General features: G+C 73.2%; 40 protein-coding genes and 1 pseudogene. 22 read left to right on the forward strand and 19 right to left on the reverse strand.

Annotation, left to right across the window (positions count from 1 at the left end; all coding sequences use genetic code 11):
* Nucleotides 1–114: 114 nt before the first annotated feature.
* Entirely contained in the window at nucleotides 115–1,293 is a 1,179-nt protein-coding gene (locus R2S09_RS20230; RefSeq protein ID WP_316742449.1) for a hypothetical protein, read from the forward strand.
* A 36-nt stretch (nucleotides 1,294–1,329) separates the two neighbouring features.
* Here R2S09_RS20230 and R2S09_RS20235 read toward each other — a convergent pair whose 3' ends face one another.
* Nucleotides 1,330–2,406, reverse strand: coding sequence for a hypothetical protein (locus R2S09_RS20235; protein ID WP_316742451.1), 1,077 nt, complete (start codon nucleotides 2,404–2,406; stop codon nucleotides 1,330–1,332).
* 296 nt (nucleotides 2,407–2,702) lie between these two features.
* Between R2S09_RS20235 and tgmA the strand changes: the two genes are divergently transcribed.
* Nucleotides 2,703–2,894 carry a putative ATP-grasp-modified RiPP gene (gene tgmA, locus R2S09_RS20240; RefSeq protein WP_030175376.1) on the forward strand — a complete coding sequence of 64 codons (192 nt, stop codon included), beginning with the start codon at nucleotides 2,703–2,705 and terminating at the stop codon, nucleotides 2,892–2,894.
* Between the two features lie 15 nt (nucleotides 2,895–2,909).
* Complete coding sequence (gene tgmB, locus R2S09_RS20245; protein ID WP_316742454.1) at nucleotides 2,910–3,893, forward strand: ATP-grasp ribosomal peptide maturase; 984 nt, start codon at nucleotides 2,910–2,912, stop codon at nucleotides 3,891–3,893.
* A 73-nt stretch (nucleotides 3,894–3,966) separates the two neighbouring features.
* Here the strand turns inward: tgmB and R2S09_RS20250 are convergent, their stop codons facing one another.
* From R2S09_RS20250 to R2S09_RS20265, 4 genes are all read right to left on the reverse strand, one after another.
* Nucleotides 3,967–4,224: a DUF5133 domain-containing protein gene (locus tag R2S09_RS20250; RefSeq protein ID WP_306189099.1), complete on the reverse strand. Its 258-nt coding sequence runs from the start codon at nucleotides 4,222–4,224 to the stop codon at nucleotides 3,967–3,969.
* A gap of 145 nt (nucleotides 4,225–4,369) precedes the next feature.
* The gene (locus tag R2S09_RS20255; protein ID WP_316742456.1) at nucleotides 4,370–4,615 is read right to left on the reverse strand and encodes a WhiB family transcriptional regulator; all 246 of its coding nucleotides are present in this window, start codon (nucleotides 4,613–4,615) and stop codon (nucleotides 4,370–4,372) included.
* 454 nt (nucleotides 4,616–5,069) lie between these two features.
* Complete coding sequence (locus tag R2S09_RS20260) at nucleotides 5,070–5,615, reverse strand: hypothetical protein (protein ID WP_306189097.1); 546 nt, start codon at nucleotides 5,613–5,615, stop codon at nucleotides 5,070–5,072.
* A 43-nt stretch (nucleotides 5,616–5,658) separates the two neighbouring features.
* Entirely contained in the window at nucleotides 5,659–6,237 is a 579-nt protein-coding gene (locus tag R2S09_RS20265) for an ATP-binding protein (protein WP_316742457.1), read from the reverse strand.
* 209 nt (nucleotides 6,238–6,446) lie between these two features.
* On the opposite strand from R2S09_RS20265, the gene R2S09_RS20270 reads away from it, so the two are divergent.
* Nucleotides 6,447–6,677, forward strand: coding sequence for a DUF397 domain-containing protein (locus R2S09_RS20270; RefSeq protein WP_306189095.1), 231 nt, complete (start codon nucleotides 6,447–6,449; stop codon nucleotides 6,675–6,677).
* A gap of 121 nt (nucleotides 6,678–6,798) precedes the next feature.
* Nucleotides 6,799–7,719, forward strand: coding sequence for a helix-turn-helix transcriptional regulator (locus R2S09_RS20275; RefSeq protein ID WP_316742458.1), 921 nt, complete (start codon nucleotides 6,799–6,801; stop codon nucleotides 7,717–7,719).
* 72 nt (nucleotides 7,720–7,791) lie between these two features.
* Here R2S09_RS20275 and R2S09_RS20280 read toward each other — a convergent pair whose 3' ends face one another.
* A complete protein-coding gene (locus tag R2S09_RS20280) occupies nucleotides 7,792–8,610 on the reverse strand; it encodes an SAM-dependent methyltransferase (protein ID WP_306189093.1) in 819 nt (272 codons plus the stop codon).
* Between the two features lie 316 nt (nucleotides 8,611–8,926).
* On the opposite strand from R2S09_RS20280, the gene R2S09_RS20285 reads away from it, so the two are divergent.
* The 3 genes from R2S09_RS20285 to R2S09_RS20295 all read left to right on the forward strand — a co-directional run bounded on the left by R2S09_RS20285 (nucleotide 8,927) and on the right by R2S09_RS20295 (nucleotide 12,449).
* Nucleotides 8,927–9,805 (forward strand): Gfo/Idh/MocA family oxidoreductase, encoded by an 879-nt coding sequence (locus tag R2S09_RS20285; protein WP_316742459.1) that lies wholly within the window; start codon nucleotides 8,927–8,929, stop codon nucleotides 9,803–9,805.
* A 256-nt stretch (nucleotides 9,806–10,061) separates the two neighbouring features.
* The gene (locus R2S09_RS20290) at nucleotides 10,062–11,264 is read left to right on the forward strand and encodes a beta-1,3-glucanase family protein (RefSeq protein ID WP_316742461.1); all 1,203 of its coding nucleotides are present in this window, start codon (nucleotides 10,062–10,064) and stop codon (nucleotides 11,262–11,264) included.
* Nucleotides 11,265–11,333: 69 nt separating this feature from the next.
* Nucleotides 11,334–12,449 (forward strand): PP2C family protein-serine/threonine phosphatase, encoded by a 1,116-nt coding sequence (locus R2S09_RS20295; protein ID WP_306189090.1) that lies wholly within the window; start codon nucleotides 11,334–11,336, stop codon nucleotides 12,447–12,449.
* A gap of 58 nt (nucleotides 12,450–12,507) precedes the next feature.
* Here R2S09_RS20295 and R2S09_RS20300 read toward each other — a convergent pair whose 3' ends face one another.
* Both R2S09_RS20300 and R2S09_RS20305 read right to left on the reverse strand, forming a co-directional pair.
* Nucleotides 12,508–13,899 (reverse strand): MFS transporter, encoded by a 1,392-nt coding sequence (locus tag R2S09_RS20300; RefSeq protein ID WP_399144256.1) that lies wholly within the window; start codon nucleotides 13,897–13,899, stop codon nucleotides 12,508–12,510.
* Nucleotides 13,900–14,512: 613 nt separating this feature from the next.
* Nucleotides 14,513–16,015 (reverse strand): helix-turn-helix domain-containing protein, encoded by a 1,503-nt coding sequence (locus R2S09_RS20305; RefSeq protein WP_316742467.1) that lies wholly within the window; start codon nucleotides 16,013–16,015, stop codon nucleotides 14,513–14,515.
* A 582-nt stretch (nucleotides 16,016–16,597) separates the two neighbouring features.
* Between R2S09_RS20305 and R2S09_RS20310 the strand changes: the two genes are divergently transcribed.
* Nucleotides 16,598–17,218, forward strand: a complete 621-nt coding sequence (locus R2S09_RS20310; RefSeq protein ID WP_030175341.1) for an L-threonylcarbamoyladenylate synthase — start codon at nucleotides 16,598–16,600, stop codon at nucleotides 17,216–17,218.
* A gap of 188 nt (nucleotides 17,219–17,406) precedes the next feature.
* Nucleotides 17,407–18,909, forward strand: a complete 1,503-nt coding sequence (locus R2S09_RS20315) for a metallophosphoesterase (RefSeq protein WP_316742469.1) — start codon at nucleotides 17,407–17,409, stop codon at nucleotides 18,907–18,909.
* 15 nt (nucleotides 18,910–18,924) lie between these two features.
* On the opposite strand, the gene R2S09_RS20320 is transcribed toward R2S09_RS20315, so the two are convergent.
* Entirely contained in the window at nucleotides 18,925–19,947 is a 1,023-nt protein-coding gene (locus tag R2S09_RS20320; protein WP_306189086.1) for a TauD/TfdA family dioxygenase, read from the reverse strand.
* 75 nt (nucleotides 19,948–20,022) lie between these two features.
* Nucleotides 20,023–21,625: pseudogene (locus R2S09_RS20325) on the reverse strand (glycoside hydrolase family 32 protein).
* 154 nt (nucleotides 21,626–21,779) lie between these two features.
* Here R2S09_RS20325 and R2S09_RS20330 point away from each other — a divergent pair.
* Genes R2S09_RS20330 through R2S09_RS20345 form a run of 4 tightly spaced genes read left to right on the forward strand, consistent with a single transcriptional unit; the run spans nucleotide 21,780 to nucleotide 26,426 of the window.
* Nucleotides 21,780–23,189 carry an extracellular solute-binding protein gene (locus R2S09_RS20330; protein ID WP_316742471.1) on the forward strand — a complete coding sequence of 470 codons (1,410 nt, stop codon included), beginning with the start codon at nucleotides 21,780–21,782 and terminating at the stop codon, nucleotides 23,187–23,189.
* Complete coding sequence (locus R2S09_RS20335; protein WP_306189083.1) at nucleotides 23,186–24,136, forward strand: carbohydrate ABC transporter permease; 951 nt, start codon at nucleotides 23,186–23,188, stop codon at nucleotides 24,134–24,136. The genes R2S09_RS20330 and R2S09_RS20335 overlap by 4 nt, the downstream gene beginning before the upstream one ends.
* A gap of 14 nt (nucleotides 24,137–24,150) precedes the next feature.
* On the forward strand, nucleotides 24,151–25,005 hold the full coding sequence (locus tag R2S09_RS20340; RefSeq protein ID WP_316742472.1) for a carbohydrate ABC transporter permease: 855 nt from the start codon (nucleotides 24,151–24,153) through the stop codon (nucleotides 25,003–25,005).
* Nucleotides 25,002–26,426, forward strand: a complete 1,425-nt coding sequence (locus R2S09_RS20345; RefSeq protein WP_316742473.1) for a glycoside hydrolase family 32 protein — start codon at nucleotides 25,002–25,004, stop codon at nucleotides 26,424–26,426. The genes R2S09_RS20340 and R2S09_RS20345 overlap by 4 nt, the downstream gene beginning before the upstream one ends.
* Here the strand turns inward: R2S09_RS20345 and R2S09_RS20350 are convergent.
* A complete protein-coding gene (locus R2S09_RS20350) occupies nucleotides 26,389–27,468 on the reverse strand; it encodes a LacI family DNA-binding transcriptional regulator (RefSeq protein WP_316742498.1) in 1,080 nt (359 codons plus the stop codon). The genes R2S09_RS20345 and R2S09_RS20350 overlap by 38 nt on opposite strands.
* 137 nt (nucleotides 27,469–27,605) lie before the next feature.
* On the opposite strand from R2S09_RS20350, the gene R2S09_RS20355 reads away from it, so the two are divergent.
* Nucleotides 27,606–28,436, forward strand: coding sequence for an aldo/keto reductase (locus R2S09_RS20355; protein WP_316742474.1), 831 nt, complete (start codon nucleotides 27,606–27,608; stop codon nucleotides 28,434–28,436).
* Nucleotides 28,437–28,517: 81 nt separating this feature from the next.
* Nucleotides 28,518–29,132 (forward strand): DNA polymerase ligase N-terminal domain-containing protein, encoded by a 615-nt coding sequence (locus R2S09_RS20360; protein WP_306189079.1) that lies wholly within the window; start codon nucleotides 28,518–28,520, stop codon nucleotides 29,130–29,132.
* Nucleotides 29,133–29,793: 661 nt separating this feature from the next.
* Here the strand turns inward: R2S09_RS20360 and R2S09_RS20365 are convergent.
* On the reverse strand, nucleotides 29,794–32,133 hold the full coding sequence (locus R2S09_RS20365) for a SpoIIE family protein phosphatase (RefSeq protein WP_316742477.1): 2,340 nt from the start codon (nucleotides 32,131–32,133) through the stop codon (nucleotides 29,794–29,796).
* A 31-nt stretch (nucleotides 32,134–32,164) separates the two neighbouring features.
* Nucleotides 32,165–32,545, reverse strand: coding sequence for a MauE/DoxX family redox-associated membrane protein (locus R2S09_RS20370; protein ID WP_316742479.1), 381 nt, complete (start codon nucleotides 32,543–32,545; stop codon nucleotides 32,165–32,167).
* 186 nt (nucleotides 32,546–32,731) lie between these two features.
* Between R2S09_RS20370 and R2S09_RS20375 the strand changes: the two genes are divergently transcribed.
* Together R2S09_RS20375 and hemC are read left to right on the forward strand one after the other, a co-directional pair.
* Nucleotides 32,732–33,715, forward strand: coding sequence for an ATP-dependent DNA ligase (locus tag R2S09_RS20375; RefSeq protein ID WP_306189192.1), 984 nt, complete (start codon nucleotides 32,732–32,734; stop codon nucleotides 33,713–33,715).
* A gap of 119 nt (nucleotides 33,716–33,834) precedes the next feature.
* Complete coding sequence (hemC, locus tag R2S09_RS20380) at nucleotides 33,835–34,770, forward strand: hydroxymethylbilane synthase (protein ID WP_306189076.1); 936 nt, start codon at nucleotides 33,835–33,837, stop codon at nucleotides 34,768–34,770.
* 32 nt (nucleotides 34,771–34,802) lie between these two features.
* Here hemC and R2S09_RS20385 read toward each other — a convergent pair whose 3' ends face one another.
* From R2S09_RS20385 to R2S09_RS20400, 4 genes are all read right to left on the reverse strand, one after another.
* Nucleotides 34,803–35,333: a hypothetical protein gene (locus tag R2S09_RS20385; RefSeq protein WP_306189075.1), complete on the reverse strand. Its 531-nt coding sequence runs from the start codon at nucleotides 35,331–35,333 to the stop codon at nucleotides 34,803–34,805.
* A 212-nt stretch (nucleotides 35,334–35,545) separates the two neighbouring features.
* Complete coding sequence (locus tag R2S09_RS20390; protein ID WP_306189074.1) at nucleotides 35,546–36,406, reverse strand: ABC transporter permease; 861 nt, start codon at nucleotides 36,404–36,406, stop codon at nucleotides 35,546–35,548.
* Nucleotides 36,366–37,244: an ATP-binding cassette domain-containing protein gene (locus R2S09_RS20395; protein ID WP_316742482.1), complete on the reverse strand. Its 879-nt coding sequence runs from the start codon at nucleotides 37,242–37,244 to the stop codon at nucleotides 36,366–36,368. Before R2S09_RS20395 ends, R2S09_RS20390 begins: the two co-directional genes overlap by 41 nt.
* Entirely contained in the window at nucleotides 37,241–37,714 is a 474-nt protein-coding gene (locus R2S09_RS20400; protein WP_316742484.1) for a MarR family transcriptional regulator, read from the reverse strand. The genes R2S09_RS20395 and R2S09_RS20400 overlap by 4 nt, the downstream gene beginning before the upstream one ends.
* 366 nt (nucleotides 37,715–38,080) lie before the next feature.
* Between R2S09_RS20400 and R2S09_RS20405 the strand changes: the two genes are divergently transcribed.
* Complete coding sequence (locus R2S09_RS20405; protein WP_306189071.1) at nucleotides 38,081–38,872, forward strand: SigB/SigF/SigG family RNA polymerase sigma factor; 792 nt, start codon at nucleotides 38,081–38,083, stop codon at nucleotides 38,870–38,872.
* A 207-nt stretch (nucleotides 38,873–39,079) separates the two neighbouring features.
* Entirely contained in the window at nucleotides 39,080–39,889 is an 810-nt protein-coding gene (locus R2S09_RS20410) for a VOC family protein (RefSeq protein ID WP_306189070.1), read from the forward strand.
* A 101-nt stretch (nucleotides 39,890–39,990) separates the two neighbouring features.
* Here R2S09_RS20410 and glgX read toward each other — a convergent pair whose 3' ends face one another.
* Both glgX and R2S09_RS20420 read right to left on the reverse strand, forming a co-directional pair.
* Complete coding sequence (gene glgX, locus R2S09_RS20415; RefSeq protein ID WP_316742487.1) at nucleotides 39,991–42,141, reverse strand: glycogen debranching protein GlgX; 2,151 nt, start codon at nucleotides 42,139–42,141, stop codon at nucleotides 39,991–39,993.
* Nucleotides 42,138–42,665 (reverse strand): pep a2, encoded by a 528-nt coding sequence (locus R2S09_RS20420; RefSeq protein ID WP_306189068.1) that lies wholly within the window; start codon nucleotides 42,663–42,665, stop codon nucleotides 42,138–42,140. Before R2S09_RS20420 ends, glgX begins: the two co-directional genes overlap by 4 nt.
* Before the next feature lie 358 nt (nucleotides 42,666–43,023).
* On the opposite strand from R2S09_RS20420, the gene R2S09_RS20425 reads away from it, so the two are divergent.
* Entirely contained in the window at nucleotides 43,024–43,329 is a 306-nt protein-coding gene (locus tag R2S09_RS20425; RefSeq protein ID WP_316742489.1) for a DUF5133 domain-containing protein, read from the forward strand.
* Between the two features lie 208 nt (nucleotides 43,330–43,537).
* On the forward strand, nucleotides 43,538–44,032 hold a 495-nt coding region (locus R2S09_RS20430; protein ID WP_316742491.1), incomplete at its 3' end, for a maltotransferase domain-containing protein.

Raw genomic sequence — 44,032 nt, forward strand, 5'->3', positions numbered from 1 at the left:
ACGCCGCGGTGCTCCGGGCCGACCGGCGCGCCGTGCGGGCCCCAGCCGGCCGATCATGATCCTCTCTGGTTGATACTGGAAAGCACACGCCGTCCCCCGCCCGCAGATTGGCCCATGTCGAACTCTTCCTCCTCCCGTCCCGCGGCCCCGCCCACGGTGTGGTCGGCGCGCGGCCGTCACACCGGTCCAGGCGCGGCGGACGCCGTACGGCGCCACCTGGAGAAGCTCAAGGCCGACGACGTCATCCACGGTCATCTCGAACCCGACGACACCGACCCCGCCCGTGAACACGTCTTCGAGGCCCGCTGGCAGGCGCCCGGCGAGGTGACCGTACGCGCCCGGCTCGCCCTGTCGCCCCGCCGCGGCTCCGCCGAGGAGCAGGACTGGGTACTGGTGGCGGAGGCGGAACGGATCTGGGACCCGCGGTGGCCGTCCCCCGCGGCCGTGTTCTGGCCGCAGCGGCCCGGCGCCGGCTGGGACCGGGAGGCGGTCACCGGCCTGCGCCTGGGGGACGTCAACCCGCTCCCGGACGACGACAAGGAGCTCCGGCGCGTGCTGCGGCACGCGGTGCGCGACACCTGGTGCGTGCATGTCGTGGTGCACGAGGCCATGACTCCCGACGAACGCGGCCGTGCGACGCTGCTGGGGCCGCTGCCGGAGGGACTGCGGCACCGGGTCGTGGAGCACCGTGCCGCACCGCACCGCCTCAGGGCCGTCAACTGGGTGCTGGACGACTTCGGCACCCGGGTGCCCCGCGGCGGGGCCGTCGTCCTGCCCGGCCACCCGGCGGCGCCCGGCTACGAGGCGCAGGAGTTCTCCGTGCGCAGCGTCTTCCTGGACGGCACCGAGCCGACCGAGCTCCTCGACGCGATCACACGGTTCGCCGCGCTGCGACGGCCCCTGCCGGACGGTGCCGACGACGCCCTGACCGCGCTGCGGGAGCAGTGGCACCTCAGGACGACGGAGGAGGAGCTCGCCCACGCCCGTGAGCTGGTGGCCATGTACGCCGAGGCCCTGGAGGCGATGACGAAGTCCCGGGACCTGTACCGCGAGGCGGCCGAACGGGCCCACGAAGCGCTCACCGTCCTCCGCGAGGGCGGGGCCGAGGGCGTGCCACCCGCGCGGAAGCCGGCCCGTGCGGCCACGGGCTCCCCGTTCCGGCAACTGGCGCGCGGCCTGGAGCGGCTTCGGGGCTCGGCCCTGTCGCCGCGCCCGGGCACGGTCCCGGAACAAGAGGACGCCGGGGACACCACCCCCACATCCGGCCCCTCGGACCGCCGCACCGAGACGTGACCCCGCCCTCCGGCCCGCCCGCAACGGCGTTCCGGCTCAGCCGGAGGGCCGTGGAGCCGGATGCCTCTCGGCCACGTGCACCATCAGCAGCAGGGAAAGGGCGGCCAGCGAGGCCAGGGACGCGCACACCGCGGTGAGCCCGGCGCTCGCCGGCGGAGCCAGAGTGATCGCCAGTGCCCGGGACAACTCCGCCGAGGCGAACCGGCCTTCGACGTACCCGAGGGCGGCCAGGGCACCCGGGACCACCGCTCCCGCGACCAGCACCGCGACCCCGGGCCGCAGGGTCAGCGCGAGGGCGAGCGCCCCGCACAGCGCGGAGGCCGCGAGGGCCGTGCCGTAGGCGTAGACCGGCGCGCCCTCGCGGCGCAGCGGGAAGTGGGCCGCGCCGCACACCACGAGCGCCGCCGCGGCCAGCCAGCTGGGCCAGAACGCCAGCCGGCCCTTCCACCCGCCGGGCCGCCTCGTGCCGCTGTCCGTTCCTTCGGCCTCGGGTTCGTCCGGGGCTCCCGAGTGGTCGCCGGGTCCGGTCGGCCCGGTCATCGGCTCCTCACCGGGGAGCACCGGCGCCCGGTCTGCACCGGGGGGCCGCGCGGGGTCCCGGTCGCGGGCGAGCCGGCCGATGAGTTCCACGAGGTCCTCCGAGCTGCGGGCGTCGGCCGCCGCCCGGACCGCTTCCCGGCCGCAGTGCGGCAGTTGGGGTTCCCGGTGCAGCAGGGTCACGAGCCGGGTGACGTCCTCGACGCAACGGTGTTCGACCGCGGCGCGGATCGTGTCGTCGGCACTGTCGGCCGGATACGGCGGCCGGGTCAGCTCGGCGACCAGCCGGGCCACCTCCTCCACGGGACGGTCCACCGCGACCGCGCGCAGCACGGGGCCGGCGGCGTCCGCGTACTCCGGCGACTCCCGGAGCAGGGTGACGAGCCGGGCGACCTCCTCCACGCTGCGGTCGCCGACGGCGGCCCGCATCAGCCCGCTTGCCGCGTCGCCGTCCGCGCGCTCACCCGCACCCTCGCCGCCGCCCGCCGTCCCGCCGGGCGGTCCGGCCCAGGGGAACTCCTCGGTGAAGGAGATGACGGACTGGTCCGACTGGGGTGGTGAAGGGCGGGTGGTCATCTGGGCTCCAGGGGAGGGGTGCGGCCGCTCCTGCACCCCCGAAGTGCGGCACGCGACTTACCCTGACCATTACAAGAGCGGGCTCTGCCCGTTCGCCACCCGGGTGCGCCACAGGGGTGAGCGGGCCGCAGGGCAGGCTCGCGCGGGTCCCGGGCGCCATGACTACGCTCCGTAAGGAAACCATTCACCCGTTCGATTCGTATAAGTCTCGGGAACCCGAAACGAAGTCAGCGGGCCAAGCGACGCCGCAAGGACGACCACCGCTTGATCGCGGCTGCACCGACAGGGGAGAGACGATGCAACCGTTCGCGCTCAACTACGCACGTCCGGCCGTGGAACGCGAGGCCGCCACGCCGTACGTCTACGACTCCGGACTGCAGCTGAACGTGCTCCTCGACGGCCGGATCGCCGCCTGCGACCACGCGCTGCTGAGGGAACTGGGCACCACCACCTCCACGGCGGGCTCCAAGACGCACTTCGACGACTGAACACGGCCGGCGACGATGACCGTACTCATCCTCACCGGCGAGGAGGACGTGACGGCGGACATGGTGGTGGTGCACCTGAACGCCTCCTCGGTTCCGGTGGTCCGGCTGGATCCGGCCGATCTGACCGCGGGCGTCGCCCTTTCGGGCGAGTATGTGCACGGCTCCTTCCGCGGCCATCTGTCCGCCGGGGGACGGCTGGTGAGCATGAGCGGCCTCCGGTCCGTCTGGGTGCGCCGGCCGGGAGTCCCGGCCGCCCGGGCGCCCGAGCCCTCGGCCTGGCTCACCGAGGAGGCGTCACAGGCGCTCTACGGCATGCTGCGCGGCAGCGGGGCACGCTGGATGAACCACCCCGACGCGGCACGGCGCGCCCGGCACAAGCCGTGGCAGCTGCGGCTGGCGCAGCGCTGCGGCCTGCCGGTGCCGGCCACGCTCATCACGACCTTTCCACAGGTCGCCCGGGAATTCGCCGAGCGGTTCCCGGATCTGGTGGTCAAGCCGGTCTCCGGCGCGCATCCGCAGGACCCGCCGAGGGCGGTGCCGGCCAGCCGTGTCGCACCGGACGCGGACTTCGCGGCGGTGGCCTACGGCCCCACCCTGCTGCAACGGCGGATCGCCAAGCGGGCCGACATCCGGCTGACCGCGATCGGCGAGACCCTGCTGGCCGCCCGTAAGGCGACCCCGGCGGACGCGGACCCGGACGAGGTGGACGTCCGCTTCGCCTCCTCCACCACCGGCTGGCTGCCGGTGGAGGTCCCGCCGCGCGTGGCGGCCACCGTGCGCCGCTATCTGAAGGAGGCCGAACTGGCGTACGGCGCCTTCGACTTCGCCGAGGACGCCGACGGGACCTGGTGGTTCCTGGAGTGCAACCAGTCGGGTCAGTTCGGGTTCGTCGAGGTGGAGACCGGCCTGCCCATCGCCCGCACCGTCGCCGCGTGGCTGGCCCGCTCCGCCCCGGGAGAGCCCGGGTATGTCGACGACCGGCGCACCGTCGCCCCTTGACCGGCGGCGGTGCGCCGCGTCGGCACGCAGTGCCATGAAGTGCCGCGGAAGTCCCGGACTTTCGCTCCGGACGTCACACGGCCAGGGAGAGGCCGTCCGCCCCGTCGGGGTCCGTGGGGGCCTGTGCCGCCCGGCCCGCGTCGAGCAGCAGCGCGTCCGCCCGGGCGATGGCGTCGTCGATGCTGGTGGCGCCCATCATGACGCACAGCGTGTAACTGACGTCCTCCAGCTCCCGAGCCGTCTCGGCCCGCTCCCTCTCCGCCTGAGCGATCTTCAGCGATGCGTACCGAGTCAGCAACGTCCTGACGACCTTCGGGTCCGGAACCAGCACGGAGCGCCCCTCTCTCGAATTTTTCCTGCGTATGCCCCAGGCACGCCGTGCCATGCACACCGACCGTCCAGCGGCACATGATTGTCCGGATTCCATCGATTTCCGGTGGATCACCAGTGGATCGACGCCGGGGGGCCGTCGGCCGTCATCGGCGGCGGTCCTCGGATCTGCCGCGCACCGTGGCGCGGCGCTCCCCCGCGGTCATGCCGCCCCAGACGCCGTCGTACTCGCCGTTGCGCAGGGCGAAGGTCCTGCACTCGCGCAGTACGGGGCACCGTCGGCACACCGCGCGGGCCTCTTCCGTCTGCCGCAGCGACAGAACGCCGTCCCCGAGCGGGAAGAACAGTTCGGGGTCCTCGAAGCGGCACGCCCCGCGCTCGCGCCAGTTCATGGCCACTTCTCCGTCGCACCGCTCGCGGCGCGGGACGCGTGGAGCAGCGCGCGATGGACTCGCGCGCCGCGCTCGATTCCTTGGGTGATGCTCACCGGGGCCTCCGCTGAACACTCGGCCGCACATGTCCGGGCAGCTCCCGTCTACGGCGTCTCGGCGCCGCACGACCCGGCAGAGGTATCCGCAATATAGGTGCTTTGAGAGCCTTCGGCCAAGATTGGGTCAACGGCACGCAGCAGGCGGGCAGGAGAACGAGCGGTCATGAGCCGCCCAGGGCGCACGGCTTGCGGCGACGGCGGCGGTTCGGCGGGGAAATCTCCGCGCCCGCGCGGGGAGCCGAGCCGTCCGGGCGCAGGAGGAGGTGCCGGGCCGGTGTCAACGGTGAGCTGCCGGGGCCCGGTCGGTCGGCGAGGGCGTCGGCGTTCGCTCGGTCAACCAGGGCGTCGGCGCCCGGTCAGTCGGCGAGGGCGTCGGCGAGCTCGATGGAGACCCGGGTGATCTCCCGGTCCTGTTCCGCCAGCAGCGTCCGCAGGGCTCCGCGTCGGGCCCGGACGGCCTGCCGCGCCCTGCGCTCCCACACCACGGGATTCTCGCGGCGGTTGAGGAGTTTGGGGTAGACGGCGGCGACGGACTCCCACTGGCGGGCGTCGGCGATGTTCTTGAGCAGCTGGATGATCTGCGCCCGGCAGGTCACGTGCGGCAACTGGGCCAGCTCCCACAGGAACGGGACCGTGGCGGCGGTCGCCTGCTCCACCACGAAGCCGTACTGGCAGATACGGGTGCGCAGATCCTCCAGTGCGGCCCGGGCACTCTCCGCATCTCCACGGGCCACGCTGCGCAGCAGCTGGGGGATGGCGCTCGCGGGGCCGGTGGAGTCCCTGATCTCGCTCCAGGGCACCTGTCCGAGAGCCGAAAGAGGCGTGGTGGCGGCCACGCCGGTCGGGGTCGTCGCGCGGTCGGTGCGCTGTGTGCTCGGCTGCTCCGTCGGTGCGGTGCGCATGGCGTCGGGCCTTTCCGCGGCGGGCGTACGGGGGAAGGGTCGGTCAGCGGGGCGGGCTGGTCGGCAGCCTGGCCCAGACGGTCTTGCCCTGCGGCGGTCTCGGGGTCCAGCCCCACTCCTCCGCCAGGGCCTCGACGATGCCCAGGCCCCGGCCGTGCTCCGCCAGGCCGGGTCCGGCCGGGCGGGCCGGCACGGGGCGGCTGCCACAGGGGTCGGAGACGGTGAGCAGCAGATGAGCGCCGTCGAGGGCGAGCCCGAGCCAGACGTCCGTGCGGCCCTCAGGGGCGAACGGCACCGCGTGCGTCGCGGCGTTGGCCGCGAGCTCGGTGACGACGACGGCGGCATCGTCACCGCAGTGGTCGAGCGACCAGTCGGACAGCGTGCGGCGCGTGAAGGCGCGGGCGCGGGCGAAGCCCTCCCGGCCGCACTCGATGCGCAGCGCCGCGGCCGCGAGCGCGCCGGCGACCAGGTCCGGCTCCCGGCCGGACGGGGGCCCCGGCGGAGCCGTCACGTCGCGCACCGGCCCGTCGGCTCCGGCCGGTGCGACGGACCCGGCCGCCCACGGCGCTGCCATGGTCGGCGCGCTGGGCGTTCCGAGCTGCGGGCTCGCGGGTGAAGGCACGGCATCTCCCTGATGCGTCGTCACCGTGTGGCGCCCACCGAGGGGTTGACGCCACGGCTATTATCCACGCTGACAGCGTCCGCGTGCAATTGCACGCGAAATTTCTCGTGAAAGTGCTCGGCGACGGGAAGGGTCCGGTGGGACGCGGCCGGCCCCGGCAGCGGGCCGGGCACGCCTCACGGCGGAACGTGAACAGCAAGGAGAATGCGGTGCCACCAGTGCGCAACGGAGTGCGGGCCAGTTCCCTGGACACCCGCTGGATCAAGAGCAGGCACAGCAACGCCGAGGGCAACTGCGTGGAGGTCGCCGCCCTCGTCGGCGGGCACATCGCGCTGCGCAACTCCCGCGACCCCGACGGCCCCGCCCTGGTCTACACCCCCGCGGAGGTGGCCGCGTTCCTGGCGGGCGCGAAGGACGGCGAGTTCGACCACTTGCTGTGAGCCGCGCCCCCTGACCCGGTGAAGCGGAAGGGGCCTGACGACTTGCACTGACGGATGCGCTCCGCAGCGGGACGGTGCGATAGTGTAAACCTCAAGTCTGCCGGTCCACTGGGGAGTCAGGATGTCAGCCGAACCGCATCGCCTCTCCCGCCTCGAACCGTATCTGGACCGGTCAGAGCCGGCCCCGACGCTTTTGAAGATGCTGGTCGGCGTCCAGCTGGCGGGTTTCCGCGAGGACGCCGGCCTGTCGCAGGAGCAGGCGGCACGCGAACTGGGGTTCAGTGCCGCCAAGCTCTCCCGCATCGAGTCGGGCAAGGGCCGCCGTCCCCCGGCGGAGGCCGATGTCCGCGCCCTGCTGCGGTTGTACGACACCGACGACTACGAGTCCTCCGTCCTGCTGAAGCTGCTGCGGCGCGCGGGCGAGCCCGGCTGGTGGCAGCGCTACGACAAGCGGCTGATGCCCGAGTGGTTCGACCGGCTGGTCGGGCTCCAGGAGGCGGCCGCCGCGATCCGCACCTTCGAGATCCAGTACGTTCCCGGTCTGCTGCAGACCCCGGCGTACACCCGGGCCGTGGTGGAACGCGGGCTGCCGACCGCGTCCGCCGGTGAGGTGCAGCGGCGCGTGGAACTGCGCACGCGGCGCGCGGAGTTGATCACGCGCAAGGACGCACCCCAGCTGTGGGCGATCATCGACGAGTCGGTGCTGCTGCGCGTGCTGGGCAGCCGGGAGGTCATGCGCGACCAGCTCACCCGTCTCGTCGAGATGGCCCAGCGCCCCAATGTGACGCTCCAGGTCGTACCGTTGGACGTGACGAACGCGTCCGCGCCCAACGTCCCGATCACCTATCTCCGCTTCGGCGGGCTCGACCTGCCCGACGTCGTCTACCTCGAGCACATCCGGAGCGCCAACTTCCTCGAGGACCGCGACGAGACGGAGGAGTACCGGATCGCGCTCGACCGGCTGGCCGACGAGGCGCTGACGCCCCTGGAGTCCCTCGCGTTGCTGCGCAAGACGATGAAGGACCGCTACGCGGCGCCCTGATCGCATCGACTCGCATCCTCGACACCCCGTCCGTGCGCCGGAGCCGGCCGTTCCCCGGCCCCGGCGGGATCCCTAGCGGATCAGGCCCAGGCCGCCGAACTCCACCCACTCCTGGGTGAGCTGACGGGGTGCCACCTCGGTGTCCGGCCGCCAGGTGGACACCTCCACCAGGCCCGGTTCGAGGATCTCCAGGCCGTCGAACCACTCGTGCACGTCCTTCTGCTCGCGCACCCGGCCCCAGTGCCCCTGCGTGGCCTGGTCCATGAAGTTGGTGACGAAGTCGCGGACCTCGGGGTCCTCGCTGACCAGTTGGCACATGAGCATGATGCTGCCGGGCGCGAGATGCGAGCGGACACGCTCGACCACCGCGAGCGGGCCGTCGGTTTCGCTGTCCGGGATGCAGTGGAACACCGAGTTGAACAGCACGGCGACCGGTTCGGAGAAGTCGATCAGCCGCTTGGTGTCGGGGTGCGCGAAGATCTCGTCGGTACGGCGCATGTCGGCGTGGATGACCGCGGTGCGCTCGTCCTGTTGCAGCAGGGCGCGGCCGTGGACCAGCACCATCGGGTCGTTGTCCACGTACACCACGCGCGCATCGGGCGAGACCCGCTGGGCGACCTGGTGGACGTTGTCCTGGGTGGGCAGGCCGGAGCCGTGGTCGAGGAACTGCCGGATGCCGTACTCCTCGGCGATCACCCTTACGGCCCGCTGGAGGAAGCGGCGGTTGTTCAGGGCGAGCCGGCGCGTACTGGGGACGACCTTGTCGAGTTCCTCGCACGCGGCGCGGTCCGCCGCGTAGTTGTCCTTGCCGCCCAGATAGTGGTCGTACATGCGCGCGGCGGTCGGCACGTTCTCGTCGATCTTCGTGGACAGCTGGTTCTCCGTAGGCATCGATCCCCCAGATTCGCCGAATCCACCGCGCCAACTGGGCCGGTCTGACAGAGAGTACATCCTAGGGAAGCCGTGTTCGGCCGAACCAGTCCACGAACGAACGACAGCACGGAACATCCGCCCGAACTGCCCGATCGTCACGAAGTCTTCACTTCGGAAGGCGCTCGACGAGGTTCTCAACAGGGCTGTTTTCGAACGGACTTGCGGTGCTCGGCCTGTCCGGCGTCCCCGCCGCTGTGACACGCTCGGTCACGAAAGGCCGGGAGGGGCGGACCCGGTTCCGTCCCCTCGTTCGACACCACGGAGAGGCAGCGGTATGCGCATAGGACTGCTCGGCACCGGCCCCTGGGCCCGGATGGTCCACGCTCCCGCCCTGAGCGGGCACGGCGAACTGGAGTTCGCCGGCGTGTGGGGACGGCGGGCGGACGCCGCCAAGGAGCTGGCCGGACGCCACGGCACCCGCGCCTACGACGATGTGGACGCCCTGCTGGCCGAGGTGGACGCGGTCGCCGTCGCCCTCCCACCGGACGTGCAGGCCGATCTGGCGGTGCGTGCCGCGCGCTCCGGGTGTCATCTGCTGCTGGACAAACCCCTGGCCACGACGGTGGTCCAGGGCCGCGCCGTGGTCGAGGCGGCCCGGGAGGCCCAGGTGGCCTCGGTGGTCTTCTTCACCACCCGGTTCCAGACCGGGCCGGAGTCCTGGATCGCGTCGCAGGCGGAGCAGGAGGGCTGGTTCACGGCGCGGGCGCAGTGGCTGGGCGCGGTGTTCACCGATGACAGCCCCTTCTCCGACTCGCCGTGGCGGCGGGAGAAGGGCGCCCTGTGGGACGTGGGCCCGCACGCGTTGTCGGTGCTGCTGCCGGTACTGGGCGACGTACGCCGGGTCTCTGCCGCCGCGCACGGGCCCGGGGACACCGTGCACGTGGTCCTCGAGCACACCGGCGGCGCCTCGAGCACCCTGACCCTGAGCCTCACCGCGCCGCCGGCGGCGGCAGGGGCCGCCGTGGAACTGCGGGGCGCGGCGGGGGTGACCACCCTTCCCGAGAGTTCCGAGGAGGCGGTCGACTCCCTCGCCCGGGCCGCCGACGCGCTGCTCACCGCCGCGCGCACCGGCCGCCCGCATCCGTGCGACGCCGCGTTCGGCCTGCGGGTCACGGAGATCCTCGCGGCGGCGGAGTCACTGCTGGCGCGCTGAAGGGTGGTGCGGAAGGCCGAGCGGGCGGGCGCCCACACAGGATTAAGGGGCTCTTAAGCGCGGATTAAGCGCCGGTCGCCGCCGACCGCGTTACCCAAGTAGGCGCGGATTCAAGAACTTTGGGCCGGCGCCGCGGCGGTTGCGCGTTCCGCGGCGCTGCGTAGCATCGGGGACCCCGACGGCGGTGAGAGCGCTCTCACCACCTGCCGCCGTCGCTCCCCCCCATGCACGTGTCGCTCCAAGGAGGCACCCCCACATGGCCCCTCGCCATCAGCGCACCCACGGCCGCAGGAAGTTCCTCGCCGCTCTCGGCGGCGTGGCGGTGGGCGCGCCCGCCGCCGCCGTGATCGCCCCGCACGCCCTGGCGGGGACGACGTCGCGGACCACCGCGGCCACGGCCGCGGACACCCTTCCGCTGACGATCGTCAACAACACCGGTTCCTTCGGCAACGCCTCCGTCCACGTGTACATCGTGGGCAACCGGGACGGCCGGCAGGTCAGGGTCACGCCGGAGGGCACGCTCGCGCCGATCGCCGTCTCGGACAACGGCGCGGACGGCTTCACCGACTACGCGATACCGCTGGCCGGCAGCGGCGAGACACGGCTGTCCCTGCCGCGGATGTCCGGCCGGATCTACGTCTCCCTCGGGCAGAAGCTCAAGCTGCGGGCCGTCACCGACGGGGCCGGCAACCCCGCCCTGCAGTACCCGGCGGGCTGGGTGTCCTCCGACCCCAACTATCCGGTGCTGCACGACTGCGCCGAGTTCACGTACAACGCCTCGGGCATGTTCTGCAACACGACCATGGTCGACATGTTCAGCGTGCCGCTGAGCATCCGCCTGACCGGCGCCCGGGACCAGACGACCGGCACCCTGCGCGACGGCGGGCGGGCGGCGGCGTTCGCCGCCGTGCGGCAGGCCGAGGGGTTCGGGAAGCTGGTCGTGGACGACACCCGGGTGATCGCCCCGGGCCACGGACTGGACGCCGGGCTGTTCGCCAAGGACTACTTCGCCCCGTACATCGACGAGGTGTGGAGCACGTACACGGGCAAGGACCTCACGGTCGCCACCGCGGCGGGCACGTTCACCGGCCGGGTGCGCGGCGGGAAGCTCACCTTGGCGGGGCCGGCCGCCGTCTCCTTCGACCGGCCGTCCACCCGGGACGTGCTGTTCTGCGACGGCGCGCTCGCCGCGCCCAACGACGGGACGACCGGTCCCGTCGCGGCGGTGCTCGGTGCCGGTTTCAACCGTTCCACGCTGCTGGCCTCCGCCGCCCAGCCGGTCACCGACGCCTCCTCCTTCTACCGCACCGCCGTGACCAACCACTACGCCGCCGCCATGCACGCGGCCACCGCGGACGGCAGGGCGTACGGCTTCGCCTTCGACGACGTGGCGGACTTCGCCTCCTACATCCAGGACACGGCCCCCACGGACATCCGTCTGACCCTTACCCCCTTCTAGATTCCGCCTTCTGGATTCCGCCGGGGGTCTCGACGTGCGGCCGGGGTGGGGGCGTAGCAGCGTGGTGGTGTGGTGAAGGTGCCTGTTCCGGCGGCGCGCCGGGATCCGCACCAGCGGGGCTGGCTGCGAGGCGCGCCGCCGCCTCGCTGGGTGCGGCTGCTGCCGCTCGCGCTGATCGTGGTCGTGGGCTCGGCCACGCTGGCGAGCCCGAACCCGATCGACATCGGCTTCCTGCTGGGTGCGATCCCGCCGCTGGCCGTGATGTCGTACGGTCCCCTGGCGACCGCGCTGCTCGGCTGCGTGGTCGTGGCCCTGCTCACCGTGCCGGTGTTCGGGCTGAACCACCCGGGCGACACCGACCTGGAGACGATCTGTTTCGTCGCCGTGCTGAGCGTGTTCCTGTCCTATGTGCGCTCCCGCCGGGACGCCCAGCTGAGCCTGGAGCGCATGGTCGCCGAGGCCGCGCAGCGGGCCGTCGTCCCGCCGCTGCCCGAGCGGGTCGGTGCGGTACGGTGCGCGGGCCTGTACCGGGCCGCGCAGCTCGGGACGCTGGTCGGCGGGGACTTCTTCGACGTGCGCCGGGGCCCCGCGAACGGCGTACGGGCGGTCATGGGCGATGTGCAGGGGCACGGCCTGGCGGCGGTGTCCACGGTCGCCGCGCTGCTGGGGAGCTTCCGGGAGGCGGTGCTCGACCGGCCGGACCTCACGGCGGTCGCCGCCGCCCTGGACCGCCGGCTCGTGGTGGACTCGGCGGAGAAGCGCAACGCGGAGCTGTTCGCGACCGCGGCACTGCTGGAGTTCTCCGGCGACGCGCGGTCCGTGCGGGTGGTGACGTGCGGCCATCCTCCCCCGGTCCTGCTCCGGGACGGGAAGGCCACGGAGATCGAGCTCGTGCCGTGGACACCCCTGGGTCTGGGCCTGTCCGACGGGGTGCCGCAGCAGGAGGGGCAGGTCCTGCCGCTGCGGCCGGGTGACATGTTGTTCCTGGCCTCGGACGGGGTCACCGAGGCCAGGGACGCCCACGGCGCGTTCTATCCTCTGCTGGACCGCCTGCCCGGCCTCGCCGACCGGGACCCGGCCGTTCTCGCCGGTCATGTGCTGGCCGATCTGCTGGCGCACAGCGGCACGCTCCGCGACGACGTGACCATGCTCGTCCTGACCCCCTGCCCGCCGGACGCTCCCTGACGGAGCCGGTCCAGGCGGCAGCGATGGAGCCGGTCCAGGCGGCAGCGATGGGGCTGGTTCAGGCCGCAGCGGCGCAGCCCGCGGCGCAGAGCTCGCCGTGTCCGGGAGCGGTGCAGTCGGCGGGGACGGGCCGCGACGGCGCCGGGCGCCGCGCGGCCGGTACGGTGCCGCTGATCGTGACCGGCAGCACGCCGGCCGCACGCTCCGCGGGGGCGCGGCGTGCGCGGCGTGCGCGGCGGTCGCGCAGGAGGGCGCCGGTGCCGATGGCGCCGGCGATGAGGACGCCGCCGATCACCAGGGCGCCCCTCGCCCCCGCGGTCTGCATCAGCAGGCCCAGCAGCGGCGGGCCGACGAGGCTCCACCCGGTGCTCGCCGTGCGCCACACGCCGAGGACCCGGCCGCGCATGTGCGGCGGCGGGTCGGTCTGCAGGACCGTCGTGCCGGCGGTGTCCGAGACGGACTCCACCACGGCCATCGGGGCGACGAGCAGCAGCAGGACCCACAGGGCGGGGGACAGACCGGCGGCGATCTGGAGCACGGCTCCGGACGCGGCGAGGGCGCCCACCAGGCGTACGGAGGGGCTGCGCAGGCGTCCGGCGAGCACCGCGCCCGCCACACCACCCACGGCGAGCACGCTGGAGACCGTGCCGAAGGCCCCGGCGGCGCCGCCGAGCGGTCCGGTGACCAGCACGGCGAGGGTCAGGCCGTAGTTCCGGCCGAAGACGCTGCTGAGCGCGGTGATGCCGGCCAGGGCCATGAGCCGCGGACGGCGCAGGAAGAAGCCGATGCCCTCGCGCGCTCCGGTGCCCTGCCGCGCGGGCGACGCGGCGGCCGCGTCCTGCCGGGAGCCGTCGGCCGTCCGCCTCCGCCGCCGGGGCGCCGCGGCCGGCGCCTGCCCTGCCTCGGGGTGCGGGCGGAGAAAGGGGATCACCGCGGCGACGGCCAGGAAGGACACTCCGTTGGCGGCGTACGCCGCTCCGGGTCCCCACAGGCCGACCACGACGCCGGCCAGCGCGGTTCCGCCCACGCGGCCGGCCCCGCTCACCACCGAGCCCAGGGCGATCGAGGAGGGCACGTCCTTGGTGGGCACGAGATCGTTGCCGAGCAGAGCGCAGGCGGGCGCGTCGACGGTGGCGATCAGTCCGGTGACGGCGGCGAGCACCATCAGGATCGGCACCGTCAGGTGGCCGGTGACGACCAGCCCGGCGGTGAGGAAGCCGACCAGGGCGAGCAGGGCCTGGCTCACCGAGGCGGTGAGCCGGCGCGGCCAGGCGTCGACGGCGGCGCCGCCGAGGAGTCCGAGGAGCAGCCCGGGCGCGGCCTGTGCGGACAGCGAGAGGCCGGTCGCCGCCGCGGAGCCCGTGAGGTGGAGCACCAGCAGGTTCTGCGCGGTCAGCTGCATCCAGGTACCGGCGTTGGACACCAGGTTGGCGGCCGACCACCAGCGCATGCTGCGGTGGCGCAGCGACCGCCACGGGGCACGGTCCTCGCCGGCTGCCGCCCGGCGGTCCGGGCGGCGGAGAGAAGGCAGGAGCACGCGGCGCGGCGCGGTCGAGGGCTGGGGGGAAGGAGCAGTGGTGGAAGAAGCCACAGAAAGACGTTCTCTGTAGGAGGCCGGACGGCTTACCGTGCTGTGCCGCCAGGGGCGGCTCGACGGTGAGACGTGGCCGGGCACAGCGGCTGCCCATCTTCGCCCAAGACAGGGGACAGTCGACGATCACACCGTCTCCCGGTGGCCGGTGTGCACCCCAACCGACGTCCACCGCAAGGGAGTTCGCGGTGTGGTGGTGTTCCTCACAGGCCGCGCCGCGGACAGAGACCTGGACCACACCGCCGTACGGGACGAGGCTCCGCCGTGAGATGCGTCCCTGTACCGTCCCTGTGTCCGGTGGAGGCCGGACCGGTCCCCCGCCCCGGTCCCGCCTCCGCGGTGTGTCGAACCTACGTCGCTCTCCGCAGCCGTCGACATCGCGCCGGTGCCCTCTCGGCCGGCCGGAGGGCTCACCCGTGCACAACTGAGTCCGCTATGCCCTCGTTCGTGCACACCGGCGTCCTCGTGGTCCTCATACGGGCCCGTCGAGGGCGGGCGGTTCCAGGTCGCCCACCACGAGATGGGCCAGGACGACCTCGTACAGATCGCTGCCGGTGTCGAGGAGCCGTCGTTCCAGCACGGGCTCGACGCCACGGACATGCTCCCGCACCGTCTGCGCGTGGACTCCGAGCAGCCGTGCGGCGTGCTCGGCGTTGCCGCCGGCGGCGATCCAGGCGCGCAGGGTGCCGCGCAGGTCCCGTGAGTCCGCCGCCAGCCGCCCGAGGAGCTCGTGCGCCCAGGTGCGCAGCGCCGGCCCGGACAGCAGATCACCGAGGTGTACGGCGCGGTCGCGCGGCGCGGGGACGGCGGCGGTCTCGTCGCGGAGGCCCGCCTGGGTGTTCAGGGCCAGGTGGACAGCGGCCCGGACGGTCAGCGGGGAGAGGTCGGTGCCGAGCAACCGCTCCAACCGCTCCATCCGGGCGCGGACGGTGTTGCGGCTCACACCGAGGATCCGCGCGGCGCTCACCGCGGTGAACTCCAGCCCCAGCCGCGCGGTGGCGACCAGCTCGGCCCGGGTGTGGTGGGGCAGGGCGTCCAGCGGCCGCAGCAGCCGGTCCGACCAGGCGCGCAGCGCCCCGGCGTCCATCAGGCGCTCGGGGTGGGTGCGCTCGGCGTACACGGCCGTGCCGTCCGGGCGGAACCGGGCCAGGGCGAGGGCGCTCACCGCCTGCCCGTACGCCGTCGCGGTCCGGGCGAGACTGTGCCGGGTGCTGCCGCCGAGGAAGGTGTGAGGGCGCCCGCCGACCAGCGAGCGCAGAGCCGGGCCGGTGGTCTCGCCGGGGGCGACCACGATCACATGGCCGTCCACCGCCGGGCAGCGTACGACCAGGGCCTGTCCGCCGGTGGCGTCCAGGCAGTCGGCGGTGAGCCGCTCGCGCTCCTCGCGATGCGTCTCCAGGACGTAGACGTGCGCGGTGTCGGTGTCGAGGAGACCGGGCCACGGGCCGGCGGCCACCCGGCGGGCCGAGACGGTGTCCTCCACCATCAGCAGTTGCAGGACCGCCAGCCGCAGCGCGGACGTGGCCTCCTGGAGCCGGCGTCCGGCCTCACCGCTCTCGTGGGCGCGCAGCAGCAGTTCGACCACTCCCGACGTGTGGCTGAGCATGTCGGCGGCCTCCCGGTCGAAGGGCGCGGCGCGGGAGACGGCCAGCACGCCGGCCGGAGGCGAGTGCGGGTCCCCCACGCGCACCACGCGCAGGTGGCGCCCCTCGTCCTCCAGCGCCGCGGAGGCGAACCGGCCGGCGGCGACGTCCGCGACCAGTTCCTCGGCCGGCGGCAGGGGCCGGCCGGCGAGGAGCGCGCCGCTGCCGTCCAGGAGGCAGGCCGTGCCGTGCACGGCCTCGGCGAGCCAGGCCACGACCTTGCCCACGTCACGCCCGGCCGGCCGCAGCTGGCCGAGGAGCTCCTCGGCCCATGTCGTACGGCGGCTCTCCCGCCCGCCTGCCGTGACGGCACCGTCCTCCTGGCCGGCCATGTCGGCCCCTGCCCCTCTCGTCATGCGCCGCGCTGACCTCGACGTTCTCGGTCAGGGACGTTACCAGCGCCCTTCGCCGACCGCCCGGGCCGAGCGCTGTGACGCATGCCGGGGGCGGCGGGGAGCGCGGGAGGAAGGAAGGGGCTTCGCCGGCGCTGCACGGGGGGAGGTGACCGGCCGGCGAAGCCGCACGCCCGGGGCCGGGGGCAGCCTCCGAGCGGTACACAGCTCTGGTTCCCCGGTACGGGCCGCGTAAGCACGCGAAGTTGACGGCGTTTCGGCGTGTCGCACGAGCCGCGGGCGGGTGGCACGTGTCATCGGGCGCGCCGCACCCTGTCACCGAGCCGATCACACCTGTCACCGGACCCGGTGAACGGCCACGGGGCGCGGGGCGTAGGCAGGCAGCGCAGGCGCGAGGCATGCCGCGGCGCGGCCCAGGCACGAGACGCGAGACGAGGCACGGCACAGGCACGAGACGCCAGGCACGGCACGGCACAGGCACGAGACGCCAGGCACGGCACGCTGAACGGCCGGACGCCGGTCTGCACGGCGCCCGCCGGGTGCACGGCATAAGCTCGGCGGATGGCGAAGTACTTCGACGTGCACCCGGACAACCCCCAGCCTCGCGCCATCCGCCAAGTCGCCGACGGCGTGCGCGAAGGGGCGTTGATCGCGTATCCGACCGACTCCTGTTACGCCCTGGGCTGCCGGCTGGGCAGCCGCGACGGCATCGACCGGATCCGCGCGATCCGACAGCTGGACGACCGGCACCACTTCACGCTGGTGTGCCAGGACTTCGCCCAGCTCGGCCAGTTCGTACGCATCGACAACGACGTGTTCCGTGCGATCAAGGCCTCCACACCCGGCAGTTACACCTTCATCCTGCCCGCCACGCGCGAGGTGCCGCGCATGCTGCAGCACCCGAAGAAGAAGACGGTCGGGGTGCGCATCCCCGACCATGTCGTCGCCCAGGCGCTGCTCGCGGAGCTCGGCGAGCCGCTGCTGTCCAGCACGCTGCTGCTGCCCGACGAGGACGAGCCGATGACCCAGGGCTGGGAGATCAAGGACCGGCTCGACCATGTGCTGGACGCGGTGGTCGACTCGGGCGACTGCGGCACCGAGCCGACCACGGTCATCGACTTCTCCGGCGGCGAGGCCGAGATCGTCCGGCGCGGCGCGGGCGACACCTCACGGTTCGAGTAGCGCCACGGCCACGGGGCCGGCGCGGGACCGCGCCCAGTGGCGTGCGGCGGCCCCTCGCACGGCCCCGCGCCGAAGGTCACGGGACGTCAGCGGGCCGCGTCACCAGGGGAGTTCGCCCCGGGATGGCGGGTGCGCTGATCGCGGGGCCCCCTCCTCGGCGCGGCCACGGCGTTGTTACGGTGCACCGCGTGTCTGACTCCTCACGCGATACCGTCGAAGGCGCCGGCTGGAGCCCAGCCGAGCGCGGCACCTACCGGGAGCTCATGCCCGCCCGGGTCGAGAAACTGTCCTGGCTGAACCCCCGGACGCTGTGGGCCGCGCGCAACGGCGTGGTCGCGTCCTGGTTCGGGGACCCCACGGGCCGTGTCCGGAGCCGCTGGGTGGCCCAGCGGGCCGCGGCCGGGGCCCCGGCGGACAAGGTCATCCGGCGCACGGAGGCGGATCGCTTCTCCTTCATGGTCGTCGGGGACACCGGCGAGGGCGACGACTCCCAGTACGCCGTGGTGCCCGGCTTCCTGAAGGCCTCCGAGGGCACGGCGTTCGCCGTGATCGCCAGCGACGTGAACTACCCGGTCGGCAGCACGGACGACTACGGCACCAAGTTCTTCCGGCCCTACCGGGACTACCCGGCGCCGATCTACGCCGTCCCCGGCAACCACGACTGGTACGAGGGCCTCGGCGCCTTCATGCGGGTCTTCTGCGACGACGCCCCGCCGCTCGCCCCGGAACCGAGGCCCCGCCCGCTGAGCCGCGCCTGGTGGCGTGCGCTGCTGTGGCACCGGCCGCGCCCGGCGGACGAACAGCGCCTGGCCGACGCACGGAAGCTGCGCTCCGCGCCGGGGCAGCAGGCCGTCCAGCCGGGCCCGTACTGGGCGATCGACGCCGGGCCGGTGCGGATCGTCGGCATCGACACCGGCCTGCTCGGCACCATCGACGCCGAGCAGGGCGCCTGGCTGCGGGAGGTGTCCCAGGGGCCCCGCCCGAAGATCCTCGTCACCGGCTCACCCCTGTACGTGGACGGCGAGCACCACCCCTGCGCGATAGAGGGCGGCGGTACCGTCGACGACATCGTCCGCGCCCCGGAGCACCACTACGTGGCGGCGATAGGCGGCGACATCCACAACTACCAGCGCTACCCGGTGGACGTGGACGGCCGCACCGTCCAGTACGTGGTCTCCGGTGGCGGCGGCGCGTTCATGCACGCCACCCACACCATCCCGCGCGTGTCGATCGGGAACGTCACGGAGTCCGACTTCCGCTGCTATCCGCTGCGCGGCGACTCCCTCGCCTTCTACAGCAGGCTCTACGGCCGCCGGCTGCGCATGCCCCGCCTGTTCACGATCAGCGAGGCCGAGGGTATGGCGGTCATCACCGAACGGCTCGGCATCCCCCTGACCCGTGCGCAGAGCGGCCCCGTACGGGTCACCCGGCGGGTGCGCCTGATCGCGAGCCTGCTGGGCGCCGGCCGGCGCCCGGACCGCAGGGCCCGCGTCCGCCTGCCGGTCCGCAAGCTCTACACCCGGCTGTTCTCGCCGGGCTCGGCCACGTACAGCCCGCCGTTCTTCAAGTCGTTCCTGCGTCTGGACGTCACACCGGAGGCGGTCCGGCTGCGCTGCTTCGCCGCGACCGGCAACCTCGCCCAGGAGCTCGACCCGCCGGTCGAGGACGAGGTGACCATTCCGTTGCGCTGAGCTGCGCCCGGTCCGTCACCAGCGGCCCGGCTCGCTTCCGGTGATCGGCTCGGAGGCCTTTCCGTCCACCCCGACCGGCACCTCCCCCGAGAGCATCACCCGGTGCATGATCCGGGGGAAGCCGAGGTGGGCGTTGTCGCTGGGCGCCAGGTGGATGGTGGCCCGGTTGTCCCAGAAGGCCACGCTGCCCGGCTCCCACCGGAACCTGACGGTGTACTCGGGCCGGACCGCCTGTTCCAGCAGCATCTGAAGGACCGCGGCGCTCTCGGCGCGGGAGACGCCCTCGATCCGCTCGACGTAGTAGCCGTTGACGAACAGCACCCGCTCCCCCGTCTCCGGGTGGACGCGCACCAGCGGGTGCACGGTGGCGATCTGATGGTCCAGCAGGTGACGGACGTACGCGTCGTCGCCGGGCCGCGGCTGGTAGCCGACCCCGAGCCGGTGTTCGGCGCGCAGCCCGTCGACGAACGCGCGGACCGGGGCGGACAGTCCCGCGTAGGCGGCGGCCAGGTTGGACCAGGTGGTGTCGCCGCCGTAGGGCGGGACGGTCTCGGCGCGCAGGACGGTCGCGGCGGGCGGGTCGACGCGCGCCCCGTGGTCGCAGTGCCAGCCGCGCAGCAGTGTGTGGCGGCGCCGCTGGAGCCACTCCTCGTGGTCCATCCCGAACCGCCCGCCCAGCTCCAGCCGGTCGGCGGTCGTCTCCACCTCGGGAACGTCCGGCGGTGACGCGCCGCCGCGCCTCCGCAGCACCACGGGCTCGCCGAAACGGCGGGCGAACGCCACATGGGCCGCGTGGTCCAGTCGCTGCCCGCGGAAGAACACCACCTTCCAGCGCAGCACCGCCGCCCGGATCCGCGCGACCACGGCGTCGTCGAGGTCCGCGGCGAGATCCACTCCGGTGATCTCGGCGCCGATGTGCCCGGCGACCGGCTTCACCTCGATGCCCTCGGTGCTCTCGATGCCCTCGATCCCCTCGGTGCCGCCCCGCGCGCCCGCGGTCCCCTGCGCGCCCGCTCCGCCCGTGCCCGTCGTGGTCATCTGCGCTCCGATGGTCGCCCGTCAGGTTCCACGGAGATCGTGACAGGCTTTCCGGCGGGCTGCGACAGGGCGCCGCTACACCGAGAACTCCCGTATCACCGTGTTCCGGAACACGGCCGTACCGCCTACGGCGAACAGGGCCAGCCGGTCGTCGATCAGGTACGGGAACACCTCCGTGGAGTGCACATGGCGGCCGTCGTCCACGAACATCTCCACCGAGGTGCGGTCCACCAGGATGCGCAGCCTGACGGTGCGCGCGGAGGGGTCGAAGGGCGTGCGGCTCTCCTGGCAGGCCCCGGAGACGTCGGGGTTGACGGTGGCGCGGCGGTTGAGGAAGGCGTAGTCGCCCCAGAGTCCGGCGTCGATGTGGCGGTTTCCGTCCGGGGAGCGGCGCAGTTGCAGGCCCGCTCCGGTCAGCCGGTCCCAGGTGATCTCGCAGCTCACCTCGTAGGAGATGCCCCGGTGGTCGAGCACGCGGGTGCCGTCGACGGTCAGGTCGCCCAGGTGCGTCGTCCGGGAGACGTAGGAGTCCAGCGCGGCGACGGGCCGGGAGGCCAGGTAGTACGTTCCCGAGGGGTCGCGCTCGAGCGTGACCTCGCGGACGATCGAGTCGGTGCCGTTGAAGCCGTCGCAGTCGATGGTGGGGGCCGTGTGGGCGTAGTCCCAGTTGTTGAGCCAGCCCAACGCGTACCGTGCGAGCGGGTCGGGGGTGCCGTCCGGCCGGTGCTTGTCGAAGGTGACGGCGGCGTACCAGTCCCAGCCGTGGTCGAGCCACTGCGGTTCGGTCGTGTCGGCGGTGAAGGAGCCGCCGTCGAAGGAGCCCGTCCAGTAGGCGTAGGTGTTGGGCAGTCCGGCCGGTTTGCCGTTGGCGCTCAGGCCCAGGACCCACTTGTCGGTGCCGTCGCCGGCGGTGATGCGGAACAGGTCGGGGCACTCCAGGACGCCGAGCCCGTCGTGCGTGAACGTCCCGGCGGACGTCCACGTCCTCAGGTCCGCGGAGTGGTGGACCGATGGTGCGGCCCTGGGCGAGGGCCATCACCCAGCGGTCCCGTTCCTCGTCGCGGATCACCTTCGGGTCGCGGAAGTCGGCCACGCCGGGGTTGGGCAGGACCGGTTCGGTGCCGTGGTTGGTGAAGGTGCGGCCGCCGTCGGTGGAGTAGTACAGGAACTGCTCCTGGTGGTCGGTGCCGCCGCCGGGTGACATGGTGACCAGGACGACCACCGCGCCCGCGCCGAAACCGGCGGTGTCGTGCGTGTCCACCACGGCGGAGCCCGACCAGACGTCCCCGTTGAGCGTGGTGTCCTTGGGCACGGCGATCCCGCGGTCGGTGAAGGAGACCAGGTCGGTGCTGGTGGCCAGGCGCCAGGCGGTGCCGACGGCGCCGGCGAGGTAGTCCGCGTTGTACAGGTAGTAGTAGTGGTACTCGCCGTCGATCCAGACGGGACGCTGGGGGTCGTTCTTCCACTGGTCGGGGACCGTGAAGTGGTAGCCGGCACGGTAACTCGCGCAGGTCCCCTCGGACTTCGGCTTCTTCGTGGCCGGTGCGACCGATGCCGCGGGTAGGGACGGCGCAGCCGGTGCTGCCGGTGTGGCCGTGGACGGCGCCGCGGGCAGCAGCGCGCCGGCCGCGCCGGCGGCCGACCCTGCGAACAGTGCCCTCCTGGACATCCCACGCATCACAAAGACCCCTCTCGTCGCGACGGCTCGAACGGACCAGGAGGACTGTAGACCTAACTCGTTAAAGATCAAGGGGCGCACCACCCTTGACAGAGGCCGAGCGGCGTTCCCATCATCTGGGCACCGAACATCTAACACGAGTTAGGCATCCCCGATGAGCGACTCGCACCTCTCCCGGCGCACCCTGTTGCGGTACGGCGCCTACGGCGCGGGGGCCGCCGCCCTGGCCGGCACCGCCGCGAGCTGGGACCGGCTCACCGGAGCCGACATCCCCGGCCGGGACGACGGCGCCCTCGTCGTCGCCACCCTCGGCTCCGCCTTCGACCCGGCCGCCGTGCGCGCGATGCGCGAGGGCTTCCGCGCCCTGCACCCCGACATCGACGTGCGGGTCAACGCGGTACAGGCCGTCGACTGGTCGGACTTCTTCGCCAAGATCCTCACCCAGATCGCCGCGGGCACCGCCCCCGACCTGGTCTACGTCGCCACCGAGGGCGTCCAGCTGTTCGCCCGGCGCCTCGGCGTGCCGCTGGACCACTGGGTGAAGCGGGACGCGGCCGAGCTGCGCGAGTACTTCGCCGACGTCCACCCCTCGCTGGTGGAATCGATGATGTACGAGGGGAGCCTGTACCAGCTCCCGGTCGAGTTCAACGCGGCCGACATGTACCTCAACAAGCAGGTGCTGAAGCGGGCGGGGGCCGAGTTGCCGCCGGCCGACTGGACCCGGGACGACTTCACCGCGCTGCTGCGGCAGCTGAAGCGTGCCGGCGACTCCCACTTCACCCCGTACTTCTGGACCAACCGGCTGTGGGGCGGTGTCGTCCCCTGGCTGTTCGCCAACGGCACCGATCTGCTCGCCGAGTCCAAGGCGCCCGGCGGAAACTGGCTGTGGGACACCTTCTACCCCGCCGCCCAGCGCGCGGGCCGGGGTGGCGGTTTCCGGTGGACCACCCCGCAGGCCACCGACGCCCGGGTGGAGGAGGCGTACGACTATCTCGCCTCCCTGGTCCAGGAGGACCTGTGCACCCGCCCCGAGGGCGGCAACGGCAGCAACCTCGTCGGTGTGTTCTCCACCGGCCGGGTCGGGATCACGCCGGCCGGCGGTTTCTGGGCCGGCGGACTGCACCTGGCGGGGATGCGGCCGGCCGACTACGACGTGCAGTACTTCCCGCGCTGGCGCACCCAGCGCCACCAGTTCGGTGCCGCGGGCTACGCGCTGCTGCGCACCTCCAAGAAGCAGGACGCGGCCTGGGAGTTCATCAAGTACGCCGTGCGCCGGGACACCCTGACCCGGCTGTTCCGCGCCAACCAGACGACGCCGGCCCGGCGTTCGATGCTGACCGAGGCCCGCTACGCGCAGACCGGTCCGGCGCACTGGCGGGTCTTCTACGACACCCTCGACCGCTTTCCCGACACCGGGCCCATACCGGCCCCGCCCCAGGTCGCGGAGGTGACGGAGGTGCTGCTCAAGCACACCGGAACGGCTCTCGCCTCCCCACGCGCGGTGCGCCCCGCGCTGCGCCGGATGCAGAACGACCTGGAGAAGGCCATGGAGCGTGACGTATGACGAACATCCAGATCCCGGCCGTACGGCCCCGGCCGGCCGCCCCGTCCGCGGTCGCCGCCCGGCGCCCCGCCCGTGACCGGGGCACCCGGCTGCTGGCCGCGCTGTTCCTGGCCCCGACGGTCGTCGGCATCGTGGTCTTCACGGTCGTGCCGATCGCCGGCTCGGTGGTGCTCAGCCTCTTCCACTGGGACGTGATCGACTCCCCGTCCTTCGCGGGCGGCGCCAACTACCGTGAGGTGTTCGGCGACTCCACGGTGCTGGTGTCCTTCCGCAACACGCTGGTGTTCATGGTGCTCGCGGTCGCCCTGCAACTGCTGATCGCCCTCGTCCTCGCCCTCACGCTCAACGGGCGGATGCCCACCTGGCTGCGCTCGGTGTTCCGCTCGGCGTTCTTCTTCCCGCTGGTGCTGTCCGCCGCGTCCATCTCGGTGGTGATGAAGTACCTGTTCAACCAGGACTTCGGGGTCGTGAACTGGCTGCTCGGGCTGGTCGGCGTCGCCCCGGTGCCCTGGCTGACCTCGGAGCACGCGGCGATGGCCACCGTGATCCTCGTCTACGTCTGGCAGCAGTTCGGCTTCTCCTTCCTGCTGTTCGTCGGCGGTCTGAACAACATCCCCAAGGAGATCCACGAGGCCGCGGCCCTCGACGGGGCGACGGGGCTGCGCAAGCACCTGGCCGTCACCCTGCCGCTGCTGTCGCCGACCCTGCTCGTCGCGTCCGTGGTCGGCATCATCAACGCGCTCCAGGTCTTCGAGCAGCCGTACGTCCTCACCAATGGCGGGCCAGGCGACGCCACCCGCACCGTCGTCATGGTCATCTACGAGAGGGCCTTCGAGCAGCTCCGCTTCGGCGAGGCCTCCGCGGTGGGCGTGCTGCTCTTCGTGCTGATCATGGCGGTCACCGTCCTGCAGTTCCGGCTCAGCCGGCGCTTCGTCCACTACCAGTGAGCCGGGTGAGTCCCATGAGCCAAGCGACCCTGTCCCTCAGCCGTGCCCGGCACTCCCTCGCGCCGTGGGCGCGGATCGCCGGTCTGACCGTGTGCGCCCTTTTGACCCTCGGGCCGGTCGTCTGGACCGTCTCCACCTCGCTGCGCACCCCTGCCCAGTCCTTCGACCTGCCGCCGCGGATCTTCCCCACCCACCCCAGCGCCGCGGCCTACCGCGGGGTCTTCGACCAGCTCGACGTGTGGCTGCTCGCGCTGAACTCCACGCTGGTGACGGCGCTGATCGCGGCCGGCCAGATGGTCACCGCCGGGCTCGCCGGATACGCCTTCGCCCGCCTGGAGTTCCGCTTCAAGAAGCCGCTGTTCGGGCTGGTCCTGGCCACCATGATGGTGCCGTTGCAGGTCACGATCGTCCCGGTGTTCCTGGTGCTGAAGTCGATGGGCCTGACCGACACCCTGCTCGGCCTGATCGTCCCGGCCTTCCCGACCGCCTTCGGCACCTTCCTGATGCGGCAGTACTTCCTGGGCATGCCCAGGGATCTCGGCGAGGCGGCCATGCTGGACGGCGCCGGCCCCTGGCGGGTCTTCCGCTCCGTCTACGCCCCGCTGGCCGCGCCCGGTCTCGCCATCGTCGGCGTGCTGGCCTTCAACTACCACTGGAACGAGTTCTTCCGCCCGCTGATCCTGGAGACCTCCGGCCAGAACTACACGCTGCCGCTGGGTCTGGTCTCCCTCCAGGGCAACCTCGGCACCGGCTCCGTCTCCGTGGTCCTCGCCGGTGTCGTGCTGTCGATGATCCCCACCGTCGCCGTGTTCGTCGTCGGCCAGCGCCCTCTCCGCGAGGGCATCACCTCCGCAGGAGTCAACCGTTGAGCCTCGCCGCTCCGTCCACCGCCGGTCCGCACGCCCCGCGCTTCCGGGTCCGTCCCGCCGCCCACTGGACCAACGACCCCAACGGTCCGTTCCGCTGGCGCGGCCGCTACCACCTGTTCTACCAGCACAACCCGGACGCTCCGGTGCACGGGAACATCCACTGGGGCCACGCCTCCAGTCCCGACCTCGCCCACTGGGAGCATCATCGCCCCGCCCTGACGCCGACGCCCGGCGGCCCCGACGAGGCGGGCTGCTGGTCGGGGTGCGTGGTCGACGACGAGGGCACACCGACCGCCGTCTACACGGGCATCGACCGCGATCACACCGGTATGGGCGCGATCTGCCTGGCCCGGGCCGCCGACCCGGACGACCCACGGCTGCTGGACTGGCGGCCGCTGCCCGAACCCGTGGTGCCGGGACCGCCGGAGGACCTGGACGTGGTGATGTTCCGCGACCCGTTCGTCTTCCGGCACGCGGGACGGCGCTGGGCCCTCGTCGGCGCCGGACACGCCGGCGGTACGCCGTCCGTCCTGCTCTACGACTGCGACGACCTGACCCGCTGGCACTTCGCCGGGGTGTTCCTGGACGGCCACGACCCGGTCGCCCTGGACGCCTTCGGCGACGGGGCCGTCGGCTGGGAGTGCCCGCAGCTGCTGCGCACCGCCGACGGCACCTGGATGCTGGTCGTGTCGCTGTGGGACGGGGACCCCTGCTCCACCGGCTGTCTGACGGGGACGCTGGCGGCGTCTTCCGACGGCGGGCCGCGTTTCGAGGCGCGCGCCGCGGGCCGGCTCGACCACGGCCGTGACTTCTACGCTCCCGCCGTGCTGCAAGAGGATGACCGGGCCCTGATGTGGGGCTGGTCGTGGGAGGCGCGCGGACAGGACGAGGTGGAGCGGGCCGGCTGGGCCGGGGTCCTCACCGCGCCGCGGGTCGTCGACGTCGGGCCGGACGGCTCGCTGCGCGTGTCCCCGGCGCCGGAGCTGGACCTGCTGCGCGCCGCCGAGCCGTTCGTCGCGGCACCGGACCGCCCGGACCGCCCGGTACGGCTCCCGGAGGCGTACGACCTGACGCTCACCGCGCGCGCCCGGACGACCGCGACGCTGCTGCGGTCCGCCGACGGGCGCGCGGACCTGAAGGTCCGCATCGACCCGGACGCGGGAGCGGTCACCCTCGACCGCGGCACCCGTCCCCGCGCGGGCCGCGAGGGCTCCGGCCCGATCACGGTGCGTCTGCCGCGGCGGCGCGAGGTCACCGTCCGCGTCCTCGTCGACGGCTCGCTCGTCGAACTGTTCGCCGAGGACCGGGCCATGGTCACCGAACGCGTCTACCGGCGGCCGGACGACGTGGCCGAACTGGTGGTCGAGGGCACGTCGGCCGCCGTCACCGGATGGGAGCTGGTCCCACCGAGGCACGGCTGACCACCGGGCAGGCCACGCGGCGCGTGGTGGCCGGCGGCGTGCGGCCGGTGCCGATGGCGTCCAGGAGCAGCCGCGCCGCCGCCTCGCCCATCGCCCGGTGCGGCAGGGCGAGCGAGGTGAGCGGCGGGGTGAGGAAGGCGGCCATGTGCTCCTGGTCGTCGTAGCCGACCACCGACAGATCGGCGGGTACGTCGATCCCCAGCCGGGTCGCGGCGTGCAGGACGCCCGCCGCGACCCGGTCGTTGTAGCAGAAGACGCCGGTGGGGCGCTCCCGTGGGTCGGTGCCGGCGAGCAGCCGGGTCGCGCCCTCGAAGCCGCCGGAGATCTCGCCGCCGGTGCGGACCACCCGGTCCCGGGGCACGGTGATGCCCTCGGCGCGCAGCGCGTCCCGGAAACCGCGCAGCCGCTCCGCCGACGCGATGTCGTCGAGCCCGCCGACCACCGCCAGCCTGCGGTGCCCCTGGTCGAGCAGGAGCCGGGCGGCACTGCGGCCGCCGGCGCGCTCGGCGGGGACGACGGCGGGCAGCGAGTCGTCCTCGGGCAGGCAGTTGGCCAGCACGGAGTGGGTGCGGTGCAGGCCCTCGGGGACGCGGACCCGGCGCAGCGACATGGCCGCGTAGATGATGCCGTCGACGCGCCGGTCGAGGAGTTCGGCGACGGCCGCGTCCTCCTTGGCCGGGTCGCCGCCGGAGTCGATGGTGAGCACGAGGTGGTCCTCGGCCCAGGCGGTCTCCATGGCGCCGCGCAGCAGCCGTCCCGCGAAAGGCGAGGAGGCGATCTCGTCGGTGACCAGGCCGATCACGGCCGTACGGCGGCGACGCAGGCCGCGTGCCACGGGGTCGGGACGGTAGCCGAGCCGGGCGGCGGCCTGCCGGATGCGCTCCTGGGTGGCGGGCGAGAGGTTGCCCTCGGCCCGGCCGTTGAACACGAAGGAGACGGCGGTGTGCGAGACTCCGGCGAGCCGGGCGACGTCCCGTGACGTGGGCCGGGACGCGGGCCGCCCGCCGCCCGTGCCGTTCCTGTCCTCGGCGCTGGTGCCCATGCCGTCCGCCGTCCTCATCCCCGTTCCCCGCCCGTCCGGTCGATCGCCCTCACCCTATCGGCGACGGAGCCGGCGGCGCCGGGCGGGAGGGGCCGCCCATACTGGCCGTACGCCACCGCCGACGGGAAGGTTCCGACGTGATCAGCATCCCGGCGCACACCCTGAACGACGGCACGCGGATCCCCGCGGTCGGTCTGGGCACCTGGCCCATGAACGACGCCGAGGCCGAGCGGGCCGTGCACGACGCCCTGGGGCTGGGCTACCGGCTGGTCGACACGGCGGCCAACTACCGCAACGAGACGGGCGTCGGCCGCGCGGTCGCCCGCAGTGACGTGCCCCGCGAGGAGATCGTGGTGACGACGAAGCTGCCCGGCCGGCACCACGGGTACGAGGAGACGCTCGCCTCCTTCGAGGAGTCCCGCCGGCGCCTCGGCCTCGAGTACGTGGACCTGTACCTCATCCACTGGCCGCTCCCCCGCGTCGGGAAGTACGTGGACTCCTGGAAGGCCATGATCAAGCTCCGTGAGGACGGCCTGGTGCGCTCGATCGGCGTCTCCAACTTCACCCGCGGGCACATCGAGCGGCTGGAGATGGAGACCGGGGTCCTGCCCTCCGTGAACCAGATCGAGCCGCACCCGTTCCTCCCGCAGGAGGAACTGCGCGCCTTCCACGCGGACAAGGGCATCGTCACCGAGAGCTGGAGCCCGCTGGGCCGGGGTGCCGGGCTGCTGGACGATCCGGCGGTCGTCGCGGTCGCGGAGGCGCTCGGTGTGACGCCCGGCCAGGCGGTGCTGCGCCGGCACACCCAGCTCGGCGCGGTCCCGGTCCCCAAGTCGGCGGACCCGGGGCGGCAGCGGGAGAACCTCGGCCTCTTCGGCTTCGAGCTCGCCCCCGACCAGTTCGACGCGCTCACGCACGAGGCCCCGCGGCGTCTGGGCGGGGACCCGGAGACGCACGAGGAGTTCTGAGCGGCGCGGCCCGGCGTCGCTCCGGCGGCGCCGGGTACTCGGGTGGCCGTGACGTGCGCGGAGCGTGCGGAGGAGGTTCAGGTGGCTGCGGACGAACGGCTGCGGGAGTACCGCGGCAAGCGGGACTTCGGGCGTACCCGGGAGCCCTCGGGCCAGGGGACGTCCGGCGGTGCCGGGCCACGGTTCGTGGTGCAGATCCACGACGCGCGCCGGATGCACTTCGACTTCCGGCTGCAGGTCGACGACGTGCTCAGGTCCTGGTCGGTCCCGAGGGGGCCCTCGGACGACCCGCACGACAAGCGCCTCGCGGTACCGACGGAGGACCACCCGCTGGAGTACGAGGACTTCGAGGGCGTGATCCCGAAGGGCGAGTACGGCGGGGGCACGGTGATCGTCTGGGACCGGGGTACGTACGAGCCGCTCAGCCACGACCGCAGGGGGCGGCCGGTCGGCTTCGCCGAGTCGCTGGAGCGCGGGCACGCCACCTTCCGGCTGCGCGGGTCGAAGCTGCGCGGCGAGTACGCGCTGACCCGCTTCCGCGGCGGCCGTGACGGCGCCGAGGAGGAGGCGTGGCTGCTGGTGAAGAAGGGCGGCGGCCGCAGCGCCGGGCACGGCACGCCCGACCCGCGCCGCGCCCGCTCGGTGCGCACCGGCCGCACGCTGGCCCAGGTCGTGGCGGAGGACGGCGAGGGCTGATCCCGCGCCGGGCACGCCCGCCCCTGGAACGCGGGAGCCACGCCCGGCCCCGATCCCGGAGAGGACGCACGCCCCGACCCAGAGCCGAAAGAGGCGCACGCCCGACCCAGAGCCTGGACGACTCACGGCGGGTCCAGACCGGCGCGGGGCATCGCGGGTCCAGACCGGCGCGAGGCACGGCAAGCCCGGGACCGGCGCGGACCACGGCAGGCCCAGAACCCGGACGGGGGCGCGCCCGGTCCGGAACCTGAACGGGAGCACACCGGGGACAGAGCCCCGACGGGGGCGCCGGGGCTGGAACGCGTACGGGCCTGCTCGCTGCTTCAGCGGCGGAGGCGCTCGACGGCGACAGCCCCGGCTGACACGCTCGTCGTGTGGACCCCGGACCGGCGCTCCGCCGCTCCAGCTCACGCCCGCCGGGGCGCGGCGGCAGCCGAGTCCATGCCGGTGCGCTCGCTGCTCAGTCCCCTGAGGCGCCCTCGCTGCCGGACCCGAGCCGCGGCAGGCCCGGCACCGCACTCCGTGCGGGGCGCGCTCGGCGTCGCGACCAGAACCGGACTCCCTGGGTACCGCAACCCGAACCGGGCGCACTGGGCACCGCCGTTCTCGCCGGCGCGCCGAGTGTCCCAGCCGGCCGCGGGGCGATGGGGTGGCGGCGTGGTCACCCGGAGGGGAGGGGCTGCTCGCACCAGATGGTCTTGCCGCGGCCGGTGGGGCGGCTGCCCCAGCGCTGGGTGAGCTGGGCGACCAGGAGGAGGCCGCGGCCTCCCTCGTCGTAGGCGTGGGCCCGGCGCAGGTGCGGCGAGGTGGAACTGGCGTCGGAGACCTCGCAGATGAGCGCCCGGTCGCGGATCAGCCGCAGCTGGACGGGGGGGTCGCCGTAGCGGATGGCGTTGGTGACCAGTTCGCTGACGACCAGTTCGGTGACGAACGCGGTCTCCTCCAGTCCCCAGGCGGCCAGTTGGTCGGCGGCGGCCTGGCGGGTGGCGGCCACGTGCGCCGGGTCCGGTGGGACGTCCCAGGTGGCGATCTGGTCCGCGCCGAGCGCGCGGGTACAGGCCAGGAGCAGGGCCACGTCGTCGCCGGGCTCCTCCGGCAGGACGGCCTTCAGCACTCCGTCGCCGAGGTCCTCCAGCGATGCGGCGGGAGCGCACAGGGCCCGGCACAGTTCGGCGGTGGCGCGGTCGACGTCGCGGTCGCGGTGCTCTACGAGGCCGTCGGTGAACAGGGCGACGACCGAGCCCTCGGGCAGCCGTAGCTCGGTCGCCTCGAAGGGCAGGCCGCCGACGCCGAGCGGTGGTCCCGGGGCCACGGTGACCGGCGCGGCGTCTCCGCCCGGCGCCACGACGACCGGTGCCGGGTGGCCGGCGGTGGCCAGGGTCAGGCGCCGCGAGACGGGGTCGTAGACGGCGTAGAGGCAGGTGGCGCCCAACTCCGGTACCTCGCCGCCGTCCTGTTCGTCGGCCAGGTGGGCCACCAGGTCGTCGAGGTGGGTGAGGAGTTCGTCCGGGGGCAGGTCCACGTCCGCGAGGGTCCGTACGGCCGTGCGCAGGCGCCCCATCGTGGCCGAGGACTGGATGCCGTGGCCCACCACGTCGCCGACGACCAGGGCGACCCGGCTGCCGGAGAGCGGGATCACGTCGAACCAGTCGCCGCCGATGCCCGCCTGCGAGCCGGAGGGCAGGTAGCGGTGGGCCACCTCCACCGCCGTCTGGCCGGTCAGCCCGCGCGGCAGCAGGCTGTGCTGCAGGGCGAGCGCGGTGGAACGCTCGCGGGCGAAGCGGCGGGCGTTGTCGATGCAGACGGCGGCCCGGCTCGCGAGTTCCTCCACGACCACGGCGTCGTCGGCGGTGTAGGCGCCCGGCTGGCTGATCCTCAGGCCCACGGCGACGCCCAGGGTGGTGCCGCGGGCCCGGAGCGGCACGGTGATCATCGAGTGGGCGCCGCTGCGGTAGGGGCGTCCCGCGGGGCCCCGCGTGTTGCGCTCCGTGATCCATCCGGTGAACTCGGGCTGGTCGGCCTGGCTGAGGACCGCCCGTCCGGCCCGCATCGCCCGTGCGGCGGCCGAGTCGGCTGGGCGGACGTCGCTCTCGCCCACGCGTACGGCCGCCTCCGGTGTGCCCCGGGTGACGGAGCTGTGGGCGACCCGGCGCAGCGCGATCTCGTCGGCCGGCGCGTCCGGCGGTTCCTCGGCCCCGAGGACCCACTCGAGGAGGTCGACCATGGCGAAGTCGGCGAACTGCGGCACGAGGAGTTCCACCAGTTCCTCGGCGGTGCGCACCACGTCGAGGGTGGTGCCGATGCCTGCCGCCGCCTCGTTCAGGAGAGCGAGGCGGCGCCGGGCCCAGTACTGGTCGCTGCTGTCGAGGGCCGCCAGGGCGACCCCGGTCAGTGTGCCGCGGGCGTCCCGCACGGGCCACATCTCGATCGTCCAGGCCTGTTCCCGGTCCAGGGCGGGGGCGCTGGTGAAACTCTCGTAGCGGGCCGGGCGGCCGGTCTCGGCGACCTGGCGCAGATGCTCCAGGAAGCCCCGGTTGGGCGCGGTGTCCTCGACGCTGTCCGGGTAGGGCCGGCCGAGCAGGGTCTCCTCGGGGACGCCCATCACCTGGCAGGCGACCTCGTTGAGCCGCAGGTAGTGCTGCCGGGTGTCGAAGACCGACATCGCCACGGAGGCCTGCTGGAACGCCTGTCCGGCCAGGACGTGCTCGGGCGGGGTCTCCGGTCCGGCGGTCACGACGAAACCGTCCGGCCGGCCGTCCGCGCCGAGTACGGGGCAGGCCCGCAGCGCGGTCGTCACAGTGGAGCCGTCCCGGTGGCGCAGGACGGCGGGGCCGGAGAGCGCGGTCAGGGCCCCGGGCGGCGGCTCCTCGGCGAGCAGGGCGCGCACCGGCCGCCCGACCGTTTCCTCGGCCGGGTATCCGGTCAGCCGCCGGGCACCTTCGCTCCAGCCCGTGACGATGCCGTGGGCGTCGACCACGGCCGTGGCGGAGACCTGCTCCATATCCTCAGAATGAGGCGGTTGTCACACCACATCAAGCGCGGAGGGCGGCGGTCCGGGCGACCCCGCGGGCCCACAGCACGAGGGGCAGTTGCAGGGGCAGGCGTCCGAGGGCCGCCGCCTTCTGCGGAGCGGGACGGTGCCGCCAGTCGACCGCCATCTGCACGTTGGCGGGGAAGACGCCGACGAAGAAGGCGGCCGTGGCCAGCGCCGCGGCCCTTCGGGTCCGGGGCAGCGCCAGTCCCGCGGCCAGCGCGAGCTCGGCGGCGCCGCTGGCGTAGGTCCAGGTGCGGGGGCGGCCCGGCAGGGCGCGCGGGATGGTCGCGTCGAACTGCTGGGGCGAGGCCAAGTGGGCGGCACCCGCCGTGGCCAGCAGGCCGGCGAGCAGCAGGGGTGAGCGATCGGACCGGGGCACGGTTCCTCCTCCGAGAGTCTGCCGCGCGATCATACTGGACGGTAGGTATGTAGATCCTACTGGGCGGTAGGTATGTGGGGGGACTCCATCTCCTTCGCCTTGTCCGCCCTCCCCCGGCAGCCCCCGTTCAGGGGAAAGTGATCCGGAGGGCGCTTGACGGCGGGATGGTTCGTCGACACCTCAGCCGTGACCCTGCCGCTGATCCCGCCCATGCTCGCCACGCCCGGTTCACTGCCCTCCCCCGCGCAGGACGCGCGGTGGGCGTACGAGACGAAGCAGGACGGCCAGCGCATGGTGGCGTATCTGCCCGGTGACGGCTCCCTGCTGCTGCGGGCCCGCTCCGGCGAGGAGATCACGGCCGCCTATCCCGAGCTGCGCCCGCTGGGCCGGGCCCTGGGCACCACGCCCGTGATCCTGGACGGCGAGATCCTGGCGCTGGACGAGGCGGGCCGCGCCAGCTTCCAGCTGCTCCAGGGCCGCATGGGACTGGCCCACTCCCCCGGCCTCGCGGCACGCCGGGCGGCGCGGATCCCCGTGCACGCGGTGCTGTTCGACGTGCTCTACCTGGGCACCGAGCCGCTGATCCGGCTGCCCTACGTCGAGCGCCGCGAGCGGCTGGAGGCGCTCGGTCTCGACGGGCCGTACTGGTCGACGCCCGGCGCCGTCTTCGGCCATGGCGCCCAGGCCCTGGCCGCCACCCGCGAGCACGGTCTGGAGGGTCTGGTCTGCAAGCGGCTGGACTCGGTGTACGAGCCAGGGGTGCGCTCCCGGGCCTGGATCAAGATCCGCAACATGCGCAGCGAGGACGTCGTGGTGGGCGGCTGGCTGCCCGGCAAGGGGCGCCTGACCGGGCTGCCGGGCGCCGTGCTGATGGGGCAGCGCGGGGGCGGGAAGCTGCGCTACGTCGGCAGCGTGGGCACGGGCTGGAGCGAGGCCGAGCGCTCCGAGCTCGCCGCGCTGCTCGCGGACCTGGCGACCGACGTGTGCCCCTTCGACCCCGTACCGGCCGCGCGCGGGGCCCACTGGGTGCTGCCCCGCCTGGTCGGCGAGGTCCGCTACAGCGTCCGCACCCGCGCGGGCATGCTGCGCCAGCCGTCCTGGCTACGGCTCCGCCCGGACCTCACCCCCGAGCAATCGGCGGCAGACCTGCCGGACGACCCGCTGAGGTAGCGGCGCCGCGTGGAGGCGAGAGCACTGCGCCCGGCAATACGGCCCGCTCGCCTTCCGAGTGGTGTCGTGCGCGCCGTCCGGTGAGTTGGGGGGTGCACGGAAGGTCTATCGTGTGCCGCATGGCCGTGCCTGAAATGATCCGTGTCGTCTCCCGGGACTCGCCGATGGCGTTGGCTCAGGTGGAGCGTGTCCGTGCCGAGTTGGCCGCCCTGTACCCGGGCGTGCGCACCGAGGTGGTGCCGGTGAAGACCACCGGTGACAAATGGCTGGGCGAACTGGCCGTGGTCGAGGGCAAGGGCGCCTTCACCAAGGAGGTCGACGCCGCGCTGCTGGCCGGGGAGGCGGATCTGGCGGTGCACTGCCTGAAGGACGTGCCCGCCGACCGGCCCCTGCCCGCGGGCACCACGTTCGCCGCGTTCCTGAAGCGGGACGACATCCGCGACGCCCTGGTGCACCCCGGCGGCCTCACCCTCGACGAGCTTCCGCCCGGCACCAGGATCGGGACGTCCGCGGTGCGCCGTATCGCTCAGCTGGCCGCCACCCATCCGCACCTCACCTGCGTCCCGTTCCGCGGCAACGCCAACCGGCGGCTGGAGAAGCTCGCGGCCGGGGAGGCGGACGCCCTGCTGCTGGCCGTGTCCGGTCTGGAGCGCATCGGACGGCAGGACATGATCAGCGAGGTGCTGTCCCCGGAGACGATGATGCCGCCGATCGGCGCGGGCATCCTCGCCCTGCAGTGCCGCGAGGGGGACACCGAGCTGATCGAGACCGTCAGCGCCCTCGGCGACACCGACACCTACCGCGCCGCCACCGCGGAGCGCATGTTCCTTCATGTGCTCCAGGGGCACTGCAACAGCCCGATCGCCGGGTACGCGCGGGTCGACCGCAGCGGTGAGCTGTCGCTGCGGGCGTGCGTGTTCACCCCCGACGGCAAGACCCGGCTGAACGCCCACGAGTGGGCGGGCCGCCTGGACGCCGCCACGCTCGGCACCTCGGTCGCCGTGGCCCTGCTGCGCCAGGGCGCCCGCGAGATCATCGACGGCATCCCGCACTGAGGCGGTCGGGCCGAACCGGGCGCCGGGCCGTGTCAGCCGGCGGCGCCCGGTTCGGCCTGGTCGCGCAGGAAGTTGCTGATCTGGTGCACCAGCCCGCCCTGGGCGCCCGCGCAGGCCGCGCCCGCCGCGACGGACTCCTCGTGCGCACCGATGCCGCCGGTCCACATCCGCCGGTCGGTCCACTCGTCGTCGACGCGCAGCTGGACCTGGACGTCGACCTGGGACAGGGCCGACTCCGGGCCGGCCGCGTACAGCACGGCGGTGACCCGGCGCAGCGGGTAGACGTCGTAGCCCTCGATGAACTGCGAGTTGCGCCAGTCGACGAACGCGCCCTCCCCGTCGGGCCCGATCCGCACATCGATCTGGCCGTCCTCCAGGTGGACGCCGAAGCTGCCCGTGCCACGGTTCTCGACGGTGACCCGGATACGGAAGTACGTCAGCCCCTCGGCCGCGTCGTCGCGTCCGCGCGGCGGCTCGGCCGGCTCCAGGCGGTGGACGCGGACACGCAGACCGGCATGCCCGTCGTACTCCTGCCAGTCCCCGACCACGTTCGGCTCGTACACAATGCACCTCTCGACTACCAAGAGCTGCTTCCTATCTGTGGGCCGAGCACACTGTCAAATGTGCCGAATGCGGCGTGGCCTGGGAATTCGCCGGCAATTGATCGCTGATCAAGCCGTGTGCTGGAGAAACCTCCGATTCCGCCCTTCCGGCCGCCGCCGCGGGCGTGCCGCACATCACGCCGTACGGCCGCCCGACGGATGGGTGAGCCCCCTCACCGGGCGAGCCGGCCGAGCAGGCCGGAGGCGGCGGTGATGCCGAGCGCGGCGGCCACCACGAGGACGGCGAAGTCGAGGGCGAGATGCGAGGAGGTGCCGAGCAGCAGCCCGCGCAGCGCGTCGACCTGGTAGCTGAGCGGGTTGGCCTTGCTGACGGCCTGGAGCCAGCCCGGCATGACGGCCACGGGATACAGGGCGTTGGAACCGAAGAACAGCGGCATGGTGATCGCCTGCCCGATGCCCATCAGCCGGTCGCGGCTGAGCACGATGCCGGCGATGGTCATCGACAGGCAGGAGAAGAACGCGGATCCGAGGATCACGGCGGCGGCGACGCCGAGCAGCCGCAGCGGGTTCCAGGTCAGCGCCACCCCCAGCAGGGCGGCGATGACGATCACGACGATCGCCTGGATCAGCGACTTCACCCCGGCCGCGAACGCCTTGCCGGTGACCAGGGCCGAGCGCGGGGTCGGGGTCACCAGGAGCTTGTTGAGGACGCCCGCGTCCCGCTCCCAGATGATCTGGATGCCGTAGAAGATGGCGATGAACATGGCGGACTGGGCGATGATGCCGGGCGCCATGAAGTCGATGTAGGGGATCCCGCCGGTGGGGACGGCCCGGATGCGGGTGAAGGTCTGACCGAAGATCAGCAGCCAGAGGGCCGGCTGGACCGCGCGGGTGTAGAGCTCGGTGCGGTCGTGGCGCAGCTTCTGCAGCTCCACCGCGCACATGGCGGCGACGCGGGCGGGCAGCAGCCGCCAGCCCGCGCGGGGCCGCGGGGGCTTCACGAGAAGGCCGATGCCGCCCTCTGCGGCCGGCTCAGCCGAGACGGTGGGCGGTGCGGCGGGTGCTTCGGACATCGCGGAAATCTCCTGGGGTGTCGTCGAGGCCGCTGCCGGCCACGTCACGGAAGACGTCCTCGAGCGTGGGCGGCGGATCGGTGGCCGGGGCGCCCTGGGCGCGGCGCCGCTCACCGAGCCCCTGCCGCAGTTCGGCGGGCGTGCCCAGGGCCCGGATCCGGCCGCGGTGCATCAGGCCGACCCGGTCGCAGTACTGGTCGGCCTCGTCCATGTAGTGCGTGGTGACCAGGACCGTCATGCCGGTGGCGGCGCGGACGGCGTTGATGTGCTCCCACACCCCGGTGCGGGCGATCGGGTCGAGGCCGATCGTGGGCTCGTCGAGGATCAGCAGGCGGGGCGCGCTGACCAGGGCCTGGGCCAGTTCCAGGCGGCGGACCATGCCGCCGGAGTACGTCTTGGCCAGCCGGTCGGCGGCGTCGGTCAGGTCCACGGCGGCCAGGGCCTGGGCGACCCGGGCGGCGCGTTCGCGGCGCGGGACGTCGAAGACACGGGCGAACAGGGTGACGTTCTCCCGTCCGGTGAGGGCGGCGTCGGCCGACAGTTGCTGGGGGACGTAGCCCAGCAGGCGGCGTACGGCCATCCGGTCGCGGGCGGGGTCGTGGCCGAAGACGCGGACCATGCCGGCGGGGACCGGCAGCAGTGTGGTGATGCAGCGGATCGCCGTGGTCTTCCCGGCCCCGTTGGGGCCGAGCAGCCCGAACACCTCCCCCGGGCCCACGGCCAGGTGCAGGCCGTCGACGGCCTTGGTGCCGCCGAAGGCGTGGGCGAGTCCCGTGCAGACGACCGCGTCGTCGGCCGCGGCCCGCTCGTCGGCGGCCGCGGCGGTGTCCGGCGTCATGGTCGGTCGGCCTCCTCACGCAGGTTGACGGCCAGCCTGCGCAGGGCGGGGATCGCGGCGCGCAGGGCGTCCCGGTCGGCCTGGCCGAGCCGGTCGACCTGGCGCCGGACCAGCGCCGCGCGGCGCGCGCGCCAGTCGCGCAGGCGGGCCCCGGCGGCCTCGGTGAGCAGCAGGCGGGCGGCCCGCCGGTCGGCGGGGTCCGTCTCGCGGACCAGCTGCCCGTCCTGGACCAGCCGGTTGACCAGTGTCGACACGGAGTTGCCAGCCAGGTGCAGCTCCTTGGCGGCCTCCGAGACACCGATGCCGGGGCGGGCCTCGACCAGGCGCAGCAGCTCCACCTCGGCGCCGCGCAGCCGCGGGACGGTCAGCCCGGCGCGCAGCCGGCGCCGGATCGGGCGCAGGACGCCGACGAGCGCGTCGGCCAGCTCCTCGGCGTAGGCCCCCGGTTCCACGTCGGTCTCCGGCTCCATGCCAGGCAGATTACCTCTGTGACAGAGGTAAGTGGCCCAAGGGACGGTCAAGACCGGCCCGACCGTCCGGGTCCACGGGGACCCACGCGGTCACCGGAATTTGGTAAATGAAATTCTCAATATTCAACGCGACAGCAATTCCGGCCCTCACCGTTCGACGATACAGAATCGTCCGGTCGCACACCGTCACCGAATTCTGGAATTGTTTCGGAATCGCCGACTTCGGGAATTGGCATTTCAGTGCTTCGGACAGGAGGCACGTCCGTGGGAGCCGGCGCGCCGGGCCCCGATGTCTGTCCCCAGGTCCGAGCCCAGCGCCTCCCGCGGTGTCCGTCCATCGAGCACCTGCTGAGGGAGGCGCAGCGTATGCGTACCACCGGCAGAACGAAGTCCCATCCGCATGACGACGCCCCCGACACCGCGGCGGCGTTCGAGCGGCTCGCGCGACTGCCGGACGGCCCCGAGCGCAAGGCGCTCCGGGACGAGCTGGTCCAGGTGTGGCTGCCGATGGCCGAGCGGATCGCCGTGCGCTTCCGCGGGCGCGGTGAGGCCCTGGAGGATCTCTACCAGGTGGCGGCGCTCGGCCTGGTCAAGGCCGTCGACCACTACGATCCGGCGCGCGGCTACGCGTTCGAGGCGTACGCCGTGCCGACCGTCACCGGGGAGATCAAGCGGCACTTCCGCGACCACATGTGGACGCTGCACGTGCCGCGCCGGGTCCAGGACCTGCGCAACCGGGTGCGGCGCGCCGCGAAGGAGCTGGCGCAGACCACCCCGGGCCGGGCACCGACCGTCACCGAGATCGCCGAGTACACCCATCTGAGCGTGAGCGACGTGCGCACCGGCATGGAGGCCCTGGACTGCTTCGCCGCGCTCTCCCTGGAGGCGGAGGTGCCGGGCACCGAGGGCTACGCGCTCGGCGACGGCCTGGGCGAGGCCGACCCGCGCTACGACCTCGTGGTGGACCGGGTGGCCGTCAAACCGTGTCTGGAGGCACTGCCCGAACGCGAGCGCATGATCCTGTACCTGCGCTTCTTCCGGGGCATGACGCAGAGCCGGATCGCACAGCAGCTCGGGATCTCGCAGATGCACGTCTCACGGCTGCTCAGCGGCTGCTTCGCCCAGCTGCGCGAGGAGTTGCTCGCCGAGACGCTGTGAACGCGGGCGCCCCGCCCCGCTCACCCGGTGGACCACCCGGTCGATCACCGGCTGACACACGCCTGAGCACCCGGTCGGGTGATCGAGTGCGGGCCGGGCCGCCGTTTCGGCGGCATCGGGAGGGTACTCGGCAGGCGCCCCAGGGCGTTCCCGTCGGACACTGGTGTGAGACCGGTGGCCACCGGCCGACGAAAACCAGGACGTGCCATGAACCACGACGCGACACCCTCCAGCCACCCCGGGACCGGCGTCCTCTCCACCCACTCCGTGTGCGGCGCGCCCTGCTGGGTCAGCCTGACCAGCCGGGACCTGGAGGCCACCGAGGACTTCTACCATGCCGTGCTGGGCTGGGACTGGCGCTCGACGGCCAAGCTCGGTGAGCACTTCCGTATCGCGCTCGTCGACGGTGCGCCGGTCGCGGGGATCGCGGCCGTGGCCTCCATGTGGCAGATGGCGGTGGCCTGGACCCCGTACTTCGCCGTGCCCAGCGCCGACGACGCCGTCTCGCGGGTGCAGGAACGCGGCGGTACGGCGGCGGTCGGCCCGATCTCGCTGCCGCCCGGGCGGGCCGCCCTGCTGGCCGACCGGGACGGCGCGACCTTCGGGATCTGGGAGGGCGAGCTGTTCACCGACTGGGAGACGTGGCGCAAGGCCGCGCCCGCCTTCATCCGGCTGCACACGCGCGACGCGTTCGACGCCGCCATGTTCTACGGCGAGGTCCTGGACTGGGCCTCGGACCTGCCCGGCTGCTGCGAGGTCCGCTACGAGGCCGAGGAGGTCGTGCTGCGCAGCCACGGCGAGATCGTGGCCCGCATCGAGTCGGGGGCCCTGGAGGCGGCCCCCGACCCCACGATCCGCCCGCACTGGCAGATCCACTTCCGGGTGGCGGACGTGGCCGCCTGTGTCCGGGCCGCCGAGTGCCACGGCGGCAGCGTCCTGCGCGAGGGCGCCGAGGAGGCCGTGCTGCGCGACGCGGACGGCGCTCAGTTCACGGTGACCTCCCGCCGGGAGATCTGAACCCGCCGCCGGGAGATCCGAACGGGGGTGGCGGTCCGCGGCCCCTCCCGGAACCGATCCCGGGAGGGGCCGCGGTTCCGGGAAGGACCCGGGCCCTTCGCTCAGCGTGCCGTCCTCGGCGGCCGGGACAGCAGGACCAGGCTGCGGGACTCCACGCGGAGGTCGCCGGCCGGCTTGTGCTCGGCCTCGTCCGGGGGACCGTGGGGTTCGGCCGTGTCGAGGAGCGTGGTCCAGCGGTCGCCGTAGGCGCGGCCGGGCAGGCGGAAGTCGACCGCTTCCCAGTAGCCGTTGAGCAGCAGCAGGAAGGAGTCGTCCACCACGCGCCGGCCCTTGCGGTCGGGCTCGGCGATGGCGTCGCCGTTGAGGAAGACCATCACCGAGTGCGCGTCGGAGCGCCGCCAGTCCTCCTCGGCCATCTCCCGGCCGTCCGGGAGCATCCACACCAGGTCCGGCAGCGGCTGGTCGTCGCGGGTCGCCGTCTCGCCCTGGAAGAAGCGGCGGCGGCGCAGCACGGGATGGGCGGCGCGCAGCGCGATGACGTACCGCGTGAAGTCCGCGAGCTCCCGCTGCCCGGCGGTCAGCCGCCAGTCGATCCAGGAGACCTCGTTGTCCTGGCAGTAGGCGTTGTTGTTGCCGCGCTGGGTGCGGCCCAGCTCGTCGCCGTGGCACAGCATCGGGATGCCCTGGGAGAGCAGCAGCGTGGCCAGGAGGTTGCGCTGCTGGCGGGCGCGCAGGGCGAGGATCGCCGGGTCCTCGGTCTCCCCCTCGGCGCCGCAGTTCCAGGACCGGTTGGCGCTCTCCCCGTCCCGGTTGCCCTCACCGTTGGCCTCGTTGTGCTTGTCGTTGTACGACACCAGGTCGCGCAGGGTGAAACCGTCGTGCGCGGTGACGAAGTTGACGCTGGCGCGCGGCCGGCGCCGGTTGTGGGCGTACAGGTCCGCCGAGCCCGTCAGACGGGAGGCGAAGTCGCCGAGCGTGTGCTCCTCGCCGCGCCAGAAGTCCCGTACCGCGTCCCGGTACAGGCCGTTCCACTCCGACCACAGCGGCGGGAAGTTGCCCACCTGGTATCCGCCCTCGCCGACGTCCCACGGCTCGGCGATCAGCTTCACCCGGCTGATCACCGGGTCCTGCTGGATCAGGTCGAAGAACGCCGACAGCCGGTCCACCTCGTGGAACTGCCGGGCCAGGGTGGCCGCCAGGTCGAAGCGGAAGCCGTCGACGTGCATCTCGGTGACCCAGTACCGCAGCGAGTCCATGATCAGCTGCAGCACGTAGGGGTGGCGCATGAGGAGGCTGTTGCCGGTGCCGGTGGTGTCGTAGTAGTGCGCCCAGTCGCCGTCGACGAGGCGGTAGTAGGAGGCGTTGTCGATGCCGCGGAAGGACAGGGTGGGGCCCTTCTCGTTGCCCTCGGCGGTGTGGTTGTAGACGACGTCGAGGATCACCTCGAGGCCGGCCGCGTGCAGCGCCCTGACCATCGACTTGAACTCGGCGACCTGCTCGCCGCGGCTGCCGCGGGCGGCGTAGCCGTTGTGCGGCGCGAAGAAGCCGATGGTGTTGTAGCCCCAGTAGTTGGCGAGGCCCCGGCCCTGGAGCACGCCGTCGTGGACGAACTGGTGCACCGGCATCAGCTCGACGGCCGTCACGCCCAGCGAGGTCAGGTGCTCGATCACCGCGGGATGCGCCAACCCGGCGTAGGTGCCGCGCAGTTCCGGCGGGACGTCGGGGTGGGTGCGGGTCAGGCCGCGCACATGCGCCTCGTAGATCACGGTGTCGGAGTACGCCCGTCGCGGCGGGCGGTCGTCGCCCCAGTCGAACGCCGGATCGGTGACCACGCCGAGCATGGTGTGCCCGGCGCTGTCGGCCGGGTCGGGGCCGTGCGCGGCGCGCTCGTAGAGGGAGGGGTGGTTGTCGGTCTGCCCGTCCACCGCCCTGGCGTAGGGGTCCAGGAGCAGCTTTCTCGGGTTGCAGCGGTGGCCGGCCGCCGGGTGCCAGGGGCCGTGCACCCGGTAGCCGTAGCGCTGCCCGGGCCCGACACCGGGCAGACAGCCGTGCCACACGAAGCCGTCGGCCTCGGTCAGCGGGACGTGGCGGCGGTCGCCGGCGTCGTCCACGAGGACGAGCTCGACATGTTCGGCGACCTCGCTGAACAGCGCGAAGTTGGTGCCCTCGCCGTCGTACGCGGCGCCCAGCGGGTAGGGGTACCCGCTCCACACGGGAACGGATACCCCTTTATGGCGCCCGCGCGCGGTCACCGGGCCTCCTCCAGGACGGCCTCCTCCAGGGCGTCCTCCGGGCCGCTCAGCGGAGAGGCCAGCGCGGCGACCGGCATGGCACGGGGCGGCTTCAGGCCCTCGCGCAGGGTCGGCTCGGGAGCCCTCGGGACCAGCGGGACACGCACCCCGGCGCGGGCCCGCTGCGAGAACCAGATGACCTTGCTGCCGGTCTCGGAGGCGCAGCAGCCCCAGCCGTCGCTCGTCGCCGCGATGCGGGCCAGGCAGCTGCGCAGGTCCTGGTCCGGGCGCAGGTCGTGGTTGTTCTCCCCGACGGCGGTGATGAGGTGCTGGCCGGTCCACCACATCTCGATGGATGTGTGCTTGTCCCGGGCGTGCTCGTCGATGGCCTTCAGCAGCATCTCGGCGCCGCCGCACACGGGTTCGACGAGGTCCTCCAGGTCCCAGAACCGGAGGTGAGCGGCCAGGATGCGCCTGACCTGTCCGACCCGTTCCGGGCTGACTTCCACGTCGAGGTGGTAGTAGCAGGGCACTGCGGTCTTCATCGTCGTTGGCTCCTCACGGCGAGGCTCGCGCTCCCTCAAGGCCCCTGTGTCGGGCTCAGCCCCCGAGTACGAAGCGTGAGCACGTGTTGCCTCTGAGTCAGATCCCACACTGAGCGCGCTACGCCATTCGTGCAACCCGAGCGGTCGGGAAGGAGGCGCCCGACGCTCTGGCCAGGACCGCGGCGAGCAGGCGAAACACGCTGGTTGAAGATCCAACAGGACGGTGGGTCGTTGAACGTGCACCATGAGTGAAAGTCTCGAGCGCCGTGAACGGGATCCGTGCCTCCACGTGCGCGGTCACCGCCCCGACCGTCGGGGAAACGTGCCCATCGAGCGCATCCGAAAGGTGAACGGCGCCATGCTGCTACCCGCCAAGGCCGAAGTCGCACGGCATCTGCGGCACTACCGGGCGTGGGAACGCGCGATGCTCGTGTCCCCCGACGACCGCAGGGTGCGGGCCACCTTCGAGGATTCGGGCTACACCCTGTGCGTGCTGATGGGCAAGCGCTGCGCGCGGGAGGCCGCGGACGCCGCGGAGCGCTATCTGCGCACCAACCTCGTCACCTATCTGCGTGAGCAGAGCAGCGGCCGGCCGCACGTCGGTGTCGTCACGCGGCGCGGCCGGCGCACGACGAAGGACAGGCGTTCGCCCGCCGGGGCATAGACAGGGCCGCCGGGGCACAGAGCCCAGCATCGGCCGCCCGGGCACAGAGCCCAGCGGGACACAGAGCCCGCGGGGGCGTGGAGCCCACGCCCCCGCACGCCCTCCCCCGGGCAGGACATGCCGGGGAGGACCCCGAGAAGGACATGCCGAGAAGACGCGGTTCCCGGCCGGGCGCGAGCCCGGCCTCAAGCACGGTGGAGGTGACACCATGAGTTCGACCCCGAGTTCGACCACGGTTCTCGGCCGCATTCCGGTGCGGGACGTCCACCCGGCCGTGGAGTGCGGCCGTCGCCCGGCCAAAGCGGTGACGGGCGAGTCGTTCCAGGTCACCGCCACCGTGTTCCGCGAGGGCCACGACGCCGTGGCCGCCGATGTGGTGCTCACCGACCCGGAAGGCCGTCCGGGCCCCTGGACGCCGATGCACGAACTGGCGCCGGGCAGCGACCGCTGGGGCGCCGAGGTCACCCCGGACGCGCCCGGGCGCTGGACGTATCACGTGGAGGCCTGGAGCGATCCGGTCGCCACCTGGCGGCACACCGCCTGTATCAAGGTGCCGGCCGGCACCGACGCCGGGCTGGTGCTGGAGGAGGGCACCGCGCTGCTGGAGCGTGCCGCGGCCGGGGTCCCGCGGGGGCCGGAACGCGATATGGTGCTGGCCGCCGCCGAGGTGGTGGGCGACGACTCGCTTCAGGTCATGACGCGT

Source organism: Streptomyces sp. MK7 (assembly GCF_032658145.1).
GTDB lineage: Bacteria > Actinomycetota > Actinomycetes > Streptomycetales > Streptomycetaceae > Streptomyces > Streptomyces spiralis.

Coding starts and splice junctions, on each gene's coding strand:
- R2S09_RS20310 (WP_030175341.1), top strand. CDS start 16,598: ATGGCGAAGTACTTCGACGTGCACCCGGACAACCCCCAGCCTCGCGCC.
- R2S09_RS20390 (WP_306189074.1), bottom strand. CDS start 36,406: ATGTCCGAAGCACCCGCCGCACCGCCCACCGTCTCGGCTGAGCCGGCC.
- R2S09_RS20260 (WP_306189097.1), bottom strand. CDS start 5,615: ATGCGCACCGCACCGACGGAGCAGCCGAGCACACAGCGCACCGACCGC.
- tgmB (WP_316742454.1), top strand. CDS start 2,910: ATGACCGTACTCATCCTCACCGGCGAGGAGGACGTGACGGCGGACATG.
- R2S09_RS20400 (WP_316742484.1), bottom strand. CDS start 37,714: ATGGAGCCGGAGACCGACGTGGAACCGGGGGCCTACGCCGAGGAGCTG.
- R2S09_RS20230 (WP_316742449.1), top strand. CDS start 115: ATGTCGAACTCTTCCTCCTCCCGTCCCGCGGCCCCGCCCACGGTGTGG.
- R2S09_RS20365 (WP_316742477.1), bottom strand. CDS start 32,133: ATGGAGCAGGTCTCCGCCACGGCCGTGGTCGACGCCCACGGCATCGTC.
- hemC (WP_306189076.1), top strand. CDS start 33,835: ATGGCCGTGCCTGAAATGATCCGTGTCGTCTCCCGGGACTCGCCGATG.
- R2S09_RS20420 (WP_306189068.1), bottom strand. CDS start 42,665: ATGAAGACCGCAGTGCCCTGCTACTACCACCTCGACGTGGAAGTCAGC.
- R2S09_RS20425 (WP_316742489.1), top strand. CDS start 43,024: ATGCTGCTACCCGCCAAGGCCGAAGTCGCACGGCATCTGCGGCACTAC.
- R2S09_RS20340 (WP_316742472.1), top strand. CDS start 24,151: ATGAGCCAAGCGACCCTGTCCCTCAGCCGTGCCCGGCACTCCCTCGCG.
- R2S09_RS20285 (WP_316742459.1), top strand. CDS start 8,927: ATGCGCATAGGACTGCTCGGCACCGGCCCCTGGGCCCGGATGGTCCAC.
- R2S09_RS20305 (WP_316742467.1), bottom strand. CDS start 16,015: ATGGCCGGCCAGGAGGACGGTGCCGTCACGGCAGGCGGGCGGGAGAGC.
- R2S09_RS20320 (WP_306189086.1), bottom strand. CDS start 19,947: ATGACCACGACGGGCACGGGCGGAGCGGGCGCGCAGGGGACCGCGGGC.
- R2S09_RS20275 (WP_316742458.1), top strand. CDS start 6,799: ATGTCAGCCGAACCGCATCGCCTCTCCCGCCTCGAACCGTATCTGGAC.
- R2S09_RS20255 (WP_316742456.1), bottom strand. CDS start 4,615: ATGAACTGGCGCGAGCGCGGGGCGTGCCGCTTCGAGGACCCCGAACTG.
- R2S09_RS20235 (WP_316742451.1), bottom strand. CDS start 2,406: ATGACCACCCGCCCTTCACCACCCCAGTCGGACCAGTCCGTCATCTCC.
- R2S09_RS20335 (WP_306189083.1), top strand. CDS start 23,186: ATGACGAACATCCAGATCCCGGCCGTACGGCCCCGGCCGGCCGCCCCG.
- R2S09_RS20350 (WP_316742498.1), bottom strand. CDS start 27,468: ATGGGCACCAGCGCCGAGGACAGGAACGGCACGGGCGGCGGGCGGCCC.
- R2S09_RS20300 (WP_399144256.1), bottom strand. CDS start 13,899: ATGCGCTGGTGGTCGGCCGCCAACCTGGTGTCCAACGCCGGTACCTGG.
- R2S09_RS20410 (WP_306189070.1), top strand. CDS start 39,080: ATGAACCACGACGCGACACCCTCCAGCCACCCCGGGACCGGCGTCCTC.
- R2S09_RS20405 (WP_306189071.1), top strand. CDS start 38,081: ATGCGTACCACCGGCAGAACGAAGTCCCATCCGCATGACGACGCCCCC.
- R2S09_RS20290 (WP_316742461.1), top strand. CDS start 10,062: ATGGCCCCTCGCCATCAGCGCACCCACGGCCGCAGGAAGTTCCTCGCC.
- R2S09_RS20330 (WP_316742471.1), top strand. CDS start 21,780: ATGAGCGACTCGCACCTCTCCCGGCGCACCCTGTTGCGGTACGGCGCC.
- tgmA (WP_030175376.1), top strand. CDS start 2,703: ATGCAACCGTTCGCGCTCAACTACGCACGTCCGGCCGTGGAACGCGAG.
- R2S09_RS20395 (WP_316742482.1), bottom strand. CDS start 37,244: ATGACGCCGGACACCGCCGCGGCCGCCGACGAGCGGGCCGCGGCCGAC.
- R2S09_RS20280 (WP_306189093.1), bottom strand. CDS start 8,610: ATGCCTACGGAGAACCAGCTGTCCACGAAGATCGACGAGAACGTGCCG.